General features: G+C 72.4%; 41 protein-coding genes and 1 pseudogene (2 of these 42 only partly in view). 16 read left to right on the forward strand and 26 right to left on the reverse strand.

Annotation, left to right across the window (positions count from 1 at the left end):
• The 7 genes from FRCN3DRAFT_RS0215765 to FRCN3DRAFT_RS44685 all read left to right on the forward strand — a co-directional run.
• Positions 1-5,493: the 3' portion of a type I polyketide synthase gene (locus FRCN3DRAFT_RS0215765; protein WP_007515695.1), read on the forward strand. Its footprint begins 1,710 nt before the window's first position; 5,493 of the gene's 7,203 nt are visible here — the last part of the coding sequence; its start codon lies beyond the left edge, outside the window; the stop codon is at positions 5,491-5,493.
• Between the two features lie 69 nt (positions 5,494-5,562).
• A complete protein-coding gene (locus tag FRCN3DRAFT_RS0215770) occupies positions 5,563-10,356 on the forward strand; it encodes a type I polyketide synthase (protein ID WP_232794052.1) in 4,794 nt (1,597 codons plus the stop codon).
• The gene (locus tag FRCN3DRAFT_RS0215775; protein WP_007515693.1) at positions 10,353-10,661 is read left to right on the forward strand and encodes an acyl carrier protein; all 309 of its coding nucleotides are present in this window, start codon (positions 10,353-10,355) and stop codon (positions 10,659-10,661) included. The genes FRCN3DRAFT_RS0215770 and FRCN3DRAFT_RS0215775 overlap by 4 nt, the downstream gene beginning before the upstream one ends.
• 2 nt (positions 10,662-10,663) lie before the next feature.
• Positions 10,664-11,479: an alpha/beta fold hydrolase gene (locus FRCN3DRAFT_RS0215780; protein ID WP_007515692.1), complete on the forward strand. Its 816-nt coding sequence runs from the start codon at positions 10,664-10,666 to the stop codon at positions 11,477-11,479.
• On the forward strand, positions 11,476-12,744 hold the full coding sequence (locus FRCN3DRAFT_RS0215785; protein ID WP_007515691.1) for a glycosyltransferase: 1,269 nt from the start codon (positions 11,476-11,478) through the stop codon (positions 12,742-12,744). Before FRCN3DRAFT_RS0215780 ends, FRCN3DRAFT_RS0215785 begins: the two co-directional genes overlap by 4 nt.
• Before the next feature lie 5 nt (positions 12,745-12,749).
• On the forward strand, positions 12,750-14,678 hold the full coding sequence (locus tag FRCN3DRAFT_RS0215790; RefSeq protein WP_198535981.1) for an ABC transporter ATP-binding protein: 1,929 nt from the start codon (positions 12,750-12,752) through the stop codon (positions 14,676-14,678).
• 280 nt (positions 14,679-14,958) lie between these two features.
• Complete coding sequence (locus tag FRCN3DRAFT_RS44685; protein ID WP_051466271.1) at positions 14,959-16,074, forward strand: ABC transporter substrate-binding protein; 1,116 nt, start codon at positions 14,959-14,961, stop codon at positions 16,072-16,074.
• 29 nt (positions 16,075-16,103) lie between these two features.
• Here the strand turns inward: FRCN3DRAFT_RS44685 and FRCN3DRAFT_RS44690 are convergent, their stop codons facing one another.
• Positions 16,104-17,027: an alpha/beta hydrolase fold domain-containing protein gene (locus FRCN3DRAFT_RS44690; RefSeq protein WP_007517453.1), complete on the reverse strand. Its 924-nt coding sequence runs from the start codon at positions 17,025-17,027 to the stop codon at positions 16,104-16,106.
• A gap of 174 nt (positions 17,028-17,201) precedes the next feature.
• Between FRCN3DRAFT_RS44690 and FRCN3DRAFT_RS0215805 the strand changes: the two genes are divergently transcribed.
• On the forward strand, positions 17,202-18,023 hold the full coding sequence (locus FRCN3DRAFT_RS0215805; RefSeq protein WP_007517452.1) for an IclR family transcriptional regulator: 822 nt from the start codon (positions 17,202-17,204) through the stop codon (positions 18,021-18,023).
• A 41-nt stretch (positions 18,024-18,064) separates the two neighbouring features.
• On the opposite strand, the gene FRCN3DRAFT_RS0215810 is transcribed toward FRCN3DRAFT_RS0215805, so the two are convergent.
• From FRCN3DRAFT_RS0215810 to FRCN3DRAFT_RS0215830, 5 genes are all read right to left on the reverse strand, one after another.
• Positions 18,065-19,219 (reverse strand): LLM class flavin-dependent oxidoreductase, encoded by a 1,155-nt coding sequence (locus FRCN3DRAFT_RS0215810; RefSeq protein WP_007517450.1) that lies wholly within the window; start codon positions 19,217-19,219, stop codon positions 18,065-18,067.
• 29 nt (positions 19,220-19,248) lie between these two features.
• Positions 19,249-20,061 carry an SDR family NAD(P)-dependent oxidoreductase gene (locus FRCN3DRAFT_RS0215815; protein WP_007517447.1) on the reverse strand — a complete coding sequence of 271 codons (813 nt, stop codon included), beginning with the start codon at positions 20,059-20,061 and terminating at the stop codon, positions 19,249-19,251.
• Positions 20,058-20,900: an SDR family NAD(P)-dependent oxidoreductase gene (locus tag FRCN3DRAFT_RS0215820; RefSeq protein WP_007517445.1), complete on the reverse strand. Its 843-nt coding sequence runs from the start codon at positions 20,898-20,900 to the stop codon at positions 20,058-20,060. Before FRCN3DRAFT_RS0215820 ends, FRCN3DRAFT_RS0215815 begins: the two co-directional genes overlap by 4 nt.
• Positions 20,901-21,090: 190 nt before the next feature.
• Positions 21,091-21,522 carry a PPOX class F420-dependent oxidoreductase gene (locus FRCN3DRAFT_RS0215825; protein WP_027140629.1) on the reverse strand — a complete coding sequence of 144 codons (432 nt, stop codon included), beginning with the start codon at positions 21,520-21,522 and terminating at the stop codon, positions 21,091-21,093.
• Positions 21,523-21,681: 159 nt separating this feature from the next.
• Complete coding sequence (locus tag FRCN3DRAFT_RS0215830) at positions 21,682-22,728, reverse strand: YihY/virulence factor BrkB family protein (RefSeq protein WP_035924813.1); 1,047 nt, start codon at positions 22,726-22,728, stop codon at positions 21,682-21,684.
• 244 nt (positions 22,729-22,972) lie between these two features.
• Between FRCN3DRAFT_RS0215830 and FRCN3DRAFT_RS0215835 the strand changes: the two genes are divergently transcribed.
• Entirely contained in the window at positions 22,973-23,668 is a 696-nt protein-coding gene (locus FRCN3DRAFT_RS0215835; protein WP_007517440.1) for a hypothetical protein, read from the forward strand.
• 114 nt (positions 23,669-23,782) lie between these two features.
• On the opposite strand, the gene mscL is transcribed toward FRCN3DRAFT_RS0215835, so the two are convergent.
• Positions 23,783-24,325, reverse strand: coding sequence for a large conductance mechanosensitive channel protein MscL (gene mscL, locus FRCN3DRAFT_RS44695; protein ID WP_051466272.1), 543 nt, complete (start codon positions 24,323-24,325; stop codon positions 23,783-23,785).
• 201 nt (positions 24,326-24,526) lie between these two features.
• A complete protein-coding gene (locus FRCN3DRAFT_RS0215845) occupies positions 24,527-25,126 on the reverse strand; it encodes a TetR/AcrR family transcriptional regulator (RefSeq protein ID WP_007517436.1) in 600 nt (199 codons plus the stop codon).
• A 147-nt stretch (positions 25,127-25,273) separates the two neighbouring features.
• Here FRCN3DRAFT_RS0215845 and FRCN3DRAFT_RS0215850 point away from each other — a divergent pair, with 147 nt between their 5' ends.
• On the forward strand, positions 25,274-26,179 hold the full coding sequence (locus FRCN3DRAFT_RS0215850; protein ID WP_007517434.1) for a TIGR03620 family F420-dependent LLM class oxidoreductase: 906 nt from the start codon (positions 25,274-25,276) through the stop codon (positions 26,177-26,179).
• Positions 26,180-26,273: 94 nt separating this feature from the next.
• On the opposite strand, the gene FRCN3DRAFT_RS0215855 is transcribed toward FRCN3DRAFT_RS0215850, so the two are convergent.
• Entirely contained in the window at positions 26,274-26,702 is a 429-nt protein-coding gene (locus FRCN3DRAFT_RS0215855; RefSeq protein WP_007517432.1) for a response regulator, read from the reverse strand.
• Positions 26,703-26,967: 265 nt separating this feature from the next.
• Positions 26,968-27,684: a TetR/AcrR family transcriptional regulator gene (locus tag FRCN3DRAFT_RS0215860; protein WP_007517430.1), complete on the reverse strand. Its 717-nt coding sequence runs from the start codon at positions 27,682-27,684 to the stop codon at positions 26,968-26,970.
• 116 nt (positions 27,685-27,800) lie between these two features.
• Between FRCN3DRAFT_RS0215860 and FRCN3DRAFT_RS0215865 the strand changes: the two genes are divergently transcribed.
• Complete coding sequence (locus FRCN3DRAFT_RS0215865; protein ID WP_007517427.1) at positions 27,801-29,291, forward strand: MFS transporter; 1,491 nt, start codon at positions 27,801-27,803, stop codon at positions 29,289-29,291.
• A 514-nt stretch (positions 29,292-29,805) separates the two neighbouring features.
• Here FRCN3DRAFT_RS0215865 and FRCN3DRAFT_RS49510 read toward each other — a convergent pair.
• From FRCN3DRAFT_RS49510 to FRCN3DRAFT_RS0215880, 3 genes are all read right to left on the reverse strand, one after another.
• Positions 29,806-31,503: a PqqD family peptide modification chaperone gene (locus tag FRCN3DRAFT_RS49510; protein WP_106410209.1), complete on the reverse strand. Its 1,698-nt coding sequence runs from the start codon at positions 31,501-31,503 to the stop codon at positions 29,806-29,808.
• Positions 31,504-31,565: 62 nt separating this feature from the next.
• Entirely contained in the window at positions 31,566-32,876 is a 1,311-nt protein-coding gene (locus FRCN3DRAFT_RS0215875) for an ABC transporter substrate-binding protein (protein ID WP_007517423.1), read from the reverse strand.
• 164 nt (positions 32,877-33,040) lie between these two features.
• The gene (locus tag FRCN3DRAFT_RS0215880; RefSeq protein ID WP_007517422.1) at positions 33,041-34,468 is read right to left on the reverse strand and encodes an aminotransferase-like domain-containing protein; all 1,428 of its coding nucleotides are present in this window, start codon (positions 34,466-34,468) and stop codon (positions 33,041-33,043) included.
• 64 nt (positions 34,469-34,532) lie between these two features.
• On the opposite strand from FRCN3DRAFT_RS0215880, the gene FRCN3DRAFT_RS0215885 reads away from it, so the two are divergent.
• Positions 34,533-35,636, forward strand: a complete 1,104-nt coding sequence (locus FRCN3DRAFT_RS0215885; RefSeq protein ID WP_007517421.1) for a pyridoxal phosphate-dependent aminotransferase — start codon at positions 34,533-34,535, stop codon at positions 35,634-35,636.
• Between the two features lie 30 nt (positions 35,637-35,666).
• Here the strand turns inward: FRCN3DRAFT_RS0215885 and ppc are convergent, their stop codons facing one another.
• The 4 genes from ppc to FRCN3DRAFT_RS55105 form a co-directional block, all read right to left on the reverse strand.
• Complete coding sequence (gene ppc, locus FRCN3DRAFT_RS0215890) at positions 35,667-38,555, reverse strand: phosphoenolpyruvate carboxylase (protein WP_007517420.1); 2,889 nt, start codon at positions 38,553-38,555, stop codon at positions 35,667-35,669.
• 44 nt (positions 38,556-38,599) lie between these two features.
• Positions 38,600-39,517 (reverse strand): hypothetical protein, encoded by a 918-nt coding sequence (locus FRCN3DRAFT_RS0215895; RefSeq protein WP_007517419.1) that lies wholly within the window; start codon positions 39,515-39,517, stop codon positions 38,600-38,602.
• A gap of 248 nt (positions 39,518-39,765) precedes the next feature.
• A complete protein-coding gene (locus FRCN3DRAFT_RS0215900) occupies positions 39,766-40,620 on the reverse strand; it encodes a glycosyltransferase (protein WP_007517418.1) in 855 nt (284 codons plus the stop codon).
• A 188-nt stretch (positions 40,621-40,808) separates the two neighbouring features.
• Positions 40,809-41,171: a hypothetical protein gene (locus FRCN3DRAFT_RS55105; RefSeq protein ID WP_131803603.1), complete on the reverse strand. Its 363-nt coding sequence runs from the start codon at positions 41,169-41,171 to the stop codon at positions 40,809-40,811.
• A 196-nt stretch (positions 41,172-41,367) separates the two neighbouring features.
• Here FRCN3DRAFT_RS55105 and FRCN3DRAFT_RS44705 point away from each other — a divergent pair, with 196 nt between their 5' ends.
• Together FRCN3DRAFT_RS44705 and FRCN3DRAFT_RS0215915 are read left to right on the forward strand one after the other, a co-directional pair.
• On the forward strand, positions 41,368-42,171 hold the full coding sequence (locus FRCN3DRAFT_RS44705) for an SGNH/GDSL hydrolase family protein (RefSeq protein ID WP_007517416.1): 804 nt from the start codon (positions 41,368-41,370) through the stop codon (positions 42,169-42,171).
• 265 nt (positions 42,172-42,436) lie between these two features.
• On the forward strand, positions 42,437-43,660 hold the full coding sequence (locus tag FRCN3DRAFT_RS0215915) for an EAL domain-containing protein (RefSeq protein ID WP_007517415.1): 1,224 nt from the start codon (positions 42,437-42,439) through the stop codon (positions 43,658-43,660).
• Positions 43,661-43,670: 10 nt separating this feature from the next.
• On the opposite strand, the gene FRCN3DRAFT_RS0215920 is transcribed toward FRCN3DRAFT_RS0215915, so the two are convergent.
• A complete protein-coding gene (locus tag FRCN3DRAFT_RS0215920; RefSeq protein ID WP_198535982.1) occupies positions 43,671-43,973 on the reverse strand; it encodes a putative quinol monooxygenase in 303 nt (100 codons plus the stop codon).
• A 106-nt stretch (positions 43,974-44,079) separates the two neighbouring features.
• Between FRCN3DRAFT_RS0215920 and FRCN3DRAFT_RS55110 the strand changes: the two genes are divergently transcribed.
• Positions 44,080-44,334, forward strand: a complete 255-nt coding sequence (locus FRCN3DRAFT_RS55110; protein ID WP_027140633.1) for a recombinase family protein — start codon at positions 44,080-44,082, stop codon at positions 44,332-44,334.
• A gap of 309 nt (positions 44,335-44,643) precedes the next feature.
• Here FRCN3DRAFT_RS55110 and FRCN3DRAFT_RS0215930 read toward each other — a convergent pair whose 3' ends face one another.
• The 8 genes and pseudogenes from FRCN3DRAFT_RS0215930 to FRCN3DRAFT_RS44720 form a co-directional block, all read right to left on the reverse strand.
• Complete coding sequence (locus FRCN3DRAFT_RS0215930; RefSeq protein WP_035928095.1) at positions 44,644-46,143, reverse strand: toll/interleukin-1 receptor domain-containing protein; 1,500 nt, start codon at positions 46,141-46,143, stop codon at positions 44,644-44,646.
• A gap of 493 nt (positions 46,144-46,636) precedes the next feature.
• A complete protein-coding gene (locus FRCN3DRAFT_RS0215935; protein WP_007517411.1) occupies positions 46,637-47,767 on the reverse strand; it encodes a pentapeptide repeat-containing protein in 1,131 nt (376 codons plus the stop codon).
• A gap of 1,372 nt (positions 47,768-49,139) precedes the next feature.
• Positions 49,140-49,514 (reverse strand): hypothetical protein, encoded by a 375-nt coding sequence (locus tag FRCN3DRAFT_RS0215940; protein ID WP_007517409.1) that lies wholly within the window; start codon positions 49,512-49,514, stop codon positions 49,140-49,142.
• Positions 49,515-49,548: 34 nt separating this feature from the next.
• Positions 49,549-50,067 carry a hypothetical protein gene (locus tag FRCN3DRAFT_RS0215945; RefSeq protein ID WP_007517408.1) on the reverse strand — a complete coding sequence of 173 codons (519 nt, stop codon included), beginning with the start codon at positions 50,065-50,067 and terminating at the stop codon, positions 49,549-49,551.
• Positions 50,064-52,208 (reverse strand): PEP/pyruvate-binding domain-containing protein, encoded by a 2,145-nt coding sequence (locus FRCN3DRAFT_RS0215950; protein ID WP_007517407.1) that lies wholly within the window; start codon positions 52,206-52,208, stop codon positions 50,064-50,066. Before FRCN3DRAFT_RS0215950 ends, FRCN3DRAFT_RS0215945 begins: the two co-directional genes overlap by 4 nt.
• A 133-nt stretch (positions 52,209-52,341) precedes the next feature.
• Complete coding sequence (locus FRCN3DRAFT_RS49515) at positions 52,342-53,031, reverse strand: phosphatase PAP2 family protein (protein ID WP_071042268.1); 690 nt, start codon at positions 53,029-53,031, stop codon at positions 52,342-52,344.
• A gap of 150 nt (positions 53,032-53,181) precedes the next feature.
• A pseudogene (locus tag FRCN3DRAFT_RS44715) lies at positions 53,182-54,597 on the reverse strand (thiolase C-terminal domain-containing protein); the annotation flags it as partial.
• 13 nt (positions 54,598-54,610) lie between these two features.
• A complete protein-coding gene (locus FRCN3DRAFT_RS44720) occupies positions 54,611-55,813 on the reverse strand; it encodes an IS110 family RNA-guided transposase (protein WP_007514502.1) in 1,203 nt (400 codons plus the stop codon).
• 374 nt (positions 55,814-56,187) lie between these two features.
• On the opposite strand from FRCN3DRAFT_RS44720, the gene FRCN3DRAFT_RS0215970 reads away from it, so the two are divergent.
• Positions 56,188-57,671: the 5' portion of a flavin-containing monooxygenase gene (locus FRCN3DRAFT_RS0215970; protein ID WP_198536126.1), read on the forward strand. Its footprint extends 181 nt past the window's final position; only the first 1,484 of its 1,665 coding nucleotides appear in the window; it begins with the start codon at positions 56,188-56,190; its stop codon lies off the right edge, out of view.

Consider the following 57,671-nt stretch of genomic DNA (forward strand, 5'->3'; position numbering starts at 1 on the left):
GCCATCCAGGACGAGTTCCAGCGGCAGGTGCTGGCCGCGGAGGGCACGGCCCTGCTGCGGACCGGGCCGGGTCACGCGACCCGCTGCGTGTCGAGCCCGTTCGTCGACCGGTTCCACGCCGCCCGCGACGAGTTGCGCGCACGGGGCGTGCCGGATCAGCGGGCGTGGGAGGAGCTGGAGCAGCTCAACGTCGGCCGGCTCAGGGTGGCCAGCAAGGGCCTGGAGCGCAGCGGCGACGACCTCGCCGCGGTCGACGGTGAGCGACAGCGTGCCGAGGGCCTGTTCATGGCGGGGCAGGTCGCCGTGCTGCGGTCGGCCACCACCACGATCCACGAGCTGCACGACAACGTCACGGCGGGCGCCCGCCAGTACCTGCGCGACCAGGCCGAGCGGCTGCGGGACGGGCCCGGCCCGGCGACCGCTGGGCGGACGGCCGACGCGGCTCCCCTGGACATCGCCGTCGTCGGCATGGCCTGTGTGCTGCCGGGCGCCGCCGACCTGGCCACCTACTGGGCGAACGTCGTGTCCGGCAAGGACGCGGTCTCGCTCGTGCCACCCGAGCGGTGGGATCCCGAGATCTACCTCGACGCCGACGGTGGCCCCGACGGCGGCCCGAGCGGGGAGAAGACCCGTTCGAAGTGGGGCGGCTTCCTGCCCCGGATTCCCTTCGACCCGTTGCGCTACGGCATCCCGCCGGCGTCGCTGGTGAGCATCGAGCCGGTCCAGGCGCTGGCCCTGGAGACCGCCCGGCGAGCGCTCGACGACGCCGGGCTCGATCCCGACCGCGTCGACCACATCCGCACCGGCGTGGTGTTCGGCACCGAGCCCAACAGCGACCTGTCCGCCGCGATCACCCTGCGCGCGCTGCTGCCGGCGTACTACGGCGAGGTGCCGCCGGAGCTGCGGGACATCCTCCCGCACATCACGGCGGAGACGTTCACCGGCATCCTCGGCAACATCGTCGCGAGCCGGATCTCCAACCGGCTCGACCTGGGCGGCCCGGCCTATGTCGTGGACGCCGCCTGCGCCTCGTCGCTGGCCGCGCTGGACATGGCCTGCAAGGAGCTGCGGTTCGGCGGCGCGGACGTGATGATCTGCGGCGGCGCCGACCTGCACAACAGCGTGCTCGACTACCTGCTGTTCTCCTCCGTCGGTGCGCTGTCACCGAGCGGCCGGGCCCGGCCCTTCGCCGCCGATGCGGACGGGACCACGCTCGGCGAGGGCGTCGCCTGCGTCGTCCTCAAGCGGCTCGCCGACGCCGAACGCGACGGTGACCGCGTCTATTCGGTGATCAAGGGGCTGGGCGCGGCCAGCGACGGCCGGTCCCTCGGCCTGACCGCGCCCCGGCCGGAAGGCCAGCAGCTCGCGCTCGAACGCGCCTACCACAACGCCGGCGTCTCGCCGGCCGACGTGGGACTCGTCGAGGCGCACGGCACCGGCACGGTCGTCGGTGACCGCACCGAGCTCACGACGCTCACCAAGGTGTTCACCGACGCCGGCGCCCGGCCGGGTACCTGCGCTCTCGGGTCGGTCAAGTCGCAGATCGGCCACACGAAGACCGCCGCCGGCCTCGCCGCCCTGGTCAAGGTGTCGCTGGCTTTGCACCACGGCGTCCTGCCGCCGACGCTGCATGTCCAGACGCCGAACCCGGCCTGGGAGCCCGACGCCAGCCCGTTCGTCTTCGCCGGCACGGCGCGGCCGTGGACCCGGCCCGTCGCCGGTCGGGTGGCCGGGGTCAGCGCCTTCGGTTTCGGCGGAGCGAACTACCACGCGGTCCTCACCGGTCATGCCGGCGCGGTCGACGCCCGGCACGCCCTCGACCAGTGGCCGGCGGAGCTGTTCGTGTTCCGCGGCGCGGACCAGGCGTCGGCCCTCGCCGGGGTGACAGAGCTGCGGCGGCTGCTGGTCGCGAACGACGCCGGTGGCCGGCCGTGGCCGCTGCGCGACCTGGCCGCGACGGCCACCCGCCGGGCGCGACCGCGGCGAGGGCCCGTCCGGATCGCGGTGGTCGCGCGGGACCTGGACGACCTCGCCCACCTGCTGGAACGGGCGGCCCACGGCGAGTCGGACGCGCGGGTGGGGCTGTTCGCCGTCGGGGACCCCTCGCCGGTCGCCTCGGCCGCCCCGGGCGGCGGGAGCGGCGCGGGTGACCTGGGGGGCGCCGGCGCGGTGGCCGTGCTGTTCCCGGGGCAGGGCAGCCAACGGCCGGGCATGCTGGCCGAGCTGTTCGTCGCCTTCCCGGAGCTGCGGGACTATCTGCGGCTCGGCGAGCCGTGGCTGGAGGCGATCTTCCCGCCGTCGACGTTCGACGGGCCGCCGGGTTCGCCGTCGGGCGGCGCTGGGAGCGCTGGGAGCGCCGAGGAGCGGCTGCGGGACACCCGGGTCGCGCAGCCGGCGCTCGGGATCGCGGGCCTCGGCGCCTACCACCTGCTGTCCCGGCTGGGCCTCGTGCCCGACATGATCGGCGGTCACAGCTACGGCGAGCTGGTCGCGCTGTGCGCCGCGGGCGCCTGCGCCCCCGAGACGCTCCTCGACCTCTCGGCCGCCCGGGGCGAGGCGATCGTCCGCGCGGTCACCGGCGCCGGATCCCGGGAGTCCGCCGGCGGCGCCGAGTGGCCGGACCAGGGCGCGATGGCGGCCGTGCGGGCGCCCGTGACGGTCGTGGCCACGACGCTGGCCGAGGCGCGCCTCGACGGGCAGGTGGTCGTCGCCAACCACAACGCGCCCGACCAGGTCGTGATCTCCGGGGCGACCTCGGCGGTCGAGGCGGCGATCCGGCTGTTTCGCGCCGCCGGGCACAGCGCCGTCCGGCTGCCCGTCGCCTGCGCGTTCCACAGCCCGCTGATCGCCGAGGCCGGCGCGGAGTTCGCGCAGCGGCTGGCGGGCGCCCCCCTGACCGACCCGCGGCTGCCGGTGTGGGCGAACCGCACGGCGGCGCCCTACCCGGCCACCGACGGCGACGCCACGGTGGGCGACGCCGTCCGGGCCGAGCTCGCCGCGCAGGTGGCGGCGCCGGTGCGGTTCGTCGAGCAGATCGAGGCGATGTACGCCGCCGGAGCGCGGGTGTTCGTCGAAGCGGGTCCCGGCCGGGTGCTTACCGGCCTGGTCGACTCCATCCTCGATGGCCGGCCGCACCTGGCAGTCGCCTGCGACGGCCGGCGCCGTGGGCTGACCGGCTTCCTGGACGCGGTCGCGGCGCTGCTGGTCGCCGGCGTGCCGCTGTCCGTCGACTGGCTTGTCGACGGCCGCGACGCCGTGGACCGGGACGGCGCGACGGCGCCGACCCCGCCGCGGTGGAGCGTGGACGGCCGCAGCATCTGCCGCGCGGACGGTACGCCGCTGCCCGGCGGCCTGCTGCCGGCCCACCAGGTACGCCGGACAGGCCCGCCGTCGCCCGTGCCCGCGCTGGCCGGCGCCTCGGCCCCGGCTGACCACACGATGCCGACCGGCGCGGCGGCGAACGGCCCGGTCGACACCGCGACCCGGGAGACGCTGGTCAGCCAGTTCCTGCGGACCTCCCGGGACAACCTGGCCGCGCAGCGCGACGTGCTGATGTCCTATCTGGGCTCGGGCCGGGACGTCATCACGGCGCTTCCGACGGCGGCGCTCCTCCCGGCGGCGCCCGCACCCGCGGCCGACGTTCCCATCACCACCCCGGCGGCGGTCGCCGCGCTGGCCCCATCACCGGCCGGCACGCCGCAGGACGTGACGACCACCGTGCTCGACCTGATCGCCGAGAGCACCGGCTACCCGACCGACATGATCGACCTCGACCTCGACCTCGAGACCGACCTGTCCGTCAACTCGCTGAAGCGCACCGAGCTCGCCGGCCAGCTCGCCGACCGCTTCGCGTTCGCCGGCACTGGCACCGGCGGCGTCGACGAGCTCAGCCGGCTGCGCACCGTGCGCGCCATCGTGGGCTGGCTCACCGAACGGGGACCAGGTCGTGACGTGTCCGCCGACCTGTCCGTCTCCGCCCCGGCGGGGGAGGCCCGACAAGCGGGTGAGGCGCGCGGCCGTGGTCCGACGCGGTTCGTCCTCACCAGGCGGCCGACGTCTCCCGGCCCCGGCCAGGTGGACCTGACGGGTACCACCTGGATGGTGTTCGGCCGCGCCGCCGACGTTCCCGGCCAGGAGACGGTCATGCGCCGGCTGACGGAGCTCGGCGCCGAGGCGCGCTTCAGGCTGGTCGACGAGCTGGCCGACAGGCCGGCTGACGGCGACCGACCGGCCGTGGACGGCGCGGTATACCTGGCCGGCTGGGGGGACGACGCCGGGGAGCCGGAGCTGCCAGACGCCTTCGGCGCGCTGCGCGCCGTGCTGCACGGCGGCCCTCGCTGGCTGCTGGCCGTGACCCCGCCCGATGCCATGCCCGCCATCGGCCTGCGCGGCCTGTTCCGCACGCTTGGCCGCGAGTACCCGACAACCACGGTCAGGCTGGTCGAGACCGACGCGGCCGCGGGCCCCGCTCTCGCCGCCATCGTCACCGCCGAGCTGGGCGAGCCTCCCGGCGGCCCGGTGGTCGTCGTCCACCGCGACGGCGCGCGCCTGACCGAGGAGCTGACGGCGGTGGCCGCCGGGCCGCTCGCGACGGCCGGGGCGGGGCCGGCCGACGACGGCACCGCCGAGGCCACGGCGCTCGGCCTGGACCGTGACGCCGTCGTCGTCCTGGTCGGGGGGGCCCGTGGGATCACGGCGGGGTTCACCGCCCTGCTCGCGGGTGCCGCCGGTTGTCATCTGGAACTGGCCGGGCGCACCCCCGAGCCGGCGGGCGACGAGGACCCGCGGCTCGCGGCCGCGCTCGACCGGACCGCCCTGCTCGACGCCGTCCGGGAGCTCGGGCACCGGTCGCCGCGAGAGGCGAGCCGCGAGGTCGCGCGGGTCCTGGCGCAGCGGGAGATCCGGGCGACGCTCGCCACCGTCGCGGCCCGTGGCGCTGACGCCCGCTACCACCAGCTCGACGTCCTGGACACCGAGGCGGTCCACCGGTTCGTCAAGGAGCTGTTCGCCCACCACGGTCGGATCGACGCCGTCGTGTACTCCGCCGGAGTGATCGAGGACCGGCTGGTCGCGGACAAGGAGCCGGAGTCGTTCCGCCGGGTGTTCGACACGAAGGTGGCCGGGGCGCTGGCGCTGCTGGCGGCGTTCGACGAGTTACCGGTCCCGCCACGCACCCTGGCGTTCTTCGGCAGCATCGCCGGCGTCCTGGGCAGCCGGGGCCAGAGCGACTACGCCGCGGCGAACGACGCGCTGGAATCCCTCGGCGCTGCCTGGGCGGGGCGGACCGGGGCGCGGGCGCTCACCGTCCACTGGGGTCCCTGGGCGCCGGACGAGAGTCATCCCGGCATGGTCAGCGCCGACCTGGAGCGGGACTTCGCCCGCCGCGGGGTCGACCTGATCGACCCGGAGGAAGGGCACCGGTGCCTGCTGCGCGAGCTGGCCTGGGGCCCGCGAGACCTTCGCGGTGTCGTCTACACCGCGTCCGGCTGGTAGACGATGACCACTTCCTCCGCGGATTCCTCCTCCTCGGACTGGCGGTCGCCGCCGGTCGCCATCGTCGGCATGGCGGTGCTCCTGCCGGGCGCGCCCGACCTGGAGACGTACTGGCGGAACCTCGTGGACGGCAACGACGCCATCGCCGAGGTGCCGCCCGGTCGCTGGGACCCGGCGTTCTACGACCCGCGCGCCGCGTCGGGGCCGGCCCGCGCCGACCGGATCTACTGCCGGCGCGGCGGGTTCGTGGACGAGTTCGCCTACGCCGACCCGCTCCGCTTCGGTATCCCGCCGAGCGACGTGCGCAGCATCGAGCCCGACCAGCTCCTCGCGTTGCGCGTCGCGGCCGCCGCGATCGACGACGCCGGCGGCCCGTCCCGGTTGGGAGATCCCGGCCGGGTCGGAGTCATCCTCGGCCGGGGCGGCTACATCGGCCCGGGCATGGCCCGCCTCGACCAGCGGCTGCGCACGGCCCACCAGCTGGTCCACACCCTCGGGACGTTGCTGCCGACGCTCGGCCCCGACGACCTCGACCAGGTCCGGGCCGCGTTCACCGAGCAGCTCGGGCCGGAGGCGCCGGACGCGGCGATGGGCATCGTGCCGAACCTGGCCGCGGCCCGGATCGCGAACCGCCTCGACCTGGGCGGGCCGGCGTTCACCGTGGACGCCGCCTGCGCGTCGTCACTGGTCGCCGTGGACTGCGCCGTGGCCGAGCTGGCCTCGGGCCGCTGCGACACGGTGCTGGCCGGCGGGGTCCACCACTGCCACGACATCACCCTGTGGAGTGTGTTCACGCAGCTGCGGGCTCTGTCGAAGGCGCAGCGGATCCGGCCGTTCGACCGCGGCGCGGACGGCACCCTGATCGGCGAGGGAACGGGCGTCGTCGTCCTCAAGCGGCTCGCCGACGCGGAACGCGACGGGGACCGGGTCTACGCGGTGGTCCGTGGAACCGGTGTGTCCAGCGACGGCCGGGGCGGCGGGCTGGTCAGTCCTGACCCGGCGGGGCAGCAGGTGGCCGTCGAGCGGGCCTGGCGCGCGGCCGGTCTCGACCCGCGCGAGCCCGGCGCGGTCGGCATGATCGAGGCGCACGGCACCGCCACGCCGGCCGGCGACCAGGCCGAGCTGACGACCCTGGCTCGCGTGTTCGGGCCCGGCGGCGGCGACCGGGCGGGACCGGGCGGGCTCGGCGCGCTCGGCTCGGTGAAGGCGATGATCGGGCACGCCATGGCGGCCGCCGGCATCGCCAGCCTGGTGAAGGCGGCCCTGGCGCTGCACCACCGGGTCCTGCTGCCGGCGGTGAACTGCGACGATCCGCATCCCGCGGTCGCCACGACCCGGTTCCGTCCGCTGCCGGCCGCCGTGCCGTGGGAGTCCGTCGGTCCTCGCCGGGCCGGTGTCAACGCGTTCGGCTTCGGCGGCACCAACGCGCACGTGCTGCTGGAGGAGGCTCCGGCCGCCGCGGCCGCCGCGGCCGCCGCGGGCCCGGCGGTCGTGGCTCCGGCGGCCGCCCCGGGCGCCGGCTCGGCGGTGGCCACGGTCGTCGAACCCGAGCTGGTGCTGCGGCTGGCGGCGGCGACCCCGGACGAGCTGGGCGTCCTGCTCGAGGTCGAGGACGTGGTGCTGCGGGCCCAGGCCGAGACCACGCCCGCGTACACCGGGACAGGGGCGCGGCTCGGCCTGGTGAACCCGACCGCGCGGCGGCTGGCGTCCGCGCGCTACGCGGTCGGCGGGATTCGCCAGGGGGCGTGGAAGGCCTGGCGCGGCCGGAGCGAGGTGTGGGCCAGCGCCGAACCACTGCTGGCCGGCCCGGACGCCGGCCGGACCGCGTTCGTGTTCCCCGGGCTGGAGGCGGAGTTCGCCCCACAGCTCGACGACGTCGCCCGCCGCTTCGGGTTCGCCCTCCCGGCGGAGCTGTCCAGCGCCGACCTGGGCCGGCACGGCACCGGTGTCCTGCTGGTGAGCCGGCTGCTGGACCGGGTGCTGCGGCGGATGCGGATCGCGCCGGACGCGCTGGCCGGGCACAGCATCGGCGAGTGGAGCGCGATGTTCGCCGCCGGGATGTTCGACGACGACGCGGTCGACGCCGACATCTTCGCCGCCGATCCCTACGAGGGCGACGTCCCCGAGGTCGACTACGCGTCGCTGGCCTGTTCGAGCGACCAGGCCAGACAGGCCCTCGCCGACTACCCGGACATCGTCCTTTCCCACGACAACGCGCCCCAGAGCTCGGTCGTCTGCGGGCCCCCGGCCGCGATCGCGGACCTGGCCGGCCGGCTGCGGCGCAAGAACGTGGTCGTGCAGGTCCTGCCGTTCCGGTCCGGCTTCCACACCCCGATGCTGCGGCCCCATCTGCCGGCGCTGCGGGCCCGCACGGACCGGCTTCGGCTGCGCCGGCCGGCGCAGGTCGAGCTGTGGTCGGCGACGACGGCGTCGCCGTATCCGGCCGACCTGGCGGCGGTCCGGGAGCTGTTCGTCCGTCACCTGGTCGAGCCGGTCCTGTTCCGCCAGACCGTCGAGGCGATGTACGCGGCCGGTGTGCGGGTGTTCGTCCAGGTCGGGCCGGGGCGGTTGGGCGGGCTCGTCGACGGCGTGCTCGAGGAGGCGCCCCACCTGACCATCGCCGCGAACTCGGCCCACCGCGACGGGCTTGGCCAGCTTCGCCGGCTCGCGGTCGCGCTGTGGGTGGAGAACGGCGACCCCGACTTCGCCGTGCTCGACGAGCCCGGCACCGACCACGCCGGTCCCGGCGGCCAGCCCGGCGCCGACGTCACGGCCCACGCGACGGTCCCAGCGCCGGACGGTCCTCGCGAGCATCCGGTTCGGCTCGACCTCGGCGCGTCGACGATCGCCGTCGACCCCGCCAGGCTCCCGCGTCTCGGCCTCGTCGGTGCCGGCCCGCCGCGACCAGGCGATGCCCAGACCGGCGGCGGGCTGGCTGCCGAACTGCCGGGGTGGTCCCTGCCCGCCGATCACCCGCTGGCCGTCCGGGCGGACCGGGACCCGCTGGCCAGGGAGCTCATGGCGCTGCTGGCCGAGACCGCCGACACGGCCGCGGCCGTCCTGACCTATCCGGCCGGCGACGCCGCGCCGAGCCGAGCAGCATCCGCCGGGCCGGTATCCGTCGGACCGGCTACGGCGCCGGCCCCAACCGGCCCGGACGACCTGCGCGAGGAGCCCGGGGGAGCGGGCTGGACGGCGACGATGCGGGTGTCCACCGCGACCATGCCGTACCTGCTCGACCATGCGCTGACCCCGCAGCCGCCGGGTTGGCCGGACCTCGCCGACCGGCGTCCGGTGCTGGCCGCGACCACCACCGTCCGGCTGATGGCCGACTACGCGCAGCGGGCGTCGGGCCGGACCGCCGTCGGCGCCTACGACCTGCGCTTCGACAACTGGCTCCCGGCGGAACCGGCTACCGACGTGGCCGTCAGCCTGCGGCCGGAGGGGCCGGATCGGTATCGGGTCACCTTCGCCGGGTTCGCGAGCGGTCTGGTCCGGCTGGCCGACACCTTCCCCACGCCGCGGCCGCCGCGCTGGCCGGTTGACGCCGACGCCGAGCAGCCGCCGACGATGACCGGCCGGGACCTGTACCGCGAACGGTGGATGTTCCACGGCCCCGCCTTCCAGGGCGTGACCACCTTGCTCGGGCATGGGCCCTCGCATGTCCGCGGCGTCCTCACTGGCTCCCGTACGCCAGGTGCGCTCCTGGACACGGCCGGTCAGCTCCTCGGCTACTGGGTGCGCATGCGGGAGTCGGACCGTTTTCTGATGTTCCCGGTCAGGATCGGAGGCGTCGAATTCTTCGGCCCCGAGCCCGCGCCGGGTACGCCGGTCTCCTGCCACGCCTGGGTCAGGGAGTTCGACAACGAGTGGGCCGAGGCGTACATGCAGCTCGTCGACGGCAACGAGGTCTGGGCGAACGTCTATGGCTGGGTGAACCGCAGGTTCGATCTGCCCGCGGAGCTCGACGAGGCATTCCGCTGGCCGGAGCGGCGGCCGTTCGCCGGCCTCCGCCCTGGCGGCTGGGTGATGGCCACCGAGCGCTGGTCCGACCTGGCCGTCCGCGAGATGGTGCTCAGCCGCTATGTCGGTTCGGCCGAACGCGCGCGGTATGACGTGCTGCCGCCCGGCCTGCGCCGGGAGTGGCTGCTGCGGCGGATCGCGATCAAGGACGCCGTCCGCGCCCGGCTCTGGGGGCCACAGCGCCCGGAGATCTTTCCCGCTGAGATCCAGGTGTCGGACCCGTTCGGCACCGCGGCCGCCGGGTGGGACGGCAACGGCTGCCGGGCCGGCACGGGCACCGGTGCCGGCCCGCCGGTGACCGTGTCCGGCGCCCCCGGCTACCCGCTGGCGCCCTTCGAGGTCCGCGTCGCGAGCGTCCAGGATCTCGCGGTCGCGCTCGCCGTGCCGGTGGCCGTGCCGACCCGGGCCGAGCACGCCGGGCCGGGCCCGCGGGCAGCCGTCGGCCTCGCCATCGAGCCGGTCATGGCGGACCGGTCGAACCCGCTCCCCGGCCCAGCCCGGCGGCCGCCGGTGGGCGTCGATCCCGACGACCCGTGGTGGCGTTGCCGCCTGGCGGCCGTGACGGACGCCGCCGCGCGGGCGGCCGGGGTCGACGGGTCCCGGCCGCGGGTCACGTCGGCGGCGCGGGCCGCCGACGACCGGGAACCGGTAACCGCCGCGGTGACCGTGGACGGCACCCGGTACGCGGTGAACTGCGTCGAGGTGGCCACCAGCCCGCCAGGGCTGCCCGCCCGCGGATACGTCGTGGCCTGGACGACCGGCGCCCAGCCGGCGAACGACGACCGTAACGACGACAAGAACGACCAGAGACACGTGGAATGGAGGGGAGTCGACGCATGACCATGGACGACGGTCGGACCAGTGCGGTCCTTGCCGAGGCCAACGACATGATCAACACGATCACCCGGAAGTACGGGTCGCCGCCCGTCCAGGTGACCATGGACACGCTTTTCCACAGCGAGCTCGAGCTGGAGAGCATCGACCTGGTCACGCTCGGCGTGATGCTCGCGGAGCGGTATGGCGACGAGGTCAGTATGGCCGAGTTCCTGGCCGACAAGGATCTCGGCGACGTCATCGCGCTGCGCGTCGGCGAGGTGGTCGACTACGTCGTGTCCTGCCTGGACGTCCCGACGGCCGTCGACTGAGCATGCCGACCATCCACGTCAACGACACCGACATCCACTACCTGCACACGCCGGGCAGGCCGTCGCGGAACCCGGCGCCGACCCTCGTCTGCATCCATGGCCTCGGCACCGACAGCCTCGCCAGCTTCTACCTGACGCTGGCCGCGCCGCTGGCCGCCGCCGGCGTCGACATGCTGTTCTACGACCTGCGTGGCCACGGCAACAGCGAACGGCCGGCCAGCGGCTATCAGGTGAACGACTTCGTGGCGGACCTCGACGGGCTGCTCGGCGCACTCGACGTGCGGCCGCCGGTGCACCTGATCGGCAACAGCTTCGGCGGCACCGTCGCGTTCGCGTTCGCGGCGGCCCACCCGGACAAGGTCGCCAGCCTGGTCTCGATCGAGTCCGAGCCGCCGACCGACCAGTGGGCGCGGCGGGTGGGCGAGGTGCTGGAGAACTCCAGGCGGGAGCTGTCGCGCGAAGAGACCTATCAGCTGATCTCGCTGCAGTTCGGCGACCACCACGCCCGGCTGTCGCGGCAGGCCTACCGGCGCCTGTCCGAGACCTCGATGACCGACGAGATCCCGACCGGGCCGATGCTCGACCTGACCGAGCTGAGTCGGATCACCGTCCCCGTTCTGAGCATCATCGGCAGCGACGGGTTCCAGGCCGACGACCCATACCAGCTCGAGAGCCTGCTGCCCAACTGTCAGACCGTGGTCATCCAGGACCAGGACCACTCCGTGCTCGTGGAGGCCCACCGGCAGGTGCGCGCGCTGCTCCTGGACTGGGTCTTCGCCCACCACCCCGCCGCGGTGACGCCGGGAGGGCAGGCGTGAGCACTTTCCTGCTCGTCGTCCCGCCGCTCACGGGACACATCACCCCGCTTGTCGCCGTGGCCGACCGGCTGCACGCCCTCGGTCACCGCGTCGACTGGTGTGGCGAGCCGTCGCTGGTCAGGCGCCTCGCCGGCCCGGACGCGGTGGTGCACCCGGCCCTTGGCGGCCCCGTGGACGCCGGGAGCGGTCTCGGCCTGCGCGGCTACGCCGCGGTCAGGTTCCTCTGGGAGGAGCTCCTCATCCCGCTCGCCGAATCGACCCACGAGGCGGTCGCCGACGCGGCCAAACGGTCCGGCGCCGACCTCGTCGTCGCCGACATGCAGGCCCTGGCCGGCCCGCTCGCCGCGGCGCGGCTGGGCATCCCGTGGGTCACCTCCGCCAGCACATCCGGCTCGTTGCGGGATCCCTTCGCCGCCACGCCCAAGATCCGCGACTGGCTCGACGGCCTGTTCGCGGACCTGATCGCGCGGCTGTGCCCGGACGCGGCCGTGTCGCTGGCGCCCGTGCCACTGACGCCCGCGACGCTCGAACGCTCCCCGTTGCTCGTGCTCGCCTTCACCACCGAGGCGCTCGCCGGCCCGGCCGACGCGACGGGTCCGCCGACCGCCTGGGTCGGCCCGGCGCTGCGCCGGCGGGCCGCCGCAGGGGCGGCGGCGATCGCGGCGGCGGTGACCGCGGCGGCGGTGTCGCCGGACGTCGCCCTGACGCCCGAGGTGCCGTTCCCGTGGGACTGGCTCGACCCGAGGAGACCGCTGGTCGTCGTCAGCCTGGGCACCGTCAACGGTCCCGTCGGCGGCCGCTTCCTGCGGGCCTGCGCCGACGCGCTGGGCCAGCTCGGTGGCGGGGTGCAGGCCGTGGTGGCCGACCCGGCGGGCGCGATCGCGGCGGCGCCCGACAACGTCCTGCCCAGGCCGTACCTGCCGATCCGGACGCTGCTGCCCCACGCGGCCGCCGTCGTCTGCCACGGCGGGCACAACACGGTGTGCGAGGCGCTCGCGCACGGTCTGCCGCTGGTCGTCGCGCCGATCCGCGACGACCAGCCGGTCGTCGCGCAGCAGGTGGTCGACGCGGGAGCGGGCGTCCGGCTGCACTTCGGCCACGCCACGGCGGACCTCATCGGGGCCGCGGTCACCGACGTCCTGGGTGACCCGCGGTACCGCGACGACGCCCGACGGGTCGGCGCCTCGTTCAGGGCCGCGGGCGGGGCCGTCGCGGCGGCGGACCACCTGGTGGGGCTCGCCGCGAAGCACGGCCGGCCCGGATGAGCGGGATGAGCGAAACGAGGGCGGGCGAGCTCGGTGACTCCGCCCCACGGCACCGGCCGAGCGGTCGCCTGGACATGGTCCTCCGTTACACCGCCGGTTTCCGGAGCCGCCTCGCCCTCGGCGGCGTGCTGACGCTCTCGGGTACGGCGCTGTCGCTGGCGCAGCCACTCATCGCGCAGCGCATCCTGGACCGCATCGCCCGCCATCAGCCGGTCACCGGTCTGCTTCTGGTTCTGGGCGGCGCCGTCGTCCTCGGGACGGCCGTCGGCGCCGTGGGCTACTACGTCGTCGAGACGGTCGGCGAGTCCGTCGTCCGAAGCGTGCGGCGGCAGCTGGTGACCCGCATCCTGCGGCTGCGACCGGGGGTGCTCGACGAGGTCAACCCCGCTGACCTGATGTCCCGGCTGGTCGCCGACACGACGTTGCTGCGGCAGGTTACGACCCAGTCGATGGTCGCCTCCGTCACGGCCGTGGTCGCCCTGCTGGGGTCTCTCGTCCTCATGGGCCTGATCGACCCTGTGCTGCTGGCGGTCACGCTCACCGCGGTCGTGACGATGAGCGTCTCGGTGCGCTGGGCCGCGGCCCGGATCGGACAGGCCACCGGCAGGACGCAGGAGTCCGTCGCCTACCTGGCGATGCTGCTCGACCGCGACCTGGGCGCCTTCCGAACGGTGAAGGCGGCCGGCGCGGAGGCCAGGGAGATCGGCCTGCTGACCGGCGCGGCGGACACCGCCTGGCGTCGCGGCCTGCGGGTGGCGGCCTGGCAGGCGGGCAGCGGGGCGTCCGCGAGCCTGCTGATGCAGACGTCGTTCCTCGCCGTGCTCGGTGTCGGCGGTGCCCGGGTGGCGTCGGGACGACTGTCGCTCGCCGACCTGATCGCCTACCTGCTGTACATGTTCTTCCTGACGCAGCCCGTGACGGCCCTGGTCAGCGCCTGGGGCCAGGTCAAGGTCGGTGGTGGCGCCGCCGAGCGCATCGAGGCCGTGCTCAGGCTCTCCGTCGAACCCGTCCCCGTGCCCGCCGTCCGTGCGCGACCGCCCGGCACCCTCGTCACGGTGCCCGCTCATGCCGTCTCCCTGTCGGCGAACGGCGTCGGAGCGAGCACCGAGGGGAACGACGGGCCTGGTGCGAACGGCACGCACGAGTTCGCGCGTCCTGGCCCGGAGGATCCTGCCCCCAGCCAGGTGGCTGCCTGCGCCACCGTGGCGTTCCAGCAGGTCGTGTTCAGCTACCGGACCGGTCTGCCGTTCGTCCACCAGGGCGTGACGTTCACCGTCCCCGCCGGCGGCATGACCGCCGTCGTCGGGCCGTCCGGAGCCGGCAAGTCCAGTCTGTTCGCCCTGTTGGAGCGGTTCTACGACGTGACGGCCGGCCGGGTTCTCGTCGACGGCCGGGACGTCCGTGACTGGCCGCTGACCGACCTGCGCCGGTCGATCGGCTACGTGGAGCAGGAAGCCCCGGTCCTCGCCGGCACCCTGCGGGAGAACCTGACGCTCGGGCTTTCCGGCGTCGACGAGGAACACCTGTGGAACGTGGTCGGCCTCGCGCGGCTCGGCGACGTCGTCCAGACCCTGCCGGGCGGCCTGGACGGCTGGATCGGCCATCGCGGCGGCACCCTGTCCGGCGGTCAGCGGCAGCGAGTCGCGATCGGGCGAGCCCTGCTGCGCAGGCCGCGTCTGCTGCTGCTCGACGAGGCGACGTCGGCGCTGGACGCGGTCAACGAGGCCGCGCTGCGCGACGCGCTCGCGGCCGCGGCCGAGACGACGACGGTGCTGGTCGTCGCCCATCGGCTGTCGACCGTGGTCAACGCCCGCCAGATCGTCGTTCTGGAGGCGGGACAGGTGCGTGCCGTTGGCACCCACGCCGATCTGCTTTACTCCGACCCCATATACCAAGAACTCGCGACGAACCAACTTCTTCTGCCCGGCACCTGACGCCGGACGGCGTTGACCCTAGGACCGGAACAGGTCCTTCGCCTACCAGGAGGTCGGCGAGCAGACCAACAGCTGTTGGTCTGCTCGCCGACCTGGAGTTCACATGCATCGGCGACTGTTATTGTCCTTATCCCAGCTTCGCCGGCCCACGGCCCGACGATGGGGCCGAGTCACGGCCGCGGCGATGGCCACCATCTGTGTGGCCGCGGGCTGCTCGGGCTCGTCCGACGCGGCGCGCCAAGCAGAAACATGCGACACACCCGGAGTTTCGGCCGGGGAGGTGCGTCTGGGGCTCATCTACCCGGATTCCGGGCTCATCGGTGACGTCCTGCGGGCCGCGCGCAGTGGCGTCGATGCCCGATTAAAACTGGCGAACGCCGAGGGTGGCGTGAACGGCCGACGCGTCAGCTACGACTGGCAGAACGACGAGGCCAGCGTGAGTGCCAACAAGGTGGCCACCGCCAAGCTGGTCAGTCAGGGCGTCTTCGGGTTCCTGGAGATGACGACGGCCGGCTCCGGCGGTGCGGAGCTGCTGCGATCGCAGGGTATCCCGGCGGCGGGCCTGCCGAGCGAGCGGGTCTGGGCCGATCCGGCCTACCCCAACATGTTCACCTTTCCGTCCGACCTGACGAGTGAGCACGCGACCGACATCATCGGACGTTATGTCAAAGCGCAGGGCGGGACCAGGGCGATCATCGTCAGGAACGACACCGAGGAGTCGTCCCGGGGCTATGGCTCGTTGCTCGAACGCAGCGTTACCTCGGTGGGCATCCCGGCCCGCGTGATCTCGTTCAGCTCCGTCATCTCGAGTCCCGAGCAGCTCGCGGCCCAGATCCGCGCCGACGGCGCCGACGCCGTCCTCATCGCCATGGGCGGGGATGACATCGAGCGGGTCACCGCCGCGGCTCATTCCGCCAGCAGCGCCATCAAGACCGTCATCGCGGTCAGTGGATACGGCCCGGATACGATCGAACGGTATGGCCGCACTGTCGCCGGGCTCGCGATCTTCGCCGCCATCACGCCGTTCGAGGCCGACATCCCAGCGCAGAAGACGTATCTGGGCGCGATGGCCCAGTACTCGCCGGAGTTCCAGCCGCCCAACGACGCCGTCGCCTACTCCAGCTACATCGTCACCGACCTGTTTCTGCGCGGGCTGGCCGCCGCCGGGCCATGTCCCACCCGGGAGGCGTTCGTCAAGGGGCTGCGGGCGGTCAAGGACTACGACGCGGACGGTCTGCTCGCCGGGCCGGTCGACTTCAGCCGCAGCCTGGACCAGCAGGACAGCTGCTTCACGTTCGTCCGGGTGAACTCCGCCGGTACCGGCTACGAGATCGTCCAGAACGAAGCCCCGGGCTCCAACCCGCTGCGGTGGTGCGGGAAGCCGCTCGCAAGCTGACCGCCGGGCCGGGAGTCGCCGAAGACCCGTCACCGCCCCGCGGACAGCCGGTCGACGAAGCGGCCAAGGATGTCCAGCGCGGTCGCCGACTCGGGGAGGTCGGGCGCGACGCTCGGCCAGGTGTGTGGCACGCCCGGGAGGACGACGGTCTCCGTCGGCACCCCGGCCCGCGCGAGCGCCGCCGTCATCGCGACCGTGTCGTCGAGCAGGACCTCGTCAGTGCTCGCGAACAGCAACGTCGGCGGGAACGAGACGACGTCGGCGAGGAGCGGGGACGCCAGCGGGTCGTCCGGGCCATGCCCCTGGAGGTACTGCTCGGCGGCCTGCCTGGCGGACGCGAGGGAGAACAGCCGGTCGGTCGCCGACCGTGAGTGGTAGCTGGCCGCGGAGCACCGCAGGTCCAGCCAGGCGGACAGGAGGACGAGCCCGCGCGGGACGGGGACCTCGGCCCGGGCACAGGCGACGACGAGCGCGGCCGCCAGCCCGCCGCCGGCGGAGTCGCCCACGACGATCGGTGGCACGCCCGACTCGGCGAGGACCTGCTCATAGACCATCGCCGTGTCGTGCGCCGCCGCCGGATAGGGGTGTTCCGGCGCGAGCCGGTAGTCGACGACGACCACGCGGGCGCGGGCGGCCCGGGCCAGGCGGGCGGCGAAGGGCGTGAACTGGGCCGCCGAGCCCAGCCGGTAGCCGCCTCCATGGAGGTACACGAGGACGTCGCGGGGCTCCGGCGGCGTGCACACCACGCATGGCACGCCGGCGTATCGGGCGTCCCGGACGACGACGTCGGGCGCCGGGGCCGGCAGGGCCAGCGCGCCGACGGCCGCGCGGCGGGCGGCGAGGTCGGCCGGCGTCCGTATGGTCGACGGGCGTAGCGGTGGGAGCGGCCAGCCGGCGGCGGAGGCGGTGCGTTCTGCCGCTGTGGGGCCGTGGTTGGAATCGGTGGCCGTCATGGAGGTCAGCCTTCCTACGCCTTCTGTGTTCCTACGCCTTCTGCGTTATCTGTGTGGCCGTCGGAAAGGTGAGGCCCATCGCGAAACATCTTTCGCTCACGTGAAACGTGCATCGTCGTTGGGATAACGTGTCCGGCGACGCGGCCCGCGCTTCGGGGGTCCGGGGAGGATGCGATGGCGAGACCGGCACCCGCCGTCGAGAAGGCGTTGAAGATCATCGATCTGCTCGTGACGCACCGGGGTGAGCAGTTCACGATCTCCGACCTCGCCCGGCGCACGGGCAGCAGCCTCGGCTCCGCCCACGCGGTCCTCGCCGTTCTCGAGCAGACCGGCTACCTGAGCCGGCATCCGACTCGGAAGACCTACGGGCTCGGCCCGGCCCTGGTGAGTGCGGGCATGGCGGCGTTGGAGCAGCACCCGGCGATCCGGGCCGCGGCCGACCAGATCCCCAAGCTCGCCGCGGAGCTCAACGCCGACGTGGTCGTGACGGCCGCGACGCCGGCGGAGATCGTGTTCGTCGCCGTGGGCGGTCCGGGCTCCCGGTACGGCCCCGGCTTCAGGGAGGGTGAGCGGGTGCCGCTCGTCCCGCCGCTCGGCCTGGTGTTCATGGCGTGGGCGCATCCTCTCGAGGTGGAGGCCTGGCTGGGGCGTGCCCGGGTCGCGCCCGAACCGGACCGGGTCAGGCTCGCGCTGGCCGCCGTGCGCGAGCGGGGATACGCGCTGGGGCTGGCGCTGGGGGGTGGCCGCGACCGAGCGCAGGAGTCGGCCTCTCTGCGGGACGACTACGACCTCCCGACCGTCGAGGCCACCCGGAGCTACGACCTGGGCATGGCGTCGGCGCCGGTGTTCGACGCCGACGGCCGGGTGCTCGTCGCGATCACCGCGTCAGGCTTCTCGCCCGGCCTGGCCGGGCGGGAGGTCCTCGACATCGGGGAGCGCGTCCGGGCCTGCGCCACCGTCGTCACGAAGCAGACGCGCGGGCGGCTTCCCCTCTGAAGGTCCACTGAGGTTCGGGTCAGGCTTCCTCCAAGAGCGTGTCAGGCACCCTTGAAGAGGGCCTCGTAGTCGACGCGGTGCCCGCGCCTCTCCAGCTCCGGGATGACCTTCGTGCCGAGAAGCTCCAGGCCGCGCATCACCTTCTCGTGCGGCAGCGTGCCGAACTGCGTGTAGCACAGCAGCTGGTCGACGCCCGCCTCCTCGTACCGGAGGATCTTCTCGAGGCATTCCTCGGGAGTCCCCACGATGATCATGTCCTGCTCGGTGTACTTCCTGATGTCGACGTCGCCCCGGATGGTGGGCTCGAGCAGCGGAAAGACCTTGGCCTTCTCCGGCTCGGGCAGGTGCGCGAGCTCCCATTCGAGGGTGAACTCGGCGAGGTTCTGGTACCACCACCGCACGGAGTCCCAGAGGCCGTAACGCTCGGCGTCGTCCAGGTCGTCGGTGCAGTGGACGAGGGTGTAGGCGCCCACCCGGTCGTTCCTGAACTTCGGCAGCGGCGTGTCGCCGTCGGCCTGGCCCCGGTGGTAGGTGGCGATGTGCTCGGCCATCTTCTCGACCGGCTGCATGAGCGCGAACGAGAGCAGCCCGAGGCCGAGCTTTCCAGCGTTGTAGGCGGACTGCTCGCTGGCCGCGGCGAGCCAGGCGGGCGGGTGCGGGTCCTGATATGGGCGAGGCGTGATGAAGCGCTCCGGGAAGTCGATGGACGGCGACTTCCACGCCAGCCGCTCGTTCGTCCAGGCGGCGATGACGAACTCGAACGCCTCCCGCCACATCTGGCGGGAACGGTCGTCGGCCGGGACGCCGAAGGCGAGCTGCTCGTTGGGCGTCGAGCGGCCGGAACCCCATTCCACCCGGCCGCCGCTGAGCACGTCGACGGTGGCGACCTTCTCGGCCACCCGCACCGGATGCTGGAACCCCGATGGCAGCAGCACGACCCCGAAACCCAGCCGGATGTTCTCGGTGACCTGGGACAGCGCGCCGAGGATCGTCTCGTTGCACGGGGACGCCGACCGTCCCTGCCGGAAGTGGTGCTCCACCACCCACGCGGTCTGGAAGCCGAGCCTGTCGGCGAAGGTGATCTCCTCGATCGCCTCGCGGTACGTCTGTTGCTCGGCGCGCTTCTGGCCTAAGGGGAACGGCTCCGGGTACGGGCCGATCTTCGGCTGGAACTCGTAGAGCAGGTCGAGCTTCACCTGGGCTCCTTTCGAATCCGTTTCGCCCGTCACCAGGGCATGGAGGTGCCCCCGTTGGGCCGCATGATCTGGCCGGTGACGAACCGCGCGGCGTCCGACGCGAGATACAGCGCCGCCCACCCGATGTCCTCCGGCGTCCCGATCAGGCCCAGGGGCGAGATGTCCCGCATCGGCTTGAGGACCGCGGCGCGTCTGTCCTCGTCGACGGAGCCGTCGGGGCGGGTGTAGTGGCGCCGCGTCATGCTCGTCTCGATCAGGCCGGGCGCGATCGCGTTCACCCGCACCCCGTCGCGGCCGAGCTCGACGGCCAGCGTCTTGGTGAGCTGCACGATGCCGGCCTTGGAGATGCCATAGGCCGCCAGACCCGGCGCGGCCGCGTCGACGGCGCCGGAGGCCATGTTGATGATGCTGCCGCCGCCGGCCAAGGCCATCGCCCGGCCCGCCTCCTGGCAGCCGAACAGCACGCCCTTCAGGTTGACCGCCAGCACGTGGTCGAACTCGGCCTCGTCGAGATCGAGCACCGGGACGTCGATGATGATCCCGGCGTTGTTGCAGATCACGTCAAGGCGGCCGTACTCGGACACCGCGGCGGAGACGAGCTCGGCGACGTCCTCGCGGTGGCTGACGTCCACGGTCGCCGCCTTCGCGACGCCGCCGGCGTCCCGGATCAACCCGGCCGTGTCCTCCGCCGCCGAGGCGGAGATGTCCGCGCACACCACGGCGGCGCCCGCCGTCGCGAACACCCGCGCGACCCCGCGCCCGATGCCGCTGCCGGCGCCGGTCACGATCGCGGACCGGCCCGTCAGATCGGTCAGGGCCGCCAGCCGAGGCTCGCCGGTCATGAGGACTGTCCGGTGGCGTCCAGGTAGTCCCCTTCGGAGAACTGCCTGGACTGGTCGGGATTGAGTCCCCACAACGAGTGGATGCTGGCGCCTCCGTCGACGACCAGCGTCTGCCCGGTGATGCGCTCGGCCAGGGTGGAGGACAGGAACAGCACCGCGTTTGCGATGTCGTGCGCTCGGGGCGCGGCGAGTGGGTTGATCCCGTTCACCGCGTACTCGCCTGGCGGCTGGTCCTCGTTGCCGCTGCCCACGTTGCCGGGGGCGACTGCATTGACCCGGATGCCGTATCGGCCCAACTCGTCGGCGAAGGTCTTCGCCAGCGAGATCACCCCGGCCTTGGCCGCGCCGTAGGGTGCGTGGTAGCCGGCGGCGGTGATGCCGTCGACCGACGCGAGCGCGACGATCGAGCCGCCCGTTCCCTGTTCGATCATCTGTCGGCCGACGGTCTGGAACAGGTAGAACACCTGCGACAGGTTCTCCCGGATGGTGGCGTCCCAGACCTGCGGCGTGAACCGCTCCGCGCCGTTCCAGGTGGCCCGGCCGATGATGTCGACGCAGACGTCCACTCCGCCGCCGAGCCCGCGTACCGCCTCGCCGACCGCGCGCTCGACCTCGGCGGGCACCGTCATGTCGGCGACGACCGGAAAGGCCTTTCCACCTGCCGCCGCGATCTCCTTGACGATTCCGTTCGCCCGGCCCTCGTCGATGTCGACGCACGCGACCGTCGCCCCGGCCTCGGCGAGCCTCAGCGCGGTGAAACGCCCGTGCCCGGCGCGCTCCGGGATGTAGCCGGCCCCCGACACGATGGCGCGTCTTCCGGTCAACCCGAGGTCGATCATTCGCACACTCCTTCGCCCGCGGTCCAGATCGGGAGGCGGATAGCGTCAGCCAGATTTTCGCTATAACGAAAGATCTTTCGTTCATTACGTTATGAGACTCACGCCACACCTGTCAACAGGCGTGCGCGATGAGGCCCACCCCCGCGAGGGGATGGGCCTCATGGGTCCGGGCTTTGGAACCCTGGCGCCGTCAGCCGAGGCTGGTGCCGTACACGTGGTCGACGGTCATCGTCATGAGCACCCTGCGGTCGGCCACCATCACCGAGCGGTATTCGTCCCAGTCCGGGTGCTCGCCGGCGGCGAGGCGGTAGTAGTCGACCAGGGCCTGGACCTCGGGACCGCCCGGGTCGGTTCCCGGCCCGATGAGCGTTGCGGTGCCTTCGGCGGTCGCCCACGCCCGGCCGTCGGGACTGGTGACTTCCAATGTGGCGCGCGGATCCCGACGCAGGTTCGCCGTCTTGGCACGGCCCTCGGTCATCGACACGTGGATGACGCCGGACCCCTGGTCGTAGAACGGCAGGACCGGGGAAAGCTGCGGACGGCCATCCGACTTGATCGTCGCGAGGACGCCGAGCCGGCTTTCCGCGAGCAGCGCGTGTGGGTCGAACGACGTGGTGGTCATGCCCGGTAGAAGGAGCGCCGCCGCGACGCGCATTCCGCCCGGCGGGACTCGCCACCTATGCCGATCGTGGTTTCTGCCTCCGGCGGTCGTCACCGAAATTCGCCGACCGGTTCGCGACCGCGGAAGGCACGAATCGCGATCGGGCCGCGGGCGCGGGCGTCAGGTGCCGCTGGCCTCCTGTTGCTTCGTCCGGCGCAGCGGTCGGCGGGGGAAGCCGCGGGTGTCGCGGGGCGGGGCGTACGGCTCGGTGTCGGCCGGGAGACCGCCGGCCATCGCCCGCTCGCGGGCCAGTTCCGCGTCGAACTCGAGCCCGAGCAGGATCGCGAGATTGGTCAGCCACAGCCAGACCAGGAAGATGATGATCCCGGCGAGGGTGCCGTAGGTCTTGTTGTACGAGCCGAAGTTGGCCACGTAGAACGCGAAGGCGCCGGAGGCAACCATCCAGATCACCAGCGCGAGCACGCTGCCGGGCGTCAGCCAGCGGAAACCCTGGTGCCGAACGTTCGGCGCCGCCCAGTACAGGATCGCGATCATCAGGATGACGAGGACGACGAGAACGGGCCACTTCGCGTACGACCAGACCTCGACCGTGGTTTGGCCGATGCCCAGCGCCGTCCCGGCCTGACGGGCGACGCCGCCGCTGAACACCACGATCACGGCGCTCAGCGCGAGCAGCACCATCAGCGCGACGGTCACCGCGATCCGCAGCGGCGCGATCTTCCAGACCGGCCGGCCCTCCGGCATGTCGTACACGGCGTTGGCCGCGCGGATGAACGCGGCCACGTACCCGGACGCCGACCAGAGGGCCCCGGCCAGGCCCACGATCGCCAGCACACTGCCCGTGCCGCCGCTGTCGCGGATGCCGTTCACCGCGTTGCTCACCACGTCCCGCGCGGAACCCGGCGTCAGGTCCTGGAGGTTCTCCAGGATCGTCGCCGTCGCGGACCTGCCGATCACGCCCAGCAGCGAGACCAGCACCAGCAGGGCGGGGAAGATCGCCTGGATGGAGTAGTACGTCAGGGCCGCCGCCCGGTCGGACAACGCGTCGTCATTGAACTCGGCGATCGTCCTGCGCAGCACCGCCCACCACGACCGCGGCCGCAGGTCGCGCAGCCGGTCGGGCTCGGCCTCCCGGACGGCCTCGTCCGGCCCCGTGCCCACCGCGAGCTCCGTAGGCTGGCGGCGCTTCCGCCTGATCGACACCATGCCGCGGCATCTACCCCGGCACCGCCGCGATAACGCGCCTGGTCGGGGCCAGGCACCAATGGGCGCACACCGGATGGCATCGTTGGCCGGGATCTCGGATTGGCACGTTCCTGGGTCGGCTGGCTTCCGGGTTGGCCAATTCCCGGGCTGGCGGGTCCCGGGCTGGCCAGTGACTCCGGGCTGGCAGGCGAACCCAGCGGTTCACCGGTGGAAAGACAGCGCGGGAAAGGCGGGAAAGGGAGCCATGGCAGCCACAAGAAACGAGTCGAGCCGACGCGGGGAGGCGCGCCTGCCGGCCGCGGTGGCGACCGCCGTCGCGATCGCCATCTACGCGCTGCTCCCGGGCCAGCTCGTCCTCGGGCAGCGGCTGATCATCCCGGTGCTGGAGGCGGTCCTGCTGGCCAGCCTCGTCGCCGTCAACCCGCGCCGGATGACCAGGCAGACCCGCTGGTCACGAGTGGTCTCGCTGGGCCTGGTCGGCGTGATCGCGCTGACCAACCTCACCTCGCTCGGGATGCTCATCCGGGACCTCGTCGACGCGGACGTCCGCGACGGCCGTCCGCTGCTGCTCGGCGCCCTGCAGATCTGGCTGACCAACATCATCGTCTTCGGGCTCGCGTTCTGGGAGCTCGACCGGGGCGGTCCGGTGGCGCGGACCCAGACCGACCGGTCGGCGCTGCCGCCGGCGGACTTCCGCTTCTCCCAGGACGAGGACCATGACACCGTCGGCGAGGTGGCGCGCGGTTCCAGTCGGGCCTCCGGCTGGGTGCCGAGCTTCATCGACTACCTGTATGTCTCGACCACCAACTCGACCGCGTTCAGCCCCACCGACACCATGCCGCTGTCGAGCCGGGCCAAGATCCTCATGGCCGTCGAGTCGATCTCCGCGCTCCTGACCTCCGTCCTGATCATCGCCCGCGGCGTCAGCATCCTGCAATGACGGTGACATCCCGCCATGACGGCGACGGAGCGAGCGGCTGGAGTCGGCCACTCCGTCGCTTGGCTACCTCGACGAGGCTCAGGTTGCTGAGGCTCAGTCGCTGGTCGCTGAGGCTCAGTCGCTCGACGGCGCCCGGTCGCTCGAGGGCGGCGCGACGGCGCTGGCGGTCCCGCGGTCGGCCGAGGTCTGGACGGGCAGCTGATCCCCGTTGGTATTCGCGGCCAGCAGATCGCGGATCTCGGTCAGGAGGCGTGCCTCGTCGCTGATGGAGGGAGCCTCCGGCTCGTCGAGCTCGCCCCGCCGGCGCAGTTCATTGATCTTGGCCAACGGGAAGACGACGACGAAGTAGATCACCGCCGCGACGCTCAGAAAGGTGATCAGGTCGTTGATGAACGTGCCGTAGTGGAAGACGCTCCGATGCACGCGGAAGGTCAGGTTGGAGAAGTCCGGCTTTCCGAAGATCGCGGCGATCAGCGGCGTGAAGATGTTCTTGACCAGGGACTGGACCAGCGCCGTGAAGGCGGTGCCGACGACGACGGCGACGGCGAGGTCGACGACGTTGCCCCGGGTGATGAACTGCCGGAACCCCACCAGCGGAGACCGGACGGCCTTGGCCGCCACCACCGCGTCGTCGAGTACCTGGCGCCGGCCCGGCATCCTCGCCCAACCCCAGCCCGGCAATCTCGCCCAACGCATAGCCTTCCATCCCTCCGCCGCTCGCTGATCGCTGGACGACTCATATCCACCTGAACGCCTTTCATTCACCTCGACCGCACGCGACCCGCTGTCGGCCGCCTGTGTTGGACGGGCGAACGACGCGCCGCACGTGTCGAGTGGAGGGGTGGGTTCGGGCGCGCGTCAGCGAACGGCGTCGGTGCTCGGGACGAGACCCTCGAGCGCGAGTGCCAGCAGTCGGCCGATCGTGATCCGGCCGGGGACGGCCGCCGACGTTTGTTCATGTGCCCAGGCGAGGCCGCTGACGAGGGTGAAAAGCTCGAGGGCGTCGAGATCGGGCCGGACCCTTCCGGCCTGCTGCGCACGGGCGAGGAGGGTCGCGCCGTTTTCCCGCATGGCCTCGCAGGCCGCGTGGAGCTCGGTCGACGTGTCCCGCAGGGTCTGCATGAGCGCGGTGGTGAGCCCCCGATAGGCGCCCGTGAACTCGACGAACTCCAGCAGCCAGGCGGTGAGCGCGGCACCGGGCTCCGCCGCGGCCGACAGCTCACCGGCCCGTGCCGTGAGGCGGTCGAACTGGTCGTGGAGCACGGCCTCCAGGAGGGCCTCCCGCGAGGGGAAGTGCCGGTAGAACGTGCCGATCCCGACGCCGGCCTGCCGGGCGATCTCCTCCAGGGACGCCCCGGTGCCGTGTTCGGCGAACGCGAGGCGCGCCCGCGCCAGCAGCCGTTCGTAGTTGGCCTGGGCATCGGCACGCCTGGGCCGCGCTCCGGTAGCGCCGCTCAACGCATCTACCTCCCCGGTCCTCCGGTCCGCCCTGGCAGACAGGCCGAGGCTACCTTCCACCCCGCCCACCCAAACGGAGGTGGCCTCCTCTAAGCTTCCCGCCAGGAGGAGGCGGCCTCCGATTAGCTGGCGGGGAAGGGAGCAGCGGTGGTGGTGTCAGAGACCCGGCGGCGGCTGGGCAGGTTCGGGGTGTGGGTTGCCCCGTTCACCCTGCTTGGCACTTCGGCGGCGGTGCAGCGCACGCAGTTCGCTCGGATCGAGCGCCTGGGATACGGCTCCCTGTGGAGCGGGGAGACGCCGCCGGTCGCGCCCGTCAGCGGGCGGGAGGCTTTCGCGCAACACGGGCTGATGCTCGCGGCGACCGAACGCATCGTCGTCGGCACCGGCATCGCGAACATCAGCGTCCGAGCGGCCACCGCGATGCACACCGGTGCCGCGACCCTGGCCGAGGCTTATCCCGGCCGATTCACGCTTGGCCTGGGCGGTCAGTCCGGGGAACGGCCGCTCACCCACCTGCGGGCCTATCTCGACTCGATGGACGAGACCGCGCGGCGCCTGACCCAACTTCCGGCCCCGGTATATCCCCGCGTGCTCGCCGCGCTCGGCCCGCGCGCACACCAGCTGGCCCGCGAGCGCGCGGACGGTGTTCATCCGTTCCTGCAACCCGTGGCGCACACGGCGGCCGCTCGCGCGGCGGTGGGGCCGGACCTGCTGGTCATCCCGCACCAAGGGGTCCTGCTCGAAACCGACGGTGAGACGGCCCGGGCGCGACTGCGGGCAATCCTGGACCTCGGTGCCGGCGCTCCCGAGTCCCCTTACACCAGGAACTACCGGAGGCTCGGCTACAGCGAGTCGGATGTGGCCGGACGCCGCAGCGACCGGCTGATCGACGACGTTCTCGCCTGGGGCGACGAGGCCGCTGTCGCCACCCGGCTGACCGCCCATCTCGAGGCCGGCGCGGACCACGTGCTCATAAGCCCGTTCGCCGGCGACCTCGCCGCGGCGGTCGACCAACTGGAACGGCTCGCCCCGCTGTTGTTCGGCGCCGCCTGACGGTCCACACCCGTCGACGACATTCGGTCCGGCCCGGGTTGAAGCACACCGGCGCCGCTTCACCATGCCCCGGCAGCCCGGCTGACTCCGCGGATCAGGTCCGGTACGGCTGGGCCGTGTCGAGAAAGAACGTGTCGATCCGCTGGACCGCCGCGCTGAACTCGTCGAGGTCCACCGGCTTCTTCACGTAGGCGTTGGCGTGGTTCTGGTATGCGCTTGTGACATCGCCGGGGGAGGCCGAGGTGGTGAGCACCACGACGGGGATCGCCTGCAGCCGCGGGTCGGCCTTCATTTGCGCTAGGAACTCCCGCCCGTTCATCCGCGGCATGTTCAGATCAAGCACGATCAGATCGGGATGATCGTTGTTGTTGGACTGATTCAGCTGGTCAAGAGCGTCGGCGCCGTCACAGGCTCGACGAACCTCCCGCACCATCCCGCGCTCCTCCAGCGCCTCCTCGATCAGAAGCGCATCCGCCTCGTCATCCTCAACGAGCAGCACCCGGTACGGCCGTGACGCGATCACGTTGGCTCCGAAAGCTACGAGAACAAGAACCGTCAACAAAATCCAGGGAAGAACCGTCTACCCGCCCCTGAGGTACCCATGCCCTAGCGACCCGCAACCTGTGGCTCGCGTCATAGGCATCGTCCGAACGTGGCCCCATGCCGGCGGCGCGACCGCCCTCGGCGTCGGCGAGGCGCCCGCGCGCGGCGGCAGGCGAATGTGGTTCCTCCGCGCCGGCGAAGGGGTGGCGAGGGGCTGGCGATGATCGGGCCGGTCCGGTGCCGCGTCAGCGGAGGGAGCGCGCCTCGCGGATGCCGGCGACGACGATGTCGAGGCCCAGGCGGTAGTAGTCGGGCGGGCTCGCGCAGTTGGTGAGGGCGTCGGCCGCGGCGACGACGTTCGGGTAGCGCCGGGGTGAGAGCGCGGCGAGGCGGGCTCGCTTCGCTCTGATCTCGTCGTCGCGGGCCTCGGGGTCCCAGATACGGGGGGCGCCGGGCTCGGCGGTGACCAGTGTGATCGCCGAGGTGACGGCCATCGTCCCGAGCTCGGCCGCCTGCTCGACGGAGAAGCCGGCCGAACGTAGCAGCGCCAGTCCACGTTCGGCGAGCTCAAGTCCCGGCGGCGACGACATGATTCTCGGCCGGACCAGACTGGCGACGGCCGGATGCGCGCGTACCGCCTCGGTGAGGGCTCCCAGCAGGCCGCGCAGCTGTTCGTCCCAGGGGGCGTCCGACGGTGCCGGCAGCGCGACGTCGGCGAGCATCCGCTCGGCGATGCCGTCGAGCAGTTCGTCCTTGTCGCGGAAGTGCCGGTAGAGCGCCATCGGCGTGACGTGGTGCTCCTGCGCGAGCCGGCGGATGGTCACCGCGTCGAGCCCCTCGACGTCCGCGAGGGCGATCGCCTGGGCGACGACCAGGTCTCTCGTCAGCGGCTCCCGGTCTCGCGCAGCCGTCCGCGCGGACCGGGGTGCCCCCGCCACGTCTCCGGTCTTCGCTGCCGCCACGTTGACAAGTGTACGGCGTAGATCTAGCCTGACGCCAGGTCTACAACGTAGACATACGCCGTATGCGTCCGCCGTAAGCGGACGGCGTTACTCCGCCCGAGGAAGCCGAGGAAGCGATGCGACGCAGCCCCTGGGCCACGCTGGTCGTGCTGGCTCTCGCCCAGTTCGCCGTGGTGCTCGACGTGACGATCGTCAACGTGGCGCTGCCACACATCCAGGCGGACCTGGGCTTCTCCGCGTCCGGTCTGCAATGGGTGATCAACGCGTACACCCTGCTGTTCGGCGGGTTCCTGCTGCTCGGCGGGCGTGCGGCCGACCTGCTCGGTCGCCGCCGGATGTTCGTCGCCGGCCTGGTCCTGTTCGGCGCGGCGTCGTTGGTCGCCGGCCTGGCGACCACGTCCGGCGTGCTGATCACCACCCGCGCCGCGCAGGGGCTGGGTGGGGCGCTGATGTCCCCGGCCGCGCTGTCGATCCTCACCGTCACCTTCCCGCGTGGCCGGGAGCGCAACATCGCGCTCGGGATCTGGGGCGGCCTCGCCGGCCTCGGCGGTACCCTCGGCGTGGTGGCCGGCGGCGTGCTCGTCGACGCGCTGAGCTGGCGGTGGGTGTTCTTCGTGAACGTGCCCATCGTGGTGGCGCTGCTCGCGGTGGTCCGGACCTTCGTGGCCGAGAGCGTCGCCGAACCGCGCGAGGTGGCCAGCCCGGCCGGCCAGGCGAGCCAGGCCGGCACAGCGGGCCAGGCACCCACCGCGGGACGGCGCTCGTTCGACGCGGCCGGGGCCTTCATCGGCACCGCCGGGTTGCTCGCGGTCGTCTACGGTGTGGTGCGCGCCGAGCCACTCGGTTGGGGGTCGATCGAGGTCGCGGGCGCGCTCGCTGGCGGCGTGGCCCTGCTCGCGGCGTTCGTCCTGGTGGAGCTCCGGTCGGCCGCGCCGCTGGTGCCCCCGAGGCTGTTCCGGTCGCGGGCGCTCACCACGTCGAGCGTGGCGCTCGCTCTGAACGGCGGCGCGTTCCTGTCGATGTTCTTCCTGACCGCGCTCTTCCTGCAGCAGGTGCGCGGCGACTCGGCGCTCGCCGCCGGCCTGCACTTCCTGCCGATGGGCTTCGCGGCCGTCGCGGCCGCCGCCGTCGCCTCGCAGCTCGTCACCCGGATCGGTACCCGGCCGGTCCAGGTCGGCGGCGCGGTCCTCAGCGTCGCCGGCCTGGTGACGCTGATGCAGGCGGACGCGGACGGGAGCTATCTGACCGCGCTGCTGCCCGGGCTGCTGCTGTTCGGTTTCGGCATCATCGGCGTCGGTGTGCCCGCGCAGATCGCCGCGGTCGTCGACATCGAGCCACGCGACGCGGGCGCGGCGTCCGGCGTCGTGACCACCTTCTATCAGATCGGCGGCGCGCTTGGCCTCGCCGTCGTGAGCACGCTCGCCAACTCCCGCACCGCCGCGGCGCTGACCGGCGGCGCGCCGGGCCAGGCCGCGCTGGTCGACGGGTTCCACCGGGGCCTGGCGGCGGCGGCCGTCCTCGCGGCCGCCGGCGTCATCACGGCGCTCGGCTCGCCGCGACTCGCGCCGGCGCCGGACCGGGCAGTGGAGGCGGCCGCGGTGGCCTGACCGTGCGCTCGTGCTCGATACGGGGAACGGCCGCTCCGCCAGGTCGATCAGAGACGCACGAGGGTCGTGGTGGTCGCCGGTGGGAGGGTCGTGGTGGTTGAGGGCGGGACCGTCGTGGTTGATGGGGGGACCGTGGTGGTCGAGGGCGGGACCGTGGTGGTCGAGGGCGGGACCGTGGTCGTTGACGGCGGGACCGTCGTCGCCGAGGGCGGGACCGTGGTCGTCGACGGCGGGACCGTCGTCGTTGATGGGGAGACCGTCGTGGTTGACGGCGGGACCGTGGTCGTCGTCGACGTGACCGGTGGCTTGGTCGTCGTCCGTGGCGGATGGGTGGTGTGCCGTGGCGGGGACCACGGGCCGCACCCCCTGCCAAAGGTGCTGATGACGGGAACGCCAAAACCAAGCGTGATCATCTGTTTGATAAAGGCCCGCCGCCCGGCGCCCTCGGGAGGTCCGCCTTCTTCTCCCACGCTGTCCGCCGAATCGTCCCGTGAACCGTCTTCCATGTTCCCCCCTACACGTCACCCGCGGACGCGACCAAGTTATCGCATCGCCGGGATGGAAACTCGGCCGTCACGAGAACGTCGATTTCGCGGAGCTGCCCGACGCAACTGGCCACCTCGGTGGAGGGAGGCGTGGCCAGCGCAAAGGCCTCCGCGAGAGACTCGGCGATCTGAGCGATGGTGCGGCGGCCGTCGCAAAGTTCCAGAATCACCGAGGCCGTGTTGTTCAGGCGGTGCTCGCGCGGAGGGGAATCCTGCCGGACCAGGAAACCGTCCGCGAGCTGGACCAGCTCGATCCCCGGCGCCAGCACGGGCCGGTCGTCGCCCGGGCCGCCCCACGAAAGGTCGACCGCGGTGAGAAATCCGTCGGCGACGCGTTCGCGGAGGTAACGGCCCACGTCGCCCCAGGCCGCGTGGAAATCTTTCCAGGTGGGCGCGTCGTGCGGGAGATCCGTGAGGACGCGCTCATAGGCCCGTTCCCGGACGACAACCGCGCTCGAGGTCCGTTCCGAGGCTTCACCAACCGGCGGGGAAGCCGGGAGCAGGCATACATCCCAGTCCAGGTCGCTGGCCGTCGCGAGCCGGTCCAGGCTGTCCTGGCGGGTCGGCGTGACCGGGCCGGCCGGGTCATCGAGTACGAGAACGTGCGCATATCCACGCCGGGCCGCCGCGGTGATGACGGCCCGCCAGCGGGCCACCCGCCGACGCTCCAGCTCCGCCGTGGGCTCGGCGTCCGCGTCCGCCGCGACCCGTTCCATGCGCCAGGCGACGTCGTCCGGATGTGCGTGCGCGGCGCAGGTCTCCTCGTCGCCCGCCACGCAGAAAATCGCGTCGAAGACGGCCAGCGGGTGCCTGGCCTGGGCACGTGCCTGCGCGAACACGGCGTCGGTGTCGATGTCCGGGCCGAGCAGCTCCCGGAAGTGCTCCTCGATCGGCGCGTGATCCCAGCCGACCTCCGACCAGGCCACCTGGTAGTTCCGGATCCGGTCCTCCCACCGGTTCGCGTATCCGGTCCCGGCCGGCCGGGAAAACCGGTGCAACCAGCCCAGCCCGGGATGGCAGAGCACCCTCGCGCCCCGCTGGCGGAACTTCTCGTGCAGATAACCCTCCTCCGCGCCGAAGCCACGCAGCCTGGGGTTGAGCCCGGGCCAGGCCGCCCGGCGGCAGGCGAAGAGACCGAGGCCCTGCATCGAGATCTCGAACGGCTCGCCGCCCGGGTCGTCGACCCGCGCGTCGCGGCCCCACTGGCCGAACATGCCGGTGCCCCAGGTCGGCTCCAGATGCGTCGCGGCCGGCTCGCTCAGGCTGTCGTAGAACAACGGGCCCTGCAGCAGGTCCCGGCTGTCGGGATGAGCGTCGAACCAGGTCACGAGCTGGGCGAGCGCGCCGGGCCGAAGCAGCACGTGGGAGTCAACGCAGCAGACGATGTCCGCATCGGTCTCGCGGAAGACCAGGTCACGCACAGCCGTGCCGCGGTATCCAGTGAACGGAACGTACCGATAACCCGGAATCCATTCCCCCAGCGCCCGCAGCGCGGCCGAGGCGGTTCCCTCGGGGTGGTTGTCGACGACGACGAAGGAAAGCTCGGCGGGAACGTCGGACTGGTACAGCCGGATAGCCTGGATAGTGAACCAGACCCCGTCGAAGTCGTCGTAGGTCGCCATGCCCACGCATAGCCGTGGCAGCGCCCGCCCCCGTGGATCCGGCACGGTTCGAAGCTTACCGCCGAGTGGATTCTCAGCCGATCCGGATCGCGCGCGAAACCGGGCGCTCAGCTTTCGATGGGCGTGACGCCGACCGGCTTGTACGGGCCTGGGCGGCCCTTGTCGTCGAGGGTCGTGGTCAGCCAGCCGCGGACGCAGACCGCCGGCTCGCCGGTGATGGCCTTTCCGTTGCAGCGGAACCGCAGGCCGGCCGCACCGGGAAGGTCCTTCTCGGGCATCGCCCGGATCGCGGCGACGATCGAGGTGGGGGTGATGTCGCCGGAGATACCGTCGGTCGCCAGCTGGAAGGCGGTGACCTGGGTGAACATCGACAGACCGGGCACCCTGTCGGTGTCGATGTCCTTACTGCCGTACTCGGCCACGACCGCCTCGTACAGCTGGGTCGAGGGGCTGTCGATGCCGACCGGAGCCGTCGCGGGAACGACCAGGCCCTTCAGGAAGCCACCCGGTATGGCCGTGCGGGTCTTGTCCGACATGCAGTTCGGGTGCGGAAAGACCGTTCCCTTGAACCCGACCGCCTGCAGGCCGTTGAAGGCGCTGATGCAGAACGCGTCGTTGCCGATGACGTGGACGACGCCGGGATCACCGCGCGAGATCATGCTCTGGATCTGCGGCGTCATGTCCGCGGTGCCGGGGGGAACGGGGACGACGTCGAGGTCGATGCCAGCCCGCTGGTAGAGCGGCGGCGCGACGGTCCGCCAGATCGTCATCGTGATGGGCACGTCGATCGCGAGCGCGGTGACCTTCGACGCGCCGGTGTCCTTGGCCTGCTGCAGCGCGGCCTTCGCGGTGTAGGCGAGGTCGGTGAGGGCGAACGTCGAGTCGGTGTCCTTCAGCGTGTCCCCGGCGCCGTAGCTGAGCCAGATCGGAACGTGCGCCTCGTGCAGGGGCTTCCAGATGCTGTCGACCACCGAGGACGTGCCGACGAGGACGGCGGCCACGTCCTTCTCGACCATCTGGTTGCCGCAGTCGGTACCCGTCGCCGGGTCGGCCAGGGCCTTGCAGGTCACCAGCTCGATCGGGTGGCCGGAGATCCCGCCCTTGTGGGCGTTCAGGTAGGCGACGGTGGCCTTCGCCACGGCGGTCTCGATGGCGAGGTCCGAGACGGGGCCCTTGTCATCCGAGACCAGCCCGATCCGGACCGGGGCGCCCTTCGCGGGGTTCGACGGCCCCAGCAGCCCGGCGGCGGGCGAGCCCGTCGAGGACGCGCCCGAGCCACCGCCGTCGTCCCCGCACGCCGCCAGCACGGCCAGCAGGCTCGCGGCCAGGGCCGCGGTGCCTAAGCGGACGCCGACCGACGCACGCCACGGCTGTCGGCGGCGGGCCATTGGGTTCGGCGGGATCTCTACCTTCGGCATGCGTCGTCCATCTCCTTCAGACGGCGGGCACTGCGTACCCTCCGGACCCTGGACACGGCGTTCAGCCCCAAGATTGATTCCGAAGTCGATATTGAGCTTGAGCCCTCGCGTGGTCAAGCCTCGCCGTCGGGCCCGGCAGGATGAGCCGGCTGAGGTCCTTGCCGTCAGATCGCCAGCGTCGGCGTGGAGGCCGTCCGGTGCGGCGCCGGGCCGTAGCCACGCCAGGCGGCGGCCAGGCGCCGGACGGCCTCGGCGAGGTCGTCCGGCGGCGCGAGGAAGTGCAGGCGCAGGTGGTCGTGGCTGCCTCCGCCCGCGTCGAGGCCCGTCCCGGGGAGCACCGCGACTCCGTGCCGCAGCGCAGTCTGGGCGAACGAGGTGCCGTCGCCGTGGGGGAGCCGGACCCACAGCGTCTGCCCGCCGGGCACCGCGGGCGCGTGCCAGTCGGGGAGGTGGCGGGCCAGCTCGGCGCGCAGGTGGTCGTGGCGGGCCTGGCGGCGGGCGGACTCGCGGCGTCCGAAGGTGTCGAGACCGCCCAGCAGGTCGGCGGCGGCGAGCTGGGCGAGGACGTTGCCACCGAGGTCGTGCACCGCGCGCAGCCGACCGAGCCGGGCGACGAGCGGCGCCGGGGCGCGCACCCAGCCGACCCGCAGACCGCCCCACACGGCCTTGCTCAGCGACCCGACGGTGACCACCGCGTCGCCGTGGGCGGCGAGTGGCGGCGGCGGGTCGCCCGCGGCGGGGAAGCCGAGGTCGACGAGGGTCTCGTCGTCGATGAGGACGACACCCGCCGCGGTGGCGGTCCGGACGAGGCGCTCGCGCCGCAGCGCGGGCAGGACGGCGCCGGTGGGGTTGTGGAAGGAGGCGATCACGTAGGCGACGGCGGGGCGGTGCTCGGCGGCCGCCGCCGCGAACCCGTCCAGCCCGACCGGCAGCCCGCGCGCCACGGCGCCCTCCTCGCGGAACGCCTCCAGCGCGCCGTAGTAGGTCGGCGTCTCGACCAGGACCCGGTCGCCCGGCCGTAGCAGTGCCCGGGCCAGCAGCGACAGCGCCTGCTGCCCGCCGGTGGTGACGAGGACCTGGTCGGTCGCGGTCGGCACGCCGCGCCGTCGGTACCGCTCGGCGACGGCGTAGCGCAGCGCCGGGTGGCCCATCGGGTGGTATCCGATGTCGCCGGCGATGGCGGCGAGCCTCGGCACGGCCCGGGTGTACGCGTCGACCAGCTCGGCGGGCGGTGCGTCGGGCGCGGCGCACGCCAGCAGCAGCACGCCGTCCTTCGGTTCGAGCAGGTGCAGGAACCCCGGTGTCATCGTGGTCGCCCTGGGCAGGGCGCCCGGGTCCCCGGCGACGCGGGTGCCGCTGCCCCGGCGGCGGGTGATGCGGCCCTCGACGACGAGCTGGTCGTAGGCGGCGACGACCGTGCCGCGGCCGACGGCGAGCGCCGACGCGAGCGCGCGGTCCGCGGGGAGCGGCGAGCCTGGCGGAAGGTCACCGTCGTCGATCAGCACCCGCAGCCGCGCCGCGAGCAGCACGTACAGCGGACCCCGACCCGACGACCACCGGCCGAGCCGGTCCACCCACCCCATTGGCTCCATCGCCGAACCAATCTAGCGGGATTGGCTCTGCCCGGCGGCCGTCGCCGCTCGGACGATGAATGCCATGACGACGTTCGCGCCCAGCGCCATGGCCGCCCTGATCGACCGCCCGGTGCGGTACGACCTCGGCGAGAGCACCTGCCCGCCCCTGACCGTCGGCGAACTCGTCGACCCGGCCGGGTTGAAGGACGTGGTCCTCGGCTACGGCACCTCCCGCGGCGACGACGAGCTGCGCCGGCTGATCGCCGAGGACGCGGGGATCGACGCCGACGAGGTGCTGGTGACCGTCGGCGCGATCGAGGCGATGTTCCTCCTCGCTCAGGCTGTGTGCGGGCCGGGCGACCGGGCCGTCGTCGTCACCCCCTGCTTCCCGCCGGCGCGGAGCGTGCCGGAAGGCCTGGGCGCCCGGGTGGACGTCGTCCAGTCATCCTTCGACGACGGCTACCGCCTCCCGCTCGACGCGCTTGCCGCCGCGCTCGACCCGTCGACCCGGCTGGTGTCGGTGGCATCGCCGCAGAACCCGTCCGGCGTCCGGCTCACCGACGAGGAGCTGCGGGCGCTGCTCGCCCTGACCGGGGACCGCGCGCCCGGCGCGGTCGTCCTCGTCGACGAGACCTACCACGCGTCCACCTACGGCGGTGCGCCCGTCCCGCCGTCCGCCGCCGCCCGCTCGCCGCGGGTCGTCACCTGCGCGTCGCTGTCGAAGGCGCACGGCGCGCCCGGCCTGCGGATCGGCTGGTTGACGACGACCGACGTCGAGCTGGCCGCGCGGCTGCGGGCGGCGCGGTTCGTCAGCACGATCGCCTGCCCGACGGTCGACGAGCTCCTCGCCGTCCAGCTGCTGCAGCACCGCGCCGAGGTCCTCGCGCCGCGCTCCGCGCGGCTGGAACAGGCGCTTGCCGAGCTGGCCGCCTGGGCGGCGGACCAGCCCGTCGAGCTGGTCCGGCCGGACGGGGGCGCCCTGTGCTGCCTTCGCCTGGCCGCCGACCGGTTCCCCGACGACGCGGTCGCCGGCTTCCATGCCCGGCTCGCCGCGCTCGACACCCGGGTCGCCCCCGGCTCGTGGTTCGGTGAGCCGGACCGGGTCTTCCGCGTCGGCTTCGGCCACCTGGCCGCGCCGGACTTCACCGCCGCCCTCGACCGCCTCGCCACCGCCCTGGCGGGCTGACTCCCAAGGCGGCGTGGGCCAGGTCCGGGGTCAGCCCGTGTTGCGCAGGCCCGCGGCGATGCCGTTGATGGTCAGCAGCAGTGCCCGGCGCAGGCGCGGGTCGATCTCGCCGGCCGGATCGGCCTGCGCGTCGGCGCGGGAGCGGGCGAGCAGGGATACCTGCAGGGCGTGCAGCGGGGCGAGGTACAGGTCGCGCACCTCCAGCGTCTGCTGGAGCACCGGCGTGTGCTCCAGCAGCGTCGACGTGCCGGTGACGGCGAGCACCTCGGTGACGGTCCGCTCGTGCTCGGCGCGGATCACCTCGAACAGGCCGGCCTGCTCGGGCGGGACGAGCGTGCCGACGTAGTCGGCCGCGATGCGCAGGTCGGTCTTCGCGAGCGTCATCGAGACGTTGGACAGGAACGTGCGGAAGAAGTGCCACGACCGGTACATCTCGGCGAGCGTTTCGCCCGCGCCCGCCGCCCGGGCGGCGGCCAGCCCGGTTCCGACCCCGAACCAGCCGGGCAGGATGATCCTCGACTGGGTCCAGCCGAACACCCACGGGATCGCACGCAGGTCGTCGAGGCCGCCGGCGCCGCCGGGCCGCCGCGACGGCCGGGAGCCGATGTTGAGGTTGCCAAGTTCGTCGACCGGCGTCGCCGCCAGGAAGAACGGCACCAGGGAAGGGTCGGCCACCAGGCTCCGGTAGGCGCCGCGCGCGGACTCGGCGACCGCCTCCATCGTCCGGTCCCACTCGGCCAGCACGTTCGCGGGCTGCCGGGACTCGCGGTGCAGGATCGACGCCTCCAGCACGGCGGCCAGCGCGATCTCCAGATTGTGCCGGGCCAGCTGGGGGAGCGTGTACTTGTCCGAGATCACCTCGCCCTGCTCGGTCACCTTGATCGGGCCGTCGAGGGTGCCGAACGGCTGGGCGAGGATCGCCTCGCCGGTCGGCCCGCCGCCGCGGCCGACGGAGCCGCCGCGGCCGTGGAACAGCCGCAGCACGACGCCGTGCCGGCGGGCGACGTCGCGCAGCTCCCGCTGCGCCCGGTGGATCTCCCACTGGGACGCGGTGATGCCGGCGTCCTTGGACGAGTCGGAGTAGCCGAGCATGATCTCCTGGAGGTTGCCGCGCGCGGCGACCACCGCCCGGTAGGACGGATCGGCGAGCATCCCGTCGAGCAGGCGCCCGGCGGCGCGCAGCTCGGCGACCGTCTCGAACAGCGGCACGAACCCGATCCGCGCCCGCGCGCTCACGCCGTCCGGGGCGGTGCCCGGGCCGATCTCGACGAGGCCGGCCTCCCGGGCGAGCACGACGACGGCGAGGATGTCGTCGACGTCGCGGGTCATCGACACGATGTAGCTCTCGATGACGTCCCCGCCGAACCGGTCCAGCGCGACGCGGATCGTGCTGAACAACTCCAGCACGCCCGCGCCCGTCGGGTCGGCCAGGACGGGCGCCGCCAGGACGTACGCCGCCGCGCCGGACAGCGGCCGGCGTCCCGCCAGCTCGCGCGACAGCAGCGCGATCCGCTCGGCGCGGTCGAGCTCGGCGTACGGGCGCTCCAGCTCGCCCAGCCGATCGTAGAGCGCGCCCAGCGCGGCGTGGTGGCGCTCGGCGTGCTCGCGGATGTCGAGCGTCGCGAGCGACATCCCGACCGCCGCCGCCACCCGGATCGCGCGCCGCAGCGGCCCGTCGGCGACCAGCTCGCCCCGGTTCTGCGCCAGCGACCGGTGCATCATGGTCAGGTCGTCGAGCAGCTCGCGCGGGCTGAGGTAGTCGCGGCCGGGAGTGTGCGCCCCGCCGGTGGCCAGCCGGTCGCGGGTCGCCGTCAGCCGGGCGCGGATGTAGCTGCACTTCAACCGGTACGGCTCCGCGGCGTTGAGCCGGATGAACCGGTCGTACACCTCGGGATGGGCGGCCCGGTCGGCGTCGAGGCTGGCCAGCAGCTCGTCGCCGACCCCGACGACCAGCGTCGAGGCGGTCAGATCCTTGATGAGACCGTCGACCGTGCCGAGCAGCACCCGGATACCGAACTCGTGCTGCAGCGTGAGCACGTCGAGGGTCACGGCCGGGGTGACGTTCGGGTTGCCGTCCCGGTCGCCGCCGGCCCACGAGCCGAACCGCAGCGGCCGCGCGGTGATGGGCAGCCCGGCCCCGACGGGGGACAGCGCCCCGTCCAGCTCCTCCAGCAGGTCGGGCAGCACGTCGGTGGCGATCGAGGTCAGGTAGTAGGCGGCGGAGCGGGCCTCATCGGTGGGCTTCGGGCGCTCCACCCGGATCTCGTCGGTCTGCCAGAGCACGTCGACCGCCTCGGCGAGCCGGCGGTCGACCACCGCGCGCCGGGACGGGTGCGCCCGGGGGTCGTCGGCGGCGTCGAGCAGCTCGGCGATCCCGCGCAGCACGTCGAGCACCGACCGGCGGCTCGCCTCGGTCGGGTGCGCGGTGAACACCGGGCGCAGCTCGAGCCGGTCCACCACCTGGGCGGGCAGCTCCGGGTCGAGCTGGCCCGCGGCCACCGCGGCGGCGATCCGGTCGCCCGTCTCCTCGAGCGCGCCGCGAGGGCGGTCGGCCAGCTCGCGGGCCCGGTGCAGCTGCTCGGTGATGTTGGCGAGCTGGAAGTACGCGGTGAACGCCCGCGCCAGCACGATCGCCGTCGGGTGGTCGACGTCGGCGAGCACCCGGTGCAGCTCGTCGCGATCGTCGTCGTCGCCGCGGGCGAGCGCGCGGACCCGTTCGACGAGCTCCAGCAGGTCGGCGCCCTCGTGCCGGGTCAGCGACTCGCCGAGCAGCTGGCCGAGGCGGCGCACGCCGGCGCGGACCCCGGCGTGCCGCACGTCCGAGGCCACCCCGCCGGCGAAGGTGCCGGCGTCCCGGCTCCCGGGATCGTTCCGGTCGCCGCCTGTCCCTGCCTCGCCGCGGTGGTCCCTGGCCGTCACGCCGCCTCCGGTGGTCTCGGTCGTCCGCTCATTGCCTTACCAGCTCACTGCCATTTTCCCTGGACGTAGCGGGCGGGGCGTGCCAGCGACGAGGCACTGGTCTCGAAGGAGCGCTGGCTCGGGTTCTCGGCGGCGGTCCCCTCGCGGGCGCCGTCCGGGCCGACGGTGACCACCCGCCGCTCGTCGCCCACCTGGAGCTCGACCTCGACGCGCCAGCGGCAGTCGCAGGTCGCGGTCGTCACGGCGAGCAGGAACGAGCCGCTCGTGCCCGGGGCCAGCACGCTCGCCGGCCCGGCGGGCGCGGGCACGACCACGCGGGCTCCGGCGGCCGCCAGGACCAGGTCGAGGTCGATGCTGGTCACCGGCCCCGCCAGGCCGGGCGGCCCGGAGCAGGTGAGCAGGAGGCCCTGCCTGGGGTCCTTGGACAGGCCGTCGATGTGCGGGGTGAACCCGACCACCTGGACGGTCTCGTCGGCGCCCGCCGTGAGGCCCAGCTGGACCGGCGTGGTGTCGGCCGGCACGGCGCCGAGCGACGCGGCCCAGGCGGCCCGGCCGTAGCAGTCGTCCCGGCCCCCCGGCGGCGCCGGCGGCACACCCGCGTCGTCGCCGAGCACATAGCTCGCGACGCGCGGGGTGCGAGCCGCGCCCAGCACCATCTGGTCCGAGTCGGTCTGGATCGTGACGGTGTACGGGGTGGCGCAGCCCCGGTGGAAGGTGTGGCAGGCCCAGCCGCGTGCCCGGTCGCCGGCCGGCGTGGCGGTGAGCGTGACCGTTCCCGCGGCCACCAGCACGACGGCCACGCCGGCGCCGGTCAGGATCCGGGCCCGCCGCCGCCCCCGGCCAGGCGGTGGCTCGGCTGCCCGCCGGCTGGCGACGGCATGCCTGCCGGCCCGGCCGGCCGACTCCTCGCCCAGGGTCGGTCCGTCCCCACCGGGCCCCCGCCGCTTGCGCCAACGCGCCATCCCGGTCCCGCTTCCCCGCCGTCAAATCAGGACAAAGGTCCACGACCAGCATGTCCGGGTGGCAGGCGTGCCCGCCGCCGGTTTCGCCGCCAAGTCACGCCGTTGGGCGAGTCCAGTCGAGATAGACGGACCGTTGGGGGAGTGGCCATTCCTCTGACGTCTCCTCATATCCGCGGGATTTCCACGAGGAGGCGGTGGCATATCCCGCGGAGGAGGGCGGCGCAGGACGACGTCGGTACGGGGTGACGTCAGCGCTTGACGAGCAGGTGGGGCGGCGGCGGGCCGAGACGTCCACGGAGAAAGTCGAGAAGCCCGCGCAGGCGTCCTTCGAGATTCCAGTACGGGCCGCGCCTGGCCGGCACGACCACCCCCGACGAGAGGTGCCACAACGCGACACAGAAACGAATGAACGCGTGGTAGCGGCCGGAGTGCTCCCGAACGAGCAGCAGGGTGTTGCGAAGCTGCAGGTAGTCGATGGCCGCGGAGGCCGAGCCGACGTACGGGTTCTTGACCATCGCGCCCCGCACGAGTCCGGACTCCCAGCCGGCCGCCTTCGCCCGCAGCGCGAGGTCGGCCTCCTCGCAGTAGGCGAAGTAGCGCTCGTCGAAGATCCCGACCTCGTCGAGGCAGGCGCGCCGGGCGAGCATCAACGTGCCGTGCGGGTGGCCGACCGTCTCCCAGCCGTCGTCGACGCTGGCGGGCACGAGGATCCCGCCGAAGTAGGGGTCGATGACCGGCGTCATCCCGTCGCCGACGTCGGCGCACGCCAACCCTGCTCGTGGCCGCTGCGCGAGCACGCCCAGCATGTGGCTCAGGCAGGTGGGCTCGGGAAGCGCGTCGTGCGGCGCGAGCACCACCCACTCGCCCGCGTCCTTGTCGGCGAGGAACGCGCGGTAGCCCACGTTGGCCGCCGGGCCGAACCCCAGGTTGCCGCCGGCGAGCACGACCGCGACGTCGGCTGCCTCCACCGGAGGGACGACGACTGACCCGTTGTCGACGATCGTGATCGTGACAGGAATGTCCTGCGCGCGGAACGCGTCGATCGTGTCGACGAGTCTTTCCGGCTGGTCGCGGTGGACGATGACGACCGAGAGAGGCTGCACCAACCAGTGCTACACCAGTAGGCGGACGACGCGCGAAGTCTGGGCCGGCGATGTCGATCTCATGGGCCACCCGTCGACCGCGGTTGCGCGGACGCGTTCTCGGGTGACAGCCACCGGTCCGGGGCCGAGCTCCGCCGCCCGGCCCCGAGCTCCGCCGCCCGGCTCACCCGAGCTGGCTGCCCGGCCGTTCACGAGCGCCCACAGAATGAGTGAAGTGGACGTCCGGGCCGGCGGGGCGGCGCTGTGCAGGATGCCGTGCCCGCGCCCTTCAGCGGCGTCACCCGAGGCAGGCGGCCCGAGCGGGATCGAGACCCGGTGGCGGGGCCCTCCTCGATGAGTGCCTCGGCGACCAGCCCGGCGATCGTCTCCGCGGCCGCCGCGCTCTGCGCGTCACCGATCGCCAGGCCATGGAAGCGGAACAAGCAGTAGAACAGGTCCTCGCGGAAGCCCGACGCCTCCGGGTCGTGATGACCGCACACCACTCCCGGCCGACCCTCCGGCAAGGAGACGGCCAGCCGGCGAGCGGGCTCCGGGCGTTCCCCGCAGACCACGCATTTTCCAAAGATCATATTCTTTTTACCCCCGTTGCGGCCCGTCAGTGCCACCGGGGCATCATGACATACGAGAACGGATGAGCTGGGCATTCAGGCGTATCGGCCACGGTGCGTGTCGGGAGACAGCCGTCGGGCGACGGTCCCCCGAGGGCGTCCGGCCGCGCCGTCGGCGCACCGGACGGAGGAGGCGACTGTGCGCTACGTCGCGATCGGGGACAGCTTCACCGAGGGCGTCGGCGACGAGCTGGACGACGGCGGTCCTCGCGGCTGGGCCGATCTCGTGGCGGCCGGGCTCGCCGCGCACCACCACCCGGCGCAGGTCTGGTACGCGAACCTCGCCATCCGCGGCCGGCTGCTCGAACCGATCGTCCACGGGCAGCTCGACGCCGCCCTCGCCCTCGACCCGGCTCCGACGATCCTGACGCTCAACGGCGGCGGAAACGACATGATGCGCCCCGGCGCCGACGTCGCCCGCCTGAGCGCCCTGACCGCCGAGGCCGTCGACCGGTGCCTGGAGGCGGGCGTCACGCCGGTCGTGCTCGCCGGCGCCGACCCGTCCAACCGGCTCCCCTTCGGCCGGACGCTGCACCGGCGCGCCGCCGAGCTGACCGACGCGGCCGCCGAGATCGCCCGCGCCCGCGGCGCGCTGTTCGTCAACGTCTTCGCCGACACGGAGATCCGCGAGGCGCGCTACTGGTCCGAGGACCGGCTTCATCTCAACTCGCTCGGTCACCACCGGGCCGCGCGCCTCGTCCTGGCCGCCCTCGGCGTCGAGGTGCCCGAGTCGCTGCCGGCCGACGGCGCACTGACCCGATCCGGCCGTCTCGCCGACGCCGGCTACTACTGGCGCCACGTCCGCCCCTGGGTGGCGCGACGCCTCACCGGCCGCTCCTCCGGCGACGGCCGGGACGCGAAGCACCAGGCGTGGGCCCTGGTGCCACCCCCGCCTCCGTCCTCGCCCCCGCTGACGGACGCCCCGGGGCCTGAGGCTGGCTGATCACCGCCTCGCCGGCCGTTCGTGGTCAAGGTGAGCTGCGAGAACGACCAAGCGTCTGCACGGGGCCGAGATCCGCGCGGGTCGCGAGGTGGGCCGATCTGGCGGGGTCGGGTGGATGTTCGGGTGGACCGGCTCGGCTGGCGATGCCCGTCCGAAGGGGACTTTCATCCTTTTTTATGGGCTCGCGTTCGGTTGGCGGTGCCAGCTCGGGGCACGCGTTTGGTAGAGCTGCGGCGTGCTCCGAGGTACGCCTTTGGGGGTAATGATGCCAAAAACGGCCTTCGGGCCGCCTGTGACGGTGCTGGAACCGGACAAAAGTGTGTCAGTCCTCCTTGACGTGGTTCGCCGCCATATGCACATGGACGTGGTGCTGCTCGGCATGTGGGAGGGCGATCTGCTCGTGATCCAGGTCGTCAGTGGAGATGGTGTCAGTTTCGGCTTAGCACCCGGCGTGACTCTCGATCTCGGCGAGGAGGTTCGCAGCGAGTCACAAACAGGGGACACCATTTCCGGAGACACCCGTTATGTCAGCGACGCAATATCGCGGATCGCTGAGGAGCTTGGAATCGGCTCTTACATCACGATACGCACGCTTGACGCCGATGGTCAGCCTTATGGGCTGCTCAGCTGCCTCGCCCACCAACCGCGCCCTCGACTACACGAACGCGATCGCGCATTCATGGTCCTCGCGGTTGAGTTCCTGCGCGACGAGGTCATCGACCTGAAGCGCGTGTGGGAGGCGAGAAGCCGAGTGTCGCGGGCGGTCTGCGCGGTCCTCGATGCCGGCGGTCCGACGGTCGTATTCCAGCCGATCGTCCGGTTGGCGACCGGCGCCGTGGTCGGGGTAGAGGCGCTGTCGCGTTTTCCCGTCCAGTGCGATGACCGGCCCTGCAACACCGAGGACTGGTTCGCCGCCGCCAAGGTGGTCGACCTGGGCACCAACCTGGAGATGGCCGCGATCCACCGAGCCCTACGGGTGCTGCCGGAGCTTCCCGCGGAGGTGACGCTCGCGGTCAACGCCTCTCCCAGCGTGGTTGTCGAGGGGCTGCCTGGGGTCGTCTGCTCCCTGCCCGATCGCGGCCGCCTCGTCGTGGAAATCACCGAACACGAGAACTGCGTCGCCTGCCCCGGCTTCCTAGCTGCGGTCGGGTGCCTACGTGATCACGGAGTGCGCATCGCCGTCGACGACACGGGTGCCGGATACTCCGGCCTGGATCAACTCCTACAACTGCGGCCAGACATCATCAAGGTCGACTACGTCATCATCCGCGGCATGGATCACGACCCGGCCCGCCGCACGATCGCCGTCGGTCTGGTCCGACTGACCGAGGAAATCGGCGGAACGGTCATCGCAGAAGGCATCGAAACCACCGCCGAACGCAAAGCCGCGATCACAGCCGGCATCCCCTACGGCCAGGGCTACCTTCTCGGTAAGCCCACAGCCTCGGCATCGGCGGCCTGCGTCCCCTACGCAACCAGAACGTCGTAGCGTGCGCCTGTCAGGTCAGTGAGCGAACATTCGCAACGTCGTACTCGGCCACAGATGCCGCGAGCATGGCGGCGCCCTGCTCCTCGCTCGGGCCGCTGCCGCGGAAGGCCTGGACGGCTTCCAGAGTCTCCCAACGCTCGAAGATGTTGATCCGTGTCGCGTCGATCAGGTCGGCGCTCAGGGCGTAGTCAAGACAGCCCGGCGCCTGTCGTGCCTGCTCGATGGCGTCGACGCAGCCGGCGAGGTAGTGCTCTCGCTCGGCAGGGTCGACGAAGATCTGTCCCGCGACGATCACCATGAAGTCCCCTCTCAAGCCCCGATGCTTCGACCGGCGTACAGAACAGACTGCCCACGGCGCCGTGGCTCATCGCCGGGCGCCGAACCGGCCGGGTACTCGGCCTATCTGGCTGTATCTGCGGTTGTCGCGGTATCACCGTGATGGGCGGGATGCGATCGAGCGGCAGCGGATCGACCTGACGCGCAAGCTCGACGTCGCGGGCTGTTGGACGATCATCGGTGAGTACGTCGACAACGACTCCGGCAGCGCCTCGGCCGCCCGCAACCGCAAAGGCTGGCACGCGCTGAACACGGCGATCGACGCCGACCAGGCCACCGCGGTCGGGTTCTGGAGGCTGGACCGAACCAACCGGATCACGGCGCGGTCTATCGAGTGAATCGCGCATTGCCAGGCGCAGCGGGTGATGTTGGTGTCGCATCAGGATTCGTCAAAGGAGTTGAACACGGCAACGGCCAGGGCGAAGCTGCTTTCTGGGATCAAGGCGTTGTTGGCCGAGGTCGAGACCGACACGATGGGTGAGCGGCAGCGCAGTGCGAAGCGGCACACCGCCGGACGTCTCGCATATAGGAAGGCATGCCATGACTACTCGGTACGTCCGCCATGGCCGTACCGTCTTGTCGTGGCTGGCGGTGGCGTGGGTTTAGACCAGGTCACATGTTCGCGAGACGGCGCGCTCGATTTCAGATCAGTACATCTGCCAGAGCAGCGCCGTGCGGTCCCCGCCGCCGGTGGCGAGGATGTGTCCGTCGGCCGTGAACGCCACCGAATACACGGCGCCGGTGTGGCTGGCGGGGGGTTGGCCGATCTGCCGGGGGCGGGTGGGATCAGCCACGTCCCACAGCCGCACCGTGCCGTCCCCACTGCCGGTGGCGAGGGCGTGTCCGTCGGCCGTGAACGCCACCGAATACACGGCGCCGGTGTGGCTGGCGGGGGGTTGGCCGATCCGCCGGGGGCGGGTGGCATCAGCCACGTCCCACAACTGCACCGTGCCGTCCCAGCTGCCGGTGGCGAGGGCGTGTCCGTCGGTCGCGAACGCCACCGACCGCACGCCGCTGATGAAGCCAGTCAGGGGTTGGCCGATCTGCCGGGGGCGGGTGGAGTCAGCCACGTCCCACAGCCGCACTGTGCCATCCTCGCTGCCCGTGGCGAGCGTGTTTCCGTCGGCCGTGAACGCCACCGAATACACAGCGCTGGCGTGGCCGCTCAGGGGTTGGCCGATCTGCCGGGGGCGGATGGAGTCAGCCACGTCCCACAGCCGCACTGTGCCATCCTCGCTGCCGGTGGCGAGCGTGTTTCCGTCGGCCGTGAACGCCACCGACCGCACACCATTGGGGTGGCCAGTCAGGGGTTGGCCGATCTGCCGGGGGCGGGTGGGATCAGCCACGTCCCACAGCCGCACCGTGCCGTCCCCACTGCCGGTGGCGAGGGCGTGTCCGTCGGCCGCGAACGCCACCGAATACACAGCGCGGGTGTGGCTGGCGAGGGGTTGGCCGATCTGCCGGGGGCGGGTGGGATCAGCCACGTCCCACAGCCGCACCGTGCCGTCCCCACTGCCGGTGGCGAGGGCGTGTCCGTCAGCCGCGAACGCCACCGACCATACGACGCCGGTGTGGCCAGTGAGAGGTTGGCGGACCCGCCTGGGCATGGCCAGTGGCTGGGCGGGCGCCTGCGGGGTAGGAGGGGGAAACGCGGGTTCGTCGATGGGTGGAGCATCCCGTGCGGGCACGGGGAAGGCGGGGGCAGCAGCGGGTTTGACTCGGCCGGCGATGGTCCCGCGGATCTGGTCGAGCAAGTAGCCGCGGGCATCGTCGGCGGACCGGTCGAACAGGTCGATGGACACGACTGCGCCGAGAAGACCCGGGCGACGGCAGTCCTCGACACGGATCGGGAGGAGTTTGCGGGCGAAACCATTGGGGTCAGCGGCCTGCACGGCCTGCCATTCCTGGCGGCCGTAGACCGAATTAAGGTAGGCGGCGGACAGGATCGCAATGGTCCGTTCCGAGTGTTGAACGCCTTCGTCCATGCGGAACTGCCAGTTCGTGCCAGCAACGAAGTCCCATGCCTGGATCAGGACTCGGTACCCGGCGTCCTCCAACTGCCAGGCCACCCACTCAGCCCAGGCCTGGTTATCGCGAGTATAGGAGACGAAAAAGTCCCACCCCTGCGACGTCAGCACGGCCCGCATGTCCCCCATGGACCGATCTTCGCATTTACACCCGCACCGACGCCGAGCGGCCTGCGTCGGTGGGAGAACGAGCGATGACCATCACGCGAGTAGGGGGCAGTGGCAACGCCTAACCTGCATGTACCCGCTCGCTTGCTGATGCAAGCGGTCGGTCGGCGTGCACGAGTCTAGCTGTCGTCCGGCTGGCAAAGGTGGAGGCTGCGCGCCCGACCTGGTCGGTCGCGCAGCCGTGCCTGGACGGTCGACAGCGGCCTTGCCCTTCACAGCTCGGACGGAGCGGGGCTCCTCCGGCGGGCAGGCAAACTCCGCTTTGCCCCAGGGTTCTCGGCCAGGCAGGACCCGTCGACGTGGAGTCGTGTCGGTGGCAGGCGGCTGTACTCGGCGCCGACTTGCTCCGGTCCGCCAACGGCCAGTCTCCTGCTGTACCGATACGTTCCGTGTCTTCCCTGTTGAAAACTGGTCCATGGTGGATCCCTGTCGCAGCCACCCTGTGTCACCACCACGCCGGCCGCGTTACCCCCGACGGCAGGCGCGTCTCCGCGTCTCCGACCGCTACGTCCACCTGCTCCTGCGTGAGGTTCACTACGCGGCTCAGGTCCACCCCGTGCAGCTGGGCGCCGGTCAGGTTGGCCCGATATGGCTGGGCATCGGTCAGATTCGCCCCATGCAACCGGGCGCCGGTGAGGTTCGCCCCGTGTAGCACGGCGCTGTACAGGACCGCCTCGTGCAGTTGGCCGTTGGTCAGGTTCGCCTCGTTCAGCTCGGCGGTACTCAGGTCCGCCCTTTCCAGCCGGGCGCTGGTCAGGTTCGCCCCGTGCAGCCGGGCGAAGGACAGGTCCGCCTGGTACAGATCGGCGTTGGTCAGGTTCGCCCCGTGCAGCCGGGCGCCGGTCAGGTTCGCGTAGAACAGCCGGGCATCCCTGAAATCGGCCTGACGTAGGTCGACGTCGCGCAGGTCACCGGAGGCGAGGTCGAGGCCCGTCAGGCTGGCGGGGCCGGTGAGGTCGGCGCCAGCGAGGTCCGCGCGGGGGATGCCGTCGCGGTAGGGCAGGCGTGCGAGGACCTGGACTGCGGCGCGCATGTCGGCACCAGAACGCTCCGCCGGGCTGGCACCGGGCGAGGACGGGCGCAGTGCCGGGTCGCTGCTGCGGGTCCGCACGAACGCCGAGAGCACCTCCACCACGGTCCGCTGGTCGCCCGGCGAGTCCACCGCGATCCGTTCCAGCGCGTAGATCCCCCCAAGCCGGATCCCGAGGTTGTCCGGCTCGTTGAGCAACTTCACCGCCTCCACGTACAACTCGCGCACGTGGGTGTTCGCGGTCGCGGCCCGTTCGCGAACATCGGCGGCCTCGTTCGCCCGCTTGGTTTCGGCGTTGGCCTGCCGCGTCTCGTCCAGCGCGATCAGCGCGCCCGCCACCGCAGTAAGCGCCGCAGCCGCGGTCAACAGGCCGCCCTGCAACGCGGCCCGAGCCTGAACAGCGCCATCGGAGCCGCCCGGGTACATCCGGACCGGCAAATGCCAGATCGCGACCACCGCGCCGATCGCACCCAACCCCGCAAGACCGGCGATCGTCAGCAGCCAGCGGCGGCCAGAACGCCTCGCTGCTCCCCCGTTGTCGGTCATGGGGAGGGTTGTACCGCTGCGCCGCTGACCGGTGGCGCGTAACGGCAAAGTCAAGCAGGATCGGCCGTCAGGCATCAGGTGGGACCGAGATGTAAAGCATCACATGGGATCGGACAGGGTAAGTGAAGATCGCCATCGCAGAAAAACTCTACGGGTTCAAGCAGGATCGGCCGTCAGGCATCAGGTGGGACCGAGATGTAAAGCATCACATGGGATCGGACAGGGGTAAGTGAAGATCGCCATCGCAGAAAAACTCTACGGGTTCAAGGCGCCCCTTCGGGGCGCGCGCCGCGCTGCGCCGCACGCGACGCGCGGGCGGGTCCCGTCAGCCCCGCTGCGACCCCGGGGCCCCGCCTCGCTTCGCTCGGCACCCCGGGCGCGTCGGGTCTGCCACCCGCCCGCGCGCGTCGGAGCGGCGGCGCGTCGCTGAGAACCGGAAGGGCCACCGTCGAATCCATCGGTAGGCCGTCCGAGGCCCGCTGAGCGCTGCCAGGGTCAGGGCGCTGCCGAGCGTTGTAGTAGAGAGGTGCTTCCGGCAGCGTCCTCGGCTTGGCCCCGGATGTTGCGCTTGGCTGGAGGGGACGGGGATCGTTCGATGTGGTGGCCGGTGCTCGACGAGGCTGCCCGTGCGCAGTGGGACTACGTCCCGTACGAGCGTGTTGGCCCGCTGCGCTTTGGTATGAGCTTCGAGGAAACAGTCGCCGTGATGAGGCCGCGTGGGTTCACCAGCCAATCCCTCGGCATCGTGGGCAAGAGCCCCGGTGGAATTCGCCGCGGCATCGAGTGGCCGGTGTCATATACGGCTTCGAGTAGTGACTTGAGTAATTTCGGTTCCTCGCTCTGGCACGCAAGAACGCAATCGCCCTGGGATCGTCTTGGCGATCGCGGAGTCAACCCCGCCTGGAGCCCGGCCCGGGCCCGGTCGGGGCGCCGCCCGGGCGCTCGGGCGGCCGGGTGTTCATCCTGTCCGACGTCAGAGTCACGACCAGCGCCGTTTCGCGCCCCTGACGTCTGACGCGACGCCCGGGATCCCCCGGGCGCCTGCCCCGACGCTCCGCTGCGCACGTCCATCCACCCATGGGCTGTGGCGGGCGTGAAGCCGGGATCCGCCCCACAACCCATGACCAGATCCGATGCGAGACCTGAGTAATTAGGGTTCCTCGCTCTGGCTCTGACGATCCCACCCGATCACGAGCCTAGCCATGATCGGGTGGGATCTTCGGTGCCGTTCGGTTGACCGGTCAGGAGGTCTTCTCTTGAGCGTGCTCGATCTTCGCTGGTCGGGCGTGCACGCCCGTTTGCCTACCCATTCGGTGATCTTTGAGGAATGGATCGTGCAAGCGCAACCCCCGGAGGGCGGAACGGCCGTCCGCTACGTGCTGGCCATCCGGGTGACGGAGCCGCGGATGCGGTCCAGCGTCAGGTCCTCCAGGCAGCCGCGCAGCCGGCGGCGGGTGTCGGCGGGCAGCGACGGGTGGACCACCGCCTGGTAGGAGCCGTCGGCCTGGCGGACCGGGGTGGACGTGTCCGACCACTCGAGCGTCCCGACGCACGTCTCCCACAGTGTCGTCGCGGCCAGGTCGGAACCGTGGGTGAACCGCTTCCCCTGGACCGTGAACACCACCGTCGTCGTGGCCGCCGTGCCCGAGCCGCCGTGGTACTCGGTCGCCTCCTCCAGCGCGTGCACGCCGAACAGCACGCCACCGAGCACGACCAGCAGGATGACGACGTTGCGTGCGGTCTTCATCGCGAGGCTGGCCAGCGGAGGGCCGCGTCCCCGGTCATCGGGGGGACGCCGGGTGGCGCAGCAGCCGCAGGGGGTCAGTGCTGTCGTCCAGCAGGCCGCCGGGCGGCGGGCCGAGCCGGGACATCCGCGTGGCCAGGTGCGGGTCGGAGCTGTTGCGGGCGGTCGCCCGGCCGATCCGTTCGACCAGCCAGGCCGCGCCGGACAGGGCCAGTCCCGTCCCCATCAGGATGGGGATGAACACCGGGGCCGATGAACCCGAACCGCTCTGGCGCAGCCAGGCGAAGACCGCCGACGGCTCGTCCGGCGCCTCGCGCAGGTGCGCGGCGATGCGGGAGCGGCGGGCGGGGTGGTCGGCCGAGGTCTCCACCGCCCGGGTCAGCCTGGTCAGCCGGGACGAGACGACCAGTCCGACCAGCGCCACCTCCACCGCCAGGAAGATCAGCCCGCTGACCAGCGCCCGGTTCCACTCCCAGCGGTACAGGTAGACGAAGAAGTACAGCCCGGAGCCGAGCAGGGTCACCCCGCCGATCCCGAGGACGAACAGCCGTCTCATGATCCTCCCCCGACTCGGCCGGCCCGCTCGGTCCGGGTCCCGCCGGCCCGGGCCTTCTCCGTCTTCTGCCCGGAGCCGTTGGCCGACGGCTGGTCCGCCCCGGTCGCGGCCGCTTCGTCCTCCTCCAGCCGGCTGACCGTCCCGTCGCCCCCGTCGATGACGAGCACCTCGCCCTCGGCCAGGTCGTCGAGCCCGTCCGGGAACCCGACGACGGTGGGCACCCGGTACTCGCGGGCCAGGATCGCCAGGTGGCTCAGCGGGCTGCCGGTGCGCGAGACCAGCCCGGCCAGGTCCGGCAGCACGGCGGCGAGCGTCGGGTCCAGGTTCTCGACCAGCAGGATCATGCCGGCGGCGCCCTCCCAGGCGCGGGTCAGCGGGGCCTGGGCCCGGCCGGAGCTGACGCCCCGCGGGCCGGCGCCGGAGCGGCCGTCGGCGACCAGGCTGCCGTCCGGGGCGAGCCGGAACGCCGCGGGCAGCGCCGGTACGAGGGGCTCCTTCGGCCTGGCCGGCACCGCGACCGCGACGTTGTGCGAGACGGTGAGGGTCATCAACGCGTCCAGGGTCAGGTGGCGGACGTCGTCGGCGTGGTGCAGCTGGCCGCGCCGCGCCATCCGCCGCCCAAGCTCCATCGCGACCAGGGCGGAGAGCTCCTGCAGCCAGCGCGTGCGCAGCCGCAGCGTCTCCCGGGCCAGCGCCATCGGATCGTCGCCCTCGCCAGTGGGGGTGCCCACGTAGGCGGGGGTCGGCGGAAGCCGGCGACTGCCGCCGACGCGCGGCGGGATCAGGGCCAGTGCCTCCGGGAAGCGGGTGATGATCTCCTCGTCGGCGAGGCCGTCCTCCCGGGCCAGCGACACGGTCGCCACCGCGACGGCGGCGCCGGTGGTGGAGCTGGCGCGGGCGTTGAGGAACAGGCCGGCCAGGATCTCGTGGGCGTGCACGCCCATCAGCGTCGAGCGGGTGTTGCGCAGCAGCACCGGCAGCTGGTGGTCGGCCAGCGTGGCCAGGGGCCGCACCTCCCGCAGGGCGTCGTCGACGTCGGTGGCCAGGTCCGCCACGATGGCCGGCATCGCCACCCGCAGCCGGCCGATGCGCCAGGCCGCCCGCAGCCGCCGGTAGCCGGGCCGGGGGTCGAACGGCGTCCACCAGCGCCGGCGGCGCAGCACTCCGAGCGCCTCCAGGTCGACCGCGACCCGGCCCTGGATGTCGAGCACGTAGGGCTGCTTGGGCGGGCGGCGGCCCAGGGTGCCGGACAGTCGCAGCGCCTCCTCCAGGCCCTCCTCCAACGGAGGAACCCACAGGTCCAGCTCCAGGCGGGACAGCGGCTCCGGGAACGTCTCGGCGACCGGCCCCGGGCCGAAGACGTGGCTGCGCCGGGCGGGTACGGCGCTGGCGGTGACCGGCCGGCTCTGCAGCAGCCGCAGCGTGCCGTCCGGCTCGATCAGCCACTCCATGTCCTGCGGCCCGCCGAACAGCCGGCGGGTGCGCCAGGCGAGCCGGGCCAGCCGGAACCGGTCGTGGGCGTGCAGCGCGGCCGGGACCGGCCCGTCCACCGACCTCAGCCGGCCGAACCGCGACAGCACGACGCTCGTGCCGCTGACCTCGCCGCTGACGATCAGCTCGGGCAGGCCGTCGGTCATCGAGACCAGCAGCCGGGAGCGGTCACCGGTCAGCGGGTCCAGGCCGAACATCACCCCGCCCAGGCGGGCCTGCGCCATCGGCTGGACGAGGACGGCCATGCCGGCGGCCTCGGGCCCGATCCGGGCCGAGCCCACCACCTCGCCGACCGCCTTGACGAAGGCGTCCCACCCGGTCACGTGCAGCACGGACAGGAACTGCCCGGCCATCGAGGAGGTCTCGGAGTCCTCGGCTACCGAGGAGGAGCGGACCGCGAGCGGGTGGGCGCCGCCGTCGGTGAGCCGCTCCCAGTACCGGCGCGCCTCGTCGTCGTCGGCCAGGGCGGCGGCGATCCCCGGGCCGTCGAGACCGGCGCTGGCCCGGGTGGTGACGACGAACCCGGGGATGACGGGCAGCCCGGCGCCGGCCGAGACGGCGAGGTTGGCTGCCTTGGCCCCGACCAGCTCGACACCGGTCGCGGCCGGGTCATCCAGCCAGACGAGGCGAGGTCCGCCGCCGTCCGCCATGGGCCGCCTCCGCGAAACATGTGAAGTCGATGAAAACGACCATACCGATCGCGGACGACACGGGAAGGTGATGAGGCGTTCACCACTCGTTCAGCCTGAAGACCCCTGCTTTGGCCGGTCGGAACCTGGCAGGTCAGCGGGTCAGGGCCCGGTCCACGCGGCCTCGGCGGCTCCGGCAGGGCGATCCGGCGTGGGCGCGGTTGAACAGCCGGTCGACCGCGACCAGCAACAGCGCGTCGATCAGCAGCCCGGCCAGCACGTCCGACGGCCAGTGCACGCCGAGATAGACCCGGCTGGCACCGATGATCACCACCAGCGCGCAGGACATCGCGACGCTGGCCCGCCAGATCCAGCGGGAGGAGACATACAGCGAGATCACGATGGGCACCATCGCCCAGAGCGCGGCGGCGGCCATCACATGCCCGCAGGGGAACGACGGGCCGTTGCCGGCGACCATCCGGGAGATGTCCGGCCTGGGCCGGTCGACCAGGAGCTTCATGGTGTGCTCGACGAGCGGGCGGGCGGCGGTCACCGTCCAGATCGTGTAGCCGACGGTTCGGCACCGCGCCCAGGCGGCCAGGCCGAGCAGCGGACCCAGCGTGTACACGACCTTCGACGAGCCGATGAAGGACGCCCGCCGGAACAGCCAGTTCAGGGCGGGGGAGCGGTGGTCGATCACCCACTGCTCGATGGGGTGGTCGAAGCCACGGACCAGCACCGGGTTGGCCCAGTGGGCGGTGATCGCCAGGGCGGCCACGATACCGGCGAGCGAGGCGACGCGCCGCCAGTCGGTGACCATCAACGGCGCGGCCGAGGTCGGCACGTGGGGAGGATGAACAACGAGGGGGTGGGCTGCGTCAGCCGTTGTCACGGTCATCCCGCTCCACACTAACGGCCCATCAATGCCCCACTGGATCCGGTCTGGTCCCCTTTCCTCCCCCTCCACCCCAACGGGTGGTGGGGCGCGCGGCGGTCAGCCGGAGTCGCGTTGGAGGAGCAGGACGCCGGACGGGGTGCCGCCGCCGGTGGACACGACGGCGGTCCGCGCGTCGGCGACCTGGCGTTCGCCCGCGTCGTGGCGCAGCTGGGCGACCGCCTCGTAGAGGAAGCCGAAGCCGTGGGTGCGGCCCTCGGAGAGCTGCCCGCCGTGCGGGTTGAGCGGAAGCTCGCCGTCGAGGGCGATGCGCCGGCCCTTGTCGATCCAGTCCTGGGCCTCGCCGAGCCCGCAGAAGCCGAGGGCCTCCAGCCAGGACACCGCGTTGAAGGTGAAGCCGTCGTAGAGCAGGGCGACGTCGACGTCGGCGGGGCGCAGGCTGGTCCTGGTCCACAGGTGCGCGGCCTGGCCGAGGACCTGGGGCTCGTGGGTGATCGTCCCCTGGTCCCAGGAGACGCGCTCGAGGATCTGGGTGCCGACGGCCTCGACGCGGATCGCCGGCCGGGGCCGGTCGGGCGCGGTCTCCGCGGCCGAGACGATGATCGCGATCGACCCGTCGCAGGGCACGTCGCAGTCGTACAGGCCGAACGGCGAGCTGATCATCCGGGCGGACAGGTAGTCGTCCATCGTCATCGGGTCCCGGTAGATCGCCGCCGGGTTGCGGGCCGCGTTCGCCCGTCCGTTCAGCGCGATCGCGCCGAGCAGCTCCCGGGTCGCGCCGTAGCGGTGCAGGTACTGGTTGGCGTTCATGCCGATCCAGTTCGCCGCCGACATCGCCCCGAACGGCGCCCGGTACTCGAACATCCCGGAGACCCGGCCACCGCCCTCGCCACCACCGCCTCCGCCGCGCTGCAGGGCGGCGAAGGTGGAGGCCCAGACCGTCCGGAAGCAGAGCACGTGCCGGCACAGCCCGTTCGCGACCGCCATCATCGCGGCGATCACGGCACCGCCCGGGCCGGGGATGTCCATGCCGCCGTTGATCCAGGTCGGCTGCAGGCGCAGCGCCTCCTCGACGGCGGTGACGCCGCCCTCGCTCATCCCACCAAGGGCGCCGTCCCCGCCCGGATAGGTGGACAGCCCGTCGATGTCGGCGAGCGTCAGGCCGGCGTCCGCGACGGCCGCGAGGCACGCGTCGACCGTGAGCGAGAGCGGGTCGACCATGAGCCGCCGGCCGAGCGCGGAGCGCCCGATGCCGGACAGCACCGTCCGGTGCTCGAACCGCTCCTCGCTCACCGGCGGCCGGGGCACCGGCCGGCTGGGCGCCGGGACGCGGTCGACCGGGTCGGTGCCGCCGGCCGGCTCGAACAGCGGCAGCCACACGTCCTCGTGCCGCTCGAACCGGACGGCGACCTCCTGGCCCACGTGCACGTCGTCCGGCGGGCAGCCGACGATGTTCGTGGTGAGGCGGACGTCGGTCTGCTCCGCCAGCGCGACGACGGCGACGACGTAGGGCTTCCTAATGCGTCTGTCAAGCGGCGACGGCTGCGTTGGGTGCCTGGTAGGGGGTCCGGTTGCGGATGATCGCGTGCAGGACGTTGACGCGTCGGCGGGCGAGCGCGAGGACGGCCTGGTGGTGGGTCTTGCCCTCGTCTCGTTTCCGCCGGTAGTAGGCCTTGCTGGTGGGGTCACAGCTGACGGCGACGAACGCGGACTGGTAGAAGACGCGTTTGAGTGCCTTGTCGCCGGCGGTGGGTCGGCGCAGGTAGCGGACCCTGCCGGACTGGCGCAGGACGGGAGCGAGGCCTGCTGCGGCGGCGAGCTGGTCGCCGCTGGGGAACCGGCCGATGCCTCCGGTGACGGCGAGGAACTCGGCGGTCAGGGTGGCCCCCATGCCGGGCAGGCTGCGGATGAGGGCCGCGTCAGGGTGGCGGTCGAGGACCGCGGCGATGTTCTTGTCGATCTGGGTGAGCTGGTCGCGGCCGGCGAGCATCTCGCGGGCCAGGCCGCGGGCGAGATCGGCCGCGACGGCTTCGCCGGGCACGGTGACGTGCTGGGCCTGGGCGGCGGCGAGCGCGGCTTCGGCGAGCGCGGCCAGGTCGCTGTCGCGGACGTGGTGCAGTTTGCGCAGATGGGCCAGCAGGCCGCGCCGGCCGGCCCGGCGGATCTCGCCTGGGGTGACGTAGCGGGTCAGCAGCCACATCCCGGTCTTGGTCGTCACGTCGACGATCTGTTCGAGTCCGGGGTGGATCGAGCTGAGCAGATCCCGCAGCCGGGCGGCCCGGCGGGTCTGGTCGGTGACGATCTCACCGCGTCGGCTGGTCAGCAGCCGCAGCTCGATGTCGTCGTCCCGCATCCGTTCGACGACACGCAGGTCGTCGCGCATCCGCACCTGGTCGGCGATGACCCGGGCGTCCTTCGGGTCGCTCTTGTGCTCTCCACCCACCGTGCCCCGGCGGGCCCGGTTGACCGCCAGACCCGGCACGTGCACCACAGCCAGGCCGGCGTCGAGCAGCATCGCCTCCAGCAACGACGCGATCCCGCCGAGCAGGTCGATCCCGACCCGGGCCGGGCCATGCTCGGCCTCGGCGACTCGGATCTGCCCGATCAGCTCCGCGATGTCGGCCGGGGTGTTCTCCACCCCCCGGCTGGTCAGCACCGCGCCGGTCTCAGCGACCTTGATCTCGGCCCAGTGCAGTTGCTTGGCGACGTCGACACCCACCGCTATCGCCACGTCCGGTCTCCTTTCGCCGTCCCGGTCCGCGTGCGGCCTCTTCCCGCCGGCCCTGCCCTACATAGCGATCGATCGCAGTTCCCAATCAGCGGTCAGGAAGAAGCGGCGAGACAGGGGGCCAAGCCACCGTGGCCATCAAGGGCAGCCGACATGAAAGCCATCCCTGCCTCGCTCGCACACCCCCGATCCTGCCGCCCCTCACAGGCGACCCTGCAGACCGGGCGCACTCAGGAAGGTAGGGCGGCGTGACCGCTCCGATCCGCGGTGGCGCGGTCACCCGGGGCTGGCGCCTGGACCGTCGCTTGACGTCCCTGTCGACGAACGAAAATATCTATACTTATCTTGGCATCGACGAGATCGGCAGGGGCGTGGCAGTGAGCGACGTGGATGCGGTGGCGGCCCGGGATCTTCCGCGGGAGAGTGCCGGAGCCGAGCCGTATGACGCCGTCGTGGTGGGCGCGGGTTTCTCGGGGTTGTACCTGCTCCACAAGCTGCGCGAGCTCGGGCTTCGGGTCCGGGTGCTCGAGGCGGCGGACGAGGTCGGCGGGACCTGGCTGTTCAACCGCTACCCGGGCGCGCGCTGCGACATCGAGAGCATCGAGTACTCCTACAGCTTCTCGCCCGAGATCGAGCAGGAGTGGACCTGGACGGAGCTGTTACCTGGTCAGCAGGAGATCGAGGCCTATCTGAACTTCGTGGCCGACCGGCTCGACCTGCGCCGCGACATCCAGTTCGAGACGCGGGTCGCCGCGATGACGTTCGACGAGGACGACGCGTCGTGGCTGGTGGAGACGGCGGCCGGCGAGCGGTTCGTCGCCCCGTTCGTGGTCGCCGCGACCGGCATCCTCTCCGCGCCGCTCGACCCGGGCATCCCCGGGCTGGACACCTTCGCCGGCACCACGCTGTTCAGCAACCGGTACCCGCGAGAGGGGTTCGACCTCGCCGGCAGGCGGGTGGCGATCATCGGCACCGGGTCGACCGGCGTGCAGGCGGTACCGGTCGTCGCCGAGCAGGCCGACCACCTCTACGTGTTCCAGCGGTCGGCCGCCTACACGCTGCCCTCGCCGGCGCGCTCCTACGAGCCGGGTGAGCTGGCGGGGTTGAAGGCGAGATACGACGAGATCCGGGCCGCGCAGCTGACCGCGCACGTGGGAGCGGCCCGGCTGAGCGCCTTCTCGGTGCTCGTCAACATGCGCGAGTTCCCGTCGCTGCTGGCCGCGTCGCGCGAGGAACAGCTGCGGGCGATCGAGGAGCGCGGCGTCACCGGCGCGCTGTACTGGAGCGACGTCATGTTCGACCCCGAGGCGGGGAAGCTGGCGACGGCTCTGTACGGCGAGGCGGTCGCGCGCATCGTCCGGGATCCGGAGACCGCGGCGTCGCTGACGCCGACCTACCCGTTCGGCTGCAAGCGGCCGATCATCGACCAGGGCTACTACGAGACGTTCAACCGCGAGAACGTGACGCTGGTCGACCTGCGCAAGGGCGCGATCCAGGAGATCACTCCCTCCGGGATCCGCACCGAACAGGGCCTTTACGAGGTGGACGTCATCCTGTTCGCCACCGGATTCGACGCCCTCACCGGCGCGCTCACCCGCATCGACGTCCGCGGGCGGGGCGGCGCGCTGCTCCGCGATTTCTGGAGGACGGAAGGCCCGTTCTCCTACCTCGGCCTGCAGGTGGCCGGATTCCCGAACCTGTTCCTGATCCAGGGGCCGGGCAGCCCGTCGGCCGCCTCGAACTTCGTCGCCGCGATGGAGCACCACGTCGAGTGGATCGCCGACGCCATCTCGGCCGTGCGGGCGGGCGGCTACCGGACGATGGAGGCACTTCCCTCGGCACAGACCGAGTGGATCGACGG

Origin of the sequence: Pseudofrankia saprophytica (genome assembly GCF_000235425.2) — a bacterium.
In the GTDB taxonomy this organism is placed as follows: Bacteria; Actinomycetota; Actinomycetes; order Frankiales; family Frankiaceae; genus Pseudofrankia; species Pseudofrankia saprophytica.

Coding starts and splice junctions, on each gene's coding strand:
- FRCN3DRAFT_RS44690 (WP_007517453.1), bottom strand. CDS start 17,027: ATGACGGCCACCGATTCCAACCACGGCCCCACAGCGGCAGAACGCACC.
- FRCN3DRAFT_RS0215875 (WP_007517423.1), bottom strand. CDS start 32,876: ATGCCGAAGGTAGAGATCCCGCCGAACCCAATGGCCCGCCGCCGACAG.
- FRCN3DRAFT_RS0215895 (WP_007517419.1), bottom strand. CDS start 39,517: ATGGCGCGTTGGCGCAAGCGGCGGGGGCCCGGTGGGGACGGACCGACC.
- FRCN3DRAFT_RS0215930 (WP_035928095.1), bottom strand. CDS start 46,143: ATGCGGGCCGTGCTGACGTCGCAGGGGTGGGACTTTTTCGTCTCCTAT.
- FRCN3DRAFT_RS0215825 (WP_027140629.1), bottom strand. CDS start 21,522: ATGACCACCACGTCGTTCGACCCACACGCGCTGCTCGCGGAAAGCCGG.
- FRCN3DRAFT_RS0215935 (WP_007517411.1), bottom strand. CDS start 47,767: ATGACCGACAACGGGGGAGCAGCGAGGCGTTCTGGCCGCCGCTGGCTG.
- FRCN3DRAFT_RS0215830 (WP_035924813.1), bottom strand. CDS start 22,728: ATGGTGTCGATCAGGCGGAAGCGCCGCCAGCCTACGGAGCTCGCGGTG.
- FRCN3DRAFT_RS0215950 (WP_007517407.1), bottom strand. CDS start 52,208: ATGGCGGACGGCGGCGGACCTCGCCTCGTCTGGCTGGATGACCCGGCC.
- FRCN3DRAFT_RS0215915 (WP_007517415.1), top strand. CDS start 42,437: ATGCCAAAAACGGCCTTCGGGCCGCCTGTGACGGTGCTGGAACCGGAC.
- FRCN3DRAFT_RS0215790 (WP_198535981.1), top strand. CDS start 12,750: ATGAGCGAAACGAGGGCGGGCGAGCTCGGTGACTCCGCCCCACGGCAC.
- FRCN3DRAFT_RS0215805 (WP_007517452.1), top strand. CDS start 17,202: ATGGCGAGACCGGCACCCGCCGTCGAGAAGGCGTTGAAGATCATCGAT.
- FRCN3DRAFT_RS0215885 (WP_007517421.1), top strand. CDS start 34,533: ATGACGACGTTCGCGCCCAGCGCCATGGCCGCCCTGATCGACCGCCCG.
- FRCN3DRAFT_RS0215880 (WP_007517422.1), bottom strand. CDS start 34,468: ATGGAGCCAATGGGGTGGGTGGACCGGCTCGGCCGGTGGTCGTCGGGT.
- mscL (WP_051466272.1), bottom strand. CDS start 24,325: ATGCCGGGCCGGCGCCAGGTACTCGACGACGCGGTGGTGGCGGCCAAG.
- FRCN3DRAFT_RS0215865 (WP_007517427.1), top strand. CDS start 27,801: ATGCGACGCAGCCCCTGGGCCACGCTGGTCGTGCTGGCTCTCGCCCAG.
- FRCN3DRAFT_RS0215780 (WP_007515692.1), top strand. CDS start 10,664: ATGCCGACCATCCACGTCAACGACACCGACATCCACTACCTGCACACG.
- FRCN3DRAFT_RS0215945 (WP_007517408.1), bottom strand. CDS start 50,067: ATGAGACGGCTGTTCGTCCTCGGGATCGGCGGGGTGACCCTGCTCGGC.
- FRCN3DRAFT_RS0215820 (WP_007517445.1), bottom strand. CDS start 20,900: ATGATCGACCTCGGGTTGACCGGAAGACGCGCCATCGTGTCGGGGGCC.
- FRCN3DRAFT_RS0215775 (WP_007515693.1), top strand. CDS start 10,353: ATGACCATGGACGACGGTCGGACCAGTGCGGTCCTTGCCGAGGCCAAC.
- FRCN3DRAFT_RS0215770 (WP_232794052.1), top strand. CDS start 5,563: ATGGCGGTGCTCCTGCCGGGCGCGCCCGACCTGGAGACGTACTGGCGG.
- FRCN3DRAFT_RS0215815 (WP_007517447.1), bottom strand. CDS start 20,061: ATGACCGGCGAGCCTCGGCTGGCGGCCCTGACCGATCTGACGGGCCGG.
- FRCN3DRAFT_RS0215835 (WP_007517440.1), top strand. CDS start 22,973: ATGGCAGCCACAAGAAACGAGTCGAGCCGACGCGGGGAGGCGCGCCTG.
- FRCN3DRAFT_RS0215940 (WP_007517409.1), bottom strand. CDS start 49,514: ATGAAGACCGCACGCAACGTCGTCATCCTGCTGGTCGTGCTCGGTGGC.